We start from the raw sequence: 57671 nt of genomic DNA on the forward strand, positions 1-57671 counted from the left end.
TAATAATCTGGTGATGATGTTCTTTAGGGTAACACCCGTTCCCATTCCGAACACGACGGTTAAGCCTTTAGAAGCCGATGGTACTGCACGGGAGACTGTGTGGGAGAGTAGGTGGTCGCCAGGTCAGTATTCCTCGATAGCTCAATGGTGGAGCACTCGGCTGTTAACCGATAGGCTGGAGGTTCGAGTCCTCTTCGAGGAGCCAAATCTAGTGATGATGCGTTTAAGGGTAACACCCGTTCCCATTTCGAACACGACGGTTAAGCCTTTTACGGTCGATGGTACTGCACGGGAGACTGTGTGGGAGAGTAGATGGTCGCTAGGTAAGATAAAGCTTGAATTTTAATTCAAGCTTTTTTATTTTGTAATTTATTAAAATATCCACATGAAAGCCTTGATTTTTTTAGTTGAGTTTTTCTGTGGATATTTTTATTTTGAAAATTATCCACAGAATTTAAAAATTAAAAAATAAATTATTATTGTGGATAATTTTTAGAGAATTAATTACTCGTCTTAAAATATGTGATATTTAATATAACAAACTTTAAGAAAAGTAGAACTAGTATAGCTTTATAGCTTTTTTCAAAAACAAATAATAGTAAGGGATCTTTAGTTTAATTTGAAACTTTTATTGGATACTTTAAAGGCCTTTATTAAAGTGAAATAAATCAAGAAAGACAATATAAAAATAAAATAGGTTCAATTTTAAAAGTGTTATTTAAAATTTATAATAAAATTTTGTTGATAAAATATAATTAACTTTATCTGTTGATAACTTTTTAAATAAATTTATCAACAGGATATAATTAATTTAAATAAAACAAATTAAATGAACAAATTTAGGCTATAAGAATATAATAAAAATATAAGTAAGTGTCTTTTGAGCTAAGTAGATTTTCACTACCAAAAAAGTATTTTATTAAATACAATTAATAATATGTCTATAAATAGATGTTTTTTTGATATGATATTGTATTTTTTAGTAGATATTAATAGAATAAATATATTTTTATAAAAAAACATATAAAATTTTTAAAAAATATATTGACATAGTATAGATATATCTATATAATTAATACTTGTGAAGAGCAATTGCTCTTTGGTGGTAAGGCTCGATAGCTCAGTCGGTAGAGCAGAGGACTGAAAATCCTCGTGTCGCTGGTTCGATTCCTGCTCGAGCCACCAGTGTGGCGCTATAGCCAAGTGGTAAGGCAGAGGTCTGCAAAACCTTTATTCCCCGGTTCAAATCCGGGTGGCGCCTCCATAAAAAACCTCAGTAACTTTACTGAGGTTTTTGCTTTGTAGAAATTTACATATACACACTAAATTTTATTCCAAACACTAAGGATTAAGTGGATTTATCTTTGATAAATCCACTTTTTTCATTTTACTAGTATTTTATTATTAGTTTTTCTTTAGCTGGATCAAATAATATAGAAGAGCCAATAGGTAGACTTATATTAGGATAATCATGTCCAAAAGGCATATTATATATTATTGGCTTATTATAAGGTAATAATATTGAAATGATAGTATCTAGTGCTTTAGGATTATAAGGTGTAAAGTAACCTATTAAAAAAGCTCTACATGAATCTAACTTCCCAGAAAGCTTTAGTTGCATCATAGATCTATCTATAGCATAGTTTTCTTCATTTATATCCTCAATCATAAGTATTTTATTTCTAGTATTTATTTCATAAGGAGTTCCGAGAGAACTACATAGCATTGTTAAATTTCCTCCACAAAGAGTTCCTCTAAACAATTCTTTATTTATTATCTTAAAATTTTTAGTAGATATGTTAATTAAATTATTTTCATCAGTTAGCATTGATAGAAAACTATTTTTAGTTAATTCATCTGAGTTGATTTTAGAATTTATCATTGGACCATGAAATGTTATTAATCCTGTTTTTTGTGATATATAGTTTAAGAGAAGAGTTAAATCGCTGTAGCCACATAAAATTTTAGGATTTTTCTTTATTAATCCAATATCTAAATAAGGTAACATTCTTATACATCCATAACCACCTCTATAAGCTACTATTGCTTTTACATCTCTATCTTCAAACATTCTCATTAAATCTTCAGCACGCTCTTCATCTGAGGCAGCTAAGTAATCATTTTTCTTTCTTAGATATTTTCCTTCTTTAATCTTAAAGCCTAGATTTTTAAATGAAGATATATTGTAGTTTATTACATCATAGTTATCTCCACTGGCAGGAGAAACAACACCGATAGTATCTCCGATTTTGAGTTTTTGAAATTTCATCATAAAACCTCCTAAAAAAATAGAGAGCAAAATTGCTCTCAATACTCTTTTAGTTAATTATATGCTTAAATTTTTCTATGTTTACATGTGATTTAAAACATATCTTTTTTATATAATATAAATGCTATTACACCACAAAGTATTATAGATAGGGACATAACTATAAAAAATCCATTTGGATGGTGTAATAATGGTATATAGTCAAAGTTCATTCCATATATACCAGAAATAACAGTTAATACTGACATGAGTATTGTAACTGAAGCTAAGAATTTCATTACTATATTTAGATTATTAGAAATAACAGAAGCAAAGAAGTCCATAGTACTGCCTAAAATGTTACTATATATTTCAGTCATTTCAATAGCCTGTTTATTTTCTATTATTACATCTTCTAAAACATCTTTATCTTCTTCATATCTTTGAATAACATCAAGCTTTAACATCTTTTCTAATGTTATTTCATTAGATTTTAAAGATGTTGAAAAATATACTAATGATTTACTTAATGAGTGCAACTGAACTAACTCTCTGTTTTTCATAGATTTATGAAGTCGCTTTTCTATCATAATACTCTTTTTATCAATTTGTCTTAAGTACAAAAGATAATATGTAGAAACTCTATTTAGAATTTGTAAAATAAATCTTGATTTTTTAAAAGAGTAAAAATTACGAACTTTATTTGAAGAGAAGTCGGTTAATACCTTACTATTTTTTAAACATACAGTAATTAATTCATTTTTAGTATGAATTATTGCTAGTGGATAAGTATCATATGTTAAGGAGTTATCCTCCATTTCTGTAAAAGGAATATCGACTATTATTAATATAAAATCTCCTTCCATTTCTATACGAGAAGTTTCTTCATCATCTAAAGGTGCTCTTAAAAATTCTAAAGGAACTCCAGTTTTTTTAGAAATAAGAAGTAACTCTTCTTGAGAAGGTGCTATTATATTAATCCAACAACCTGGTTCAAGGGAATCAATTTTCTTTAAAGTCCCATCATTTTCACTTAAAGATTTATATATCTGAATCATTTTATCCCTCCCAAAGTATTAAGTTATATTAATGTTCCAATTACCATTAAACAAGTTATTTAAGATAAAATCAAGAGAATTTTTACAAATAATTTATATATAATCAAGAAAGCAACAGAAATAATGAGGTACAAGCAATACAATTGATATAAACTTTAAATATGAAGAATTAAGATTAAAATTAATAAAATTTTGCCCTTACCTAGGTAGAATTAATTTATGAAAATTAGTATAATGTGTTTTGTTTATAATATTAAAAGTCGGGGGATTTTTAAATGGGCACTATGCACAAGGAAATAGTCAAAAAAAGAAGGGATGTAGCTATTGTAATTAGTATAATTTGTATGAGTTTAGCTATAAGCCTATCGAATTTCTTGGGAAATTTTAAATTTGAATCTTTTAGAGCAGAAACAATAACAGATCCAATATTTTTAGTTTTAACATTAGTTATATTCTTTAGAGAATATAGAAAATGTAATACAAGCTATAAATACTCTATTGTAGCTAATCAACTAATGATTCATAAAATGAAATCTAATGAGCAATCAACATTAGAAAATGTTAAGATAAATAATATTGTTTACTTAGGAAAAGATGATTCTAAAAAAGAAAAAGAATTTAAAACTTCTTCTTGTAGGAAATATGTTTGTAGTTTATTAGATTTAACAGGTCATTATTGTTGTATATATAAAAAGGATGACAGATATCATAAATTCTATTTTAAGCCAAGCAAAGAGCTTGTTAATAAATTAGAAAAGAACATAGCTAGTTAATAAAAAAAGAGAGTTTTAAGGCTCTCTTTTTTTAATATAAATTTTCTTTAGATAGATTAAATGTTTCTTTAACCTCTGAAAGTAAGAAATCACTTTCTATAAGATCTAAAGCTGTTGAAATAAGTGCATAAGAAGCTGAGAGTGCCTGTTCTTGAGCAAAGCCTGATATTGTTGCATCAGCAAATTCTTTAGTTCCATATTTAATATTTATATTATCAACTATGTTCACATAAGGATGTATGCAAGGGACTTTATGACTTACAGTGCCTAGAGAAAGGCCTGCATCTATATCTCTTGGTTTTCCTATATTTATTATTCCGTTTTCTTTTAAGTTATGGCTATACAATCTATTTAATATTTGATTTGATAAAAGCTCCTCATTTGGAGGTTCATAAAGTTCAACACAACCTTCTAAATTCATAGTATCAGAAATACAAGAAACTATATTTCTAATTTTCTTTTCTATACATTTTGCAGTTTCTGTATTCTCCGCTCTTATATATAGTTTACCTTCTGATTCAGTAGGCCTTAAAAGCGGAGTAACACCACCTTGAGATAAAATAGCATGTATGTTAGCTTTTTTGCAAAATCCTTTAGATAAAGCGTTTATTACGTTAAAAGTTAACATAGTACCATCTAAAGAGGTAAAACTATCAAAATCTAAAAAGCTTAATCCATCATGTCCTTTGAAAGTTACTTTTAAGGGAATAATTGCTTTAGATGTACCACTTTCAGAAGTGGTTATGTCTGGATGAGCTGTTAATACTACATCTATATCATCAAATATACCTTGTCTAACAAAAGTTGATTTAGTTCCACCTAAATACTCTCCAGGGCATCCTATTAACACTACGGTTCCACCAGACTTTTCAATAACTTTACTTAGACCTAGAGCACTTGTAATTGATATTGTACTAAGAAGATTATGACCAGTTATATGGCCACATTTAGATTTAATAGCGTCATATTCACATAAAAAGCATATTTTAGGGTATCCATTTCCTTTTTCAGCATAAAAAGCAGTATCTAAATCTAAAAATCTTTCTGTTACTTTAAAATCTCTATCTCTTAGGAAATTACATATATATTTACAAGCATCATATTCTTTATAGCTTTCTTCAGGGTTATCATGTAGAAATTTGCAAAGATTAAATAAGTCTTCTTTTTCTGTAGATAAATAAGAAATAACTTCCTGTCTCATTGAAAAACCTCCTAAATATTTATAACTTTAGTTTGTGCTACAATGAAAAAAATATTTATTTTTATTTACTTAAATATTTTCCTAGCATAGTATGTATAGAAAAATACTATTTGGAAAAAATATAGAAAAACAGAATTTTAAGGAGTGTTATCTATGAGTAAATCAATTTGTATAATTTGTGGAAAAGAAGGCTGTGGTATAATGATACGAGGAAAATTAATATGCACAGAATGTGAGAAAAAAGCTATAAGTTGTGATGTAAATAGCGAGTTTTATGAGTTTTATAAAAATAGATTAAAAGAAGAAATTTATAAGAAAAAATTAGGATAAATAGAGGAGAGGATAGCGTTGAAAAATATTCCTATAATTAATGGAATATCAAGTTACTTAAAGGAAGAAATAATCCCTTTCTCAATGCCTGGTCATAAGATGGGAAGAGGATTTAAGGGATTAGAAGAAATATTTTTACAAGGTGATTTAACTGAGGTTGAGGGATTAGACAACCTTCAACATCCAGAAGGAATAATTAAGGAGGCTGAAGATAAACTTTCTAATCTATATAAAAGTAAGAAAAGTTATTTTTTAGTCAATGGAAGTACTTGTGGAAATTTAATAATGATATTTTCTTTATTTAAAGAAGGGGACAAAATTTTAGTTGAAAGAAATTGTCACAAAAGCATTATGAATGGAATAATAATGAGAAAGCTAAAACCGGTTTTCATAAACAATATATTTCATTCAAAATTAAAAGCACCAGTTGGAATAGATTTAAATCATTTAAAGAGTCAAATAGATTTAAATAAAGATTTAAAAGGAATAATATTAACATATCCTAACTATTATGGAATTGGGGTAAATATAGATGAAACAGTAAAAATAGCGAGAGAATCTAATTTGAAAATTGCTATAGATTCAGCTCATGGTGCACATTTTGGATTTAATAAATCTTTACCAAAAAGTGTACAAGAATTAAAAGTTGATATGGTGGTGATGAGTGCTCATAAAACATTGCCAAGCTTAACTCAAACTGCTTGGATCCATGTTAATGATGAAAGATTTATTGAGGAAATAGAGTTTTATAAAAATGTATTCATGAGTACTAGTCCTTCTTATATGTTCATGATGAGTTTAGATTACTCAAGGAATTTTTTAGAGGAATATGGTGAAGAATCTTATGATAGATTACTTAAAGTAATAGATGATTTTAAGAAATTAGTTAAGGACTTATCATATTTTAAAATATTAGATAAAGAATTTTTAATTAATGGATTAGAAAAAAATATTAAGATAAATGATATTAAAATAGATAGAAGTAGAATAGTAATAAATCTAGAGAAAAACTTAAATGGAAATAAACTATTAGATTATTTAAGAAGCAAGAAAATACAATGTGAAATGAGTGATAATAAGAATGTTGTTTTAATACCATCACCATTTAATACAGAAGATGACTTCAGAGTTTTAGAAGAAGCTTTAAAGTCATGTGATATAAAATGCTTAGAAGATGAAGAAGTAGATTTTTATTTAACAGATTTACCTAAAAAGAGTTTAGAACCTTTTGAGGTATTAGATGCAGAATATGAGAGAATTAGTATAGATAAAACACTAGGGAAAATAGTAGCCGAAAGTATAGTTCCATATCCACCAGGGGTTCCTATGCTTGTTATGGGAGAAATAATAGAGGAAAAGCATATTAATTTGATTAATGAGTATAGAAAAAATAGGGTAGATTTAATAGGTATAAAGGATAATAAAGTGAAAGTTATAAAGCAAGATTAGAAGTAATTAAAATATTAGGATCTGTTTTGGGTAAATGTTGATTTTAAAACATAGTCAAATATTAAAGATTACAAAATGATTATGAAGAATATTAGATAAGATTCAGTAGGTTGTATCAATTTTATTTATAAAATTTGGTACAGCCTTTTTAATGTATATAATAACTTTAATCTTGTATAATTTGATATAATAATCTGTGGATTAAGAAGATTAAGATTAGGAGTTATTATAGAATTTGATATAATAGCTTTGATATAAATTAGAAAAATTAAATGTTTTATATAGATTGGAGTAGTTATGGGTAAGATATTTTGCATAATGGGGAAAAGTGGCTCAGGTAAGGACACTATTTTAAAAGAAATAAATAAAATAGAAGATTTAAATCTAAAAACTATAGTTACATATACAACTAGACCTAAAAGAAATAATGAAACAGATGGTGTGGAATATTTTTTTATAGATAAAAAAAAGTTAGATAGTTTTGATAAAGAGGGGAAAATAATAGAGTGTAGAGTTTATGATACTGTGCATGGAAAATGGTATTATTCGACTATAGATGATGGTCAAATAGACTTAGAAAATAACAATTATATAGTTATTGTGACTTTAGAAGCTTACTCTGAGTTTAGAAAGTATTTTAGTGATGAAAAGCTTATTCCTCTATATATAAATTTAGATGATGGCATTAGGTTAGAAAGAGCTTTAAAAAGAGAAAGAGAACAAAAAAATCCTAATTACAATGAGATGTGTAGAAGATTTTTAGCTGATAATGAAGATTTTAGTGAAGATAAATTAATTAGTAATAATATAATTAAGAAATATGATAATTACGACTTGAATAAGTGTATAAATGACATATCAGAAGTTATAAGAAAACTTTCTAAATAAAATGGGGTGGGAAATATGAAAAATGCATTAAAATTAACTCTTGTTGGATTTTTAATAATATTAATAGGAATATATTTAGCTGTTTCAAGTATTGATACATATGGAGTAAATAAAATATTTACTGTAGTAGGAGCGATTTTAGCTGCTTTAGGTATAAAAAGTATAAAGTAAAATCAGATAATTTTCATATTTAATATATAAATTTTTAAATAAAGAGTAAATTATATAAGTTATGAAATTAAACCATTAAGAAGGTTTGGTTAAGAGTAATAAATAATGATATAATTATTTAAAACATAATTTTGAAATTAGGGTAGAGAAGGTAAGGAGGGCGTGTTATGAAATTGGTAATATCTATAGTACAGGATGATGATGCTTTAGATTTAGTTGATGCGTTAAATGAGAAAGGTTATAGTGTAACTAAATTAGCTACAACTGGTGGCTTTTTAAAGTCAGGTAATACTACACTTTTATCTGGGGTTCAAAAAGAAAAGGTTGATGACGTAATAAAGATAATAAAAAATATATGTGAGACAAGAAAAGGCGTTGTAAGTGGACCTACAACTGTTTCAGAACCAGGAGCAGTATATATACCATATCCTATGGAAGTTCAAGTTGGAGGAGCCACAATCTTTGTTGTTGATGTAGATAAATTTATAAAGATTTAAAAGTAGAAAGGGAAGTGCATAAATGATAGGTCACAATAAAATTAGAGATAGATTTAATAAAAGTGTAAGTAAAAATGCACTTTCCCATGCTCATTTAATTATTGGTGAGGATGGAATAGGAAAAAGTCTTTTAGCAGATGAATTTGCTTATAAGATTTTAGGAATACCATCGCAGAGAGAACATGTTGATATTGTTCATTATAAATCTGAAAAAGCATCATTTGGTGTTGATTTAGTAAGAAGTATAATAGAAGAGGCAAATAAAAAACCTTACGAATGTGATAAAAAGGTTATAATAATTCATAATGGAGAAAAGCTTACTGTGGCAGCACAGAATGCTTTATTAAAGACCATAGAAGAACCTCTTGCTGGTATTTTTATAATAATTTTAAGTAGTAACGTTGATTCTATATTAGAAACCATAAGATCTAGATGTCAAATACATAGATTAGCACCTCTTAGCAAAGAGGAAATTAATTTATATATAAATAAAAAATTTAATGATATAGATAGTGAATTAAATAGAACTCTTATATCTTTTAGTGAAGGCATACCTGGAAGAGTTGATAAATTCATGAATGATGATATTTTTAAAGAAATAAGAAATACAGTTATAGAAATGTTAAAGGATATTGGTCATGGAAAAATAGATGTACCTATAAAATATTCCGATAAATTTTATAGCATGAAGGGAAATGAAGAGGAAATATTAGAGGCTATAACTATTTTTGCAAGGGACTCAATTATATTTAAGGAAATAGAAAATAATTCATCCATTATAAATGGAGATAAGATAGATGAGATTAGAGAGATTGCTAACAATCTATCCTATAATAAATTAAATAGGATAATAAAAGTAGTTAATGAGGCCAGAAATAATTTGAAAAGTAATACTAATTTATGGCTAACTTTAGATAGTATGCTGATTAGTATATTGGAGGAATAAAAAATGATTGAAGTAATAGGAGTCAGATTTAAAAAAGCTGGTAAAATATATTACTTTGGACCTAATGGTATAGAAATAAAAAAGGGTCAAAACGTAATTGTTGAAACTGCTAGAGGTGTTGAATTTGGAGAATGTGTAATTGGTATAAGAAAAATTAGCGAAGAAGATATCGTTGCACCATTAAAATCAGTATTAAGATTGGCTACTGAGGAAGATATAAATAAGCATAAAGAAAATAAGGCTAAGGAGACGGAAGCTTTTGAAATATGCTTAAATAAAATAGAAGAACATAATTTAGTAATGAAGTTAATAGATGTTGAATATACTTTTGATAATAATAAGGTTATATTCTATTTTACTGCAGAAGGTAGAGTTGATTTTAGAGAATTAGTAAAAGATTTAGCAACAATATTTAAAACAAGAATAGAGCTTAGACAGATAGGGGTTAGGGACGAGGCTAAAATGATAGGTGGACTTGGACCATGTGGAAGACCTCTTTGTTGTTCAACTTTCCTAGGAGATTTTGCTTCTGTTTCAATAAAGATGGCTAAGGAACAGAACTTATCATTAAATCCAACTAAGATTTCAGGAATTTGCGGAAGACTTATGTGTTGTTTAAATTATGAACAAAGCACATATGAAGAAATTAGAAAAGAGCTTCCTAAAGTTGGCTCAATAGTTGAAACTGAACTTGGAAAAGGGGAAGTAATAGCTAATAATATTTTAAAGGAATTAGTAAGAGTTAAATTACCAAGAAAGAATGAAGAATTTATACAAGAGTTTAAAATGTATGATGTAAAATTAATTTCAGGTAGTTATGAAGATGAAGTTGAGGATACAAATATCAGATTAGAAATTACTGATGAAGCTGATAAGGCTTTAATTAAAAACCTAATAAAAGACAACTAAAAATATATTTCTTATACGGTATGGGGGTATTCTTTAGCATATTAATTCTAATTTTACTAGAATAAGCTAAATATGCTTAAAAGAGATATTAAACACTTTAAAAGTTGAAAGAAATATGATAATATAAATATGGTATTTTTATACCAACATTTTAGGAGGTGTTTTATTATGGCATACAAAATATTAGACACATGTGTAAGCTGTGGAGCATGCGCTGCTGAGTGTCCTGTAGACGCAATATCACAAGGAGATACTCAATTCGTTATAGATGCAGATACTTGTATCGATTGCGGAAACTGCGCTAATGTTTGTCCAGTAGGTGCACCAGTTCAAGAATAATATTATTAAAGATCATCTTCGGATGATCTTTTTTTTGCAGCTTTTTTAGCTGCTTTTTTTTATGTTTTAAATTAATTTTTGAATAAATATAGGTAAGCAATGGAAAAATATAATGATAATAATGGCAGGAAGGGTGAGTATTTTGAAACTTAAGGATTTAAAAGTACTAGAAGGGAGAAATATTAAGGGAGCGGAAAAACTTATTTTTATAGATATAGGTGAATCAGAAAGAAAAAGATTATATTGGTTAATAAGCGATTACGAATTTATATGTAGACAAATGAATGTTGAGGGAACATTAAAGGATGCTATATATGATGAGTTTGGTGGCAAAGCTTGGTTAACTTATTCCAACAAAGAATTGGCTTTATTTATAATTGAAAATTTAGTTGATGAAGTAAGTGCTGATGACTTATTGAATAATGCGGTATCAAAGAGACAACGACTTTGGGAGTATCATTTATTAGAGGAATGTTCAAAAAAAGGAATAGATGCTTTTAAGGTTGAAGATGAAGTAGTTGTTGGTTATGGAGTTAACTCTAAAAGAATAAGTCAAGATGACTATGAAAATAAGAATTACAATTTGAATTTAAATAATAAAGGAAATATTCCTATAATATCTATAACAGGAACTAATGGAAAAACATCAACTTCAAGATTAATTTATAAGGGTTTTGAAAATTTAGGGTATTTTAGCGGGTTAGCTATGACTGGTGGCGTCATTATAAATAAGGAGTTTGTAAAAAAAGGAGATACTACTGGATTTTATAGTGCTAAAAAGGTTCTTACCAATCCAAAAGTCCAGGTTGCAGTTTTAGAAACTGCTAGAGGAGGAATAGTAAGAAAAGGCTTAGGATTTAAAAATTCTAAGGTTGCCATAATAACTTCTTTAAGTGATGATCATATAGGCTCTGATGGCATAAAAAATATAAATGACTTGATGGCTCTAAAAATAATTACTACTAAAGAAGTTTTGCCAGAAGGAAAAGTAATAATCAAAGCTGAATCAAAGCTTTATGAAGCTTTGAAAATGAAAGGCAATTTAGTTTTATTTAATTTTGAAAGAAATGAGTGGATTGATGAACATATAAAAAATCAAAAGGAAGCCTGGTATGTAGAGGATGAAAATATAATATATTATGATGGAAAAAATAAAAATATAGTTTCTAAGATAAAAGATTTTAAATTCACTCATGAAGGAAAATCAAAAACAAACATAAATAATGTTTTAGTATCCATAGCGGCTATATTTACTATTCATGAGAATTTAAGTGAGGTAGTTCATGCTTTAAAAGATGTAGAGTGTGATATTAATAATAATTTAGGAAGACAAAATATTTTAGATATTGGAGATTTTAAAATTATATTAGATTATGGTCATAATCCAGAAGCTTTTGAAGAAGTATTCTGTTTAGCTAAGAATCTGAAAAAGAATAATATTATTTCAATAGTGTCTTCTCCAGGAGATAGGCTTGATGAATACATAAAAGAGTTAGGAAGAATAGCTGGAAAAAATTCAGATACCATAATAATTAAGGAAACTTTTGATAGGAGAGGAAGAAAAGATTTAGAGTTAACTAATTTGATAAAGAGTGGTATAGAAGAAACCTCTAATAAATCAGTAGAAGTATTATCAATAGTTGATGAGGAAAAAGCAGTAGAAAAGGCACTATCAATAGCTAAAAATGGAGATGTTATAGTGGATTTTACCCAACATTTAGATGTGGTAATACCTGTGATAAATAAGCATTTAGATAAATTAGGAGAAGGAATAATAGATGTTGATTTGAAAAATTATCATTAACAAAAAAGGCTATATCAAAGTCCTATCATGAGGGCGTTTGATATAGTCTTTTTATATCATATCTTCTGACGTAAGTTCCAATATTTTTATAGTTGTTTTATCAGGAAGTGATTCTGAATTTACAGAAAGAATTTCGTTATGTGTTATTTTATAATCCTTCATTTGCATAAGAAAATTATCTAAAGTATTCAAGTAAAAACTTAATTTTTGAGTTTTATAGTGCATTGGAATTACATAGTATGGATTTATATCTAAAATAACCTTTTTTAGATTTTCTATAGAAATAGTTAGGTGTTCTCCAACTGGTACAAATAAAATATCTATATGGCCTAATTGTCTTACTAATTTTGGAGAGAGTATATGGCCTAAGTCACCTAAATGACAGAGTGATATATTATCGCAAAGAATCTTAAATATAAAGTTTTTATCTCTTTTTAACCCAAAGCAATCATCATGAAAGGAAAGAAAGGATTTAATTTTACAAAAGCCGTTTTGATAATCTACTAAATCTGTTAAAACTTTTGCCTCACTATTTATATATTTTGTACAATTATGATCAAAGTGCATATGGCTTATGGTTACAACATCAACTTCTCCTTTATAAGGTACGTAACCTATATCTATATCAAAAGGATCTATTAATATACGTTTTCCTAAATTAGTTTTTATTAAAAAACAAGAATGACCTAACCAATAAATATTCATTAAAAATCCTCCTATAAAAATTATTTATATTGTTGACACATATAATAAAAATAAACATAAAATATAAAAATAATTTTTTTAAAAATTAAAACTGTTTAAAAAATATTTACAAAAACAATAGATGAGAGTAGATGTATTACATTGATTAAGTAAGTTAAATGTATTAATATATATTGTATATTAAGGTCAGTAAAGGTCAAATTTTGAGGAGTGATATATATGGCTAAGTTATCAGATTCAATAGAATATTTTCTAAAGGATCTATTAGAACAAACAGAAGATAACAATTTAAGAATAAGAAGAAATGAGTTAGCGGACAAATTTAAATGTGCACCATCTCAAATAAATTATGTTTTGACAACAAGATTTACTTATGAAAAAGGATATTTAATCGAAAGTAGAAGAGGTGGTGGAGGATATATTGTTATTAAAAAGGTAGTCCATGAAGTTCATGCTGATAGAAGAGATTTAATATATGGTGAAATTGGTTCAGGAATTACATATCATAATGCAGCCGCAATTGTAGATAACTTACTTGAACATAATATTATAGATGAGAAATCAGCAAATCTTACTAAAGTTGCGATAAATGATAGAACCCTTCAGAATTCTAAGAATATAAATGAAACAAGGGCAGGTATTTTTAAGGCTATGCTTATGGTGTTATTGAAGTAATTTTATAGGGAGTTGAGAAATTTGCTTTGTGAGAGGTGTTATAAGAATAATGCAACAATTAAGTTAGTAAAAGATACTGATGGTAATAAAGAATGTATAATGCTTTGTGATAAATGTGCAGTTGAAATAGTAAGTTCTTCATTAGAAGATGATGATATTAGTTTAGAAGAATTTTTAATGGATTTAAATAATTATATAGATTGTATTAATGAAATAATAGAAGCTGAAGAATTCATTTGTGTCAATTGTGGAACGGAATATATGGATTTTCAAGAGCATAAATTACTGGGGTGCGAAAAGTGTTATGAAAGCTTTAGAAAAAATATAGGATTTTTATTAGATTCAGAAGAAGCAAATGTTAAGCATATTGGAAAACAGCCTAAAAGAATAAAAAAGAATCTTAAAAAAATAGAGATATTAAATTTAGAAGAGAAACTGAAAATTAATATACTTAAAGAGGAATATGAGAATGCTATTATTACTAAAGAAAAGATACATGATTTGAAAAAAATTGTGGAGGAGGATAGTAATAATGATTCAATGGATTAGTCCTCAAGATAATAAGAGTATAGTCATTGCATCAAAAGTGAAAATATTAAGAAACATAAAGGGAATTAAATTCACATGTCTTCTAAAAGAAGAAGAGTTTAATAGTGTTGTAGAACCTGTTTTAAAACAGTTAGAAGATATTAAAATTCTAGATAAATGCTACGTATTAAGATTAAAAGACGATAAAGAAGAATTAGTAAATTACTATAAAGAGAATTTTGGCTTAGTAAAAGAATTTTCAAATAAAGATAATATAGTATTAATAATGAATAAAAATGGAAAATTTAATATATTACTGAATGAAGAAGAGCATATTGGGATAGAATGTACAAAGAGTGGATTAAGTTTAAGAGAAGCATATTCCCAAGTGGATAAGTTAGATGACTTAATTGAAGAAAAAATAAACTATTCCTTTGATGCTGAGTTAGGGTACTTAACATCAAATATAAAAAATTTAGGAACAACATTAAGAGCAAAGGTTTTAATACATTTGCCAGTTTTAAGTTTAAAAAACAACATAAGAGAAATAAAAGATGATTTAAAAGAAGATGGAATTTCTTTTAAAAGTATATATAACTTGGGTAACAAGGATGTCGGAAATATTTATGAATTATCCAATATAAAAACTTTAGGTATGGCAGAAGAAGATATATTAGATTCTCTTATATCTATTGCAAATAAACTTATTCTAAAGGAAAAAAGAGAGAGAAATAAACTTTTAGATAATGAATATGTTGAACTAAAGGATACTATTTTTAGGGCACTAGGTATTTTAAAAAGTGCATATATCATTGATATTAGTGAAGCCTTAAAATATTTATCATATGTTCGATTAGGAATTGAGTGTGGAATTATAGAAGAGGTTAATCTAGAAGCTATAAATTCTGCAATGGTTGAAATTCAGCCAATTATAATAAATAAATCTTTAGATAAAAAAATAAATATACAGACTTTAAAAATAGAAAGAGCCAAAATTATTAGAAATGCTTTAAACACATAATTATAGGGTATTGGGAGGTAAAAGATGCGTCTTGATAATTTTAATGAAAATTCCAAAATAGTAATCAATAAAGGAAAAGAAAGTTCTTTAATGCTTAAACATGGCTATATGGGAACAGAGCATTTGTTAATAGGATTAATTAATGAAAATGGACAATGTTCTAAGATTTTGGAAGAGAGCAATGTAACAGAGGAAAAGGTACTAAGTTTTGTTAAGCTATATGTTGGAATTGGAGAAATAAATTATAGTTTAGATGAGGTGCCTTTTACACCTAGATGCAAAAAAGTTTTAGATAGAAGTGTAGAAATTGCTAAAGAGGCAGGGCAAAGTATTTCAAGACCGGAGCATATATTGTCAGCCTTAATAAAGGAACAAGAAGGTGTAGCTAATTTAATCCTAAACAAAATAGTGAAAAATGATATAAAAAACATAAGCGATAAGTTAAACAATATACTTGGAAGACTTCCTAATAAGGAAAGTAAAAGCGTTAAGGAAAAACCGAAAAGAAAAGACACTCCTACATTAAATTTGTACGGTATAGATTTAATAGAAAGAGCGGATAAAAATAGACTAGATCCTGTAATAGGAAGAAAAGATGAAACACAAAGGCTTTTAGAAATTCTTTGTAGAAGAATGAAAAATAATCCTTGTTTAATAGGAGAACCGGGAGTTGGGAAAACTGCTGTTGTAGAAGGATTAGCACAAAGAATTTTATTAGGCGAAGTACCTGATATGCTTAAGGATAAAAGAATATATACTTTAGATGTCACTTCAATGTTAGCCGGAGCAAAATATAGAGGAGAGTTTGAAGAACGCCTTAAAAAGGTCTTAAATGAAGTAAAAGATTCGAAAGATATAATATTATTCATAGATGAAATGCATAATATTGTTGGAGCTGGAGGTGCTGAAGGAGCAATAGATGCTTCAAATATACTAAAGCCTGCTTTAGCCAGAGGAGAAATACAATGTATAGGAGCAACAACAACTGATGAATATAGAAAAAATATAGAAAAGGATTCTGCTTTAGAGAGAAGGTTTCAACCAGTAGTGGTAAAGGAACCAAATAAAGAGGATTCTATATTAATATTACATGGTATAAAAGAAAAATATGAAATGCATCATAATGTGAAGTTAACAGATGAGGCTATAGAGGCAGCAGTAAATTTATCTAGTAGATATATAACTGATAGATTTTTACCTGATAAAGCTATTGATTTAATAGATGAAGCAGCTGCAAAAGTAAGAATAGAAAGTATGATTACTCCACCTAAATTTTTTAAACAAGAGGAGTTAATTTCTAATCTAAAAGTAGAAAAAGAAGAGGCTATAAAAATACAAGATTTTGAACTAGCAGCAGAGTTAAGAGATAAAGAATTACTTTTACAGGAAGAACTAGAGAGAGATAGAGAACTTTGGAGAGAAGAGAATGCTTCTAAAATATATGAAGTAAATAAGGAACATATTGCAAAGGTAGTCTCTAAATGGACTCAAATTCCAGTAGAAAGATTGACTGAAAAAGAGTCTAATAGACTTCTTAAATTAGAGGAAAAGCTAAGTAAAAGAGTTATAGGTCAATTGGAAGCAATAAAAACCATATCTAAAGCAGTAAGAAGATCAAGAGTAGGACTTAAAGATCCTAAAAGACCTATTGGATCTTTTGCATTCTTAGGACCTACAGGTGTTGGAAAGACAGAGCTCTGTAAGGCTTTAGCAGAGGCTATGTTTGGAGATGAAAATAAGTTTATTAGACTTGATATGTCTGAGTATATGGAAAAGCATGGAGTAGCTAGGTTAATTGGAGCGCCTCCAGGATATGTAGGATATGAAGAGGGGGGGCAACTTACGGAAAAAGTAAGAAGAAATCCTTATTCAGTAATACTTTTTGATGAAATAGAAAAAGCACATCCAGATATATTCAATGTTCTTCTTCAAATATTAGAAGATGGTGTTCTGACAGATGGAAAGGGAAGAACAGTAGACTTTAAGAACACAATAATAATTATGACATCTAATATTGGAGCAGATAAACTAGATAAGAAAAATGCGGTAGGATTTAGTGCAAGAGAAGATAAGGAACGAGATTATGATAATATGAAAAGCCTTATGCTAGAAGAGCTAAAACAAAGTTTTAAACCTGAGTTTGTAAATAGATTAGATGACATTGTTGTATTCCATAGTCTGGAGAAGGAGCATCTTCTTAAAATTGTGGACCTTATGATAGGTTCATTAAAAGAAAGATTAAATGATTTACAACTTTCTTTAAATTTTTCACAAGAGTGTAAGGAGTTTTTAGTTAAAAAAGGAACTGAATTAAAATATGGAGCGCGTCCATTAAGGAGAGTTATAACTAAATATATTGAAGATAAATTAAGTGAGGAACTTTTGAGTGGTAATATATTAAAAGGTACTGAGGTTGATGTTTTACTAGAAGATGATATTGTAAAATTTAAAAAAACAGTTTGATTATAATGTATAATAAGGTTATATATGGTAAAATATATATAATCTTATTTTTTTATGATGAAAATGGTGTGGAGGATTTTTATGGAATTGATAGGTATCATAATGGGAATATTAGCCTTTGGAGTTGCTTTCTTTGTATGGTCAAAGCAAAAGTTAGAACTTTTTAAAATTGAAGAGGCTGCAATTGAGAATATGACTGATAAAGATAGAAAAGAAGTAAGTAAAAGTTTAGCATTACCTATAGCATTGTTAGGAGTTTTGTTAATTTCTGTAGTGCTTAATTCTGATAAATGGGGAACATCAGTTATATTTATTTTAATAGGAGTAGTAGCATTATTTGTTTATGTACAAAAAAGAACTATTGATGGAATTAATACAATGTTTAAATCTAAAAAAGCAAAAGTAAAGATAAATAAAAAAAGAAAATAAAGTTAAGCTCTATTGTATTCTAAATCACAGAATATAATAGGGCTTTTTGATAGAATAAACATAAAATTAAATAAAAGTTTATAATTGATAATAATTATTATTGAAAAGTTATTTAATAAGTAGTATAATTAATAAAAAACAGGTACCCTTAGGGGGTATATCGAATAATATATCATATAATACAAATAATAAATTTAACCTCAGTAAGGAGTGTTATTATGGAAAAAGAAATTAAAGAAATTGATTTAATAATAATTGGAGCAGGACCAGCAGGATTAACATCTGCTATATATGCCTCAAGAGCAAAGTTAGATACTTTGGTTTTAGAAGATAATATAATTGGAGGGCAAGTAAGATCAACTTATACTGTTGAAAATTATCCAGGTTTTACTGAAATAACAGGTAATGAGCTTGCTGATAGAATCCAAGCACAAGCAGAAGCTTGCGGAGCTACAATAGATGAATTTGATTTTATAGAGAATGTTTCATTAAAAGATGATGAGAAAATCGTAGAAACTGGAGACTATATATATAAGCCAAAGGCTGTAATAATAGCTACAGGAGCCACACCTAAGAAATTACCTATTCCAAGTGAAAGCAAATATTTAGGTAAGGGAATACATTACTGTGCAGTATGTGATGGAGCAGTTTATCAAGATGAGGTTGTTGCCGTTGTCGGTGGCGGAAATGCTGCTTTAGAAGAAGCTTTATATTTATCCAATATTGCTAAGAAAGTAATTGTTATAAGAAGATACGATTATTTCCGTGCTGAAGCCAAAACTTTAGAGGCTGCTAGCAAGAAAGAAAATATTGAAATAATGTATAACTGGGATTTAGTTGATGTTTTAGGTGGAGATTTTGTTGAAGGTGCCAAAATAAGAAATACAAAAACTGGTGAAGAAAAAGAAATTTCTATAAATGGAGTCTTTGGTTATATAGGAACAGAGCCTAAAACAGCTATGTTTAGAGAATATATAAGAATTAAAGAAAACGGCTATATTGAAGCTGATGAAAATATGAGAACTAATGTTAAGGGTGTTTATGTAGCAGGAGATGTTAGAGATAAAATGTTTAGACAAATAACTACTGCTGTTTCAGATGGAACTATAGCAGCCCTAAATGCAGAAAAATATATTTCAGAAATAAAGGAGAGATAGATAGTTATGGTAAAAGTATATTCAGTTGAATGGTGTGGACCATGTAATAAATTAAAAAAATATTTACAAAAATTAGGTGTTGAATATGAAACAATAACAGTTGCTGATGGTAAAGAAGATAGAAATGAAGTATTAGAAGTTTCAGGTCAAAGATCAGTGCCAGTTGCTGTTATAGGAAATGATGTTATAGTTGGATTTGATAAGCAAAAGATTGATTCTGCTATAGAGAAAATAAAGTAGAAGGTGATATTGATGAATACTAGAGAAAATGTTTTTTATAACTTTATGGGTGGACATTTCTATGAAAATAAATCAGATAAATTTATAGATATAAAATCACCTATAGATGGTAGTTTAGTTGGTAAAATACAAAGTCTTTCTAAGGAAGATGTTGATATAATTATTGAAAATGCAGAAAAAGCACAAAAAGAATGGAACCAAGTGCCTTTAAATGAAAGAGCACATGTACTTTATAAAACTGCGGATTTATTAGAAGAGCATAAAGATGAATTAGCAGAAATAATGATAAGAGAAGTTGCTAAGGATAGAAAAAGTGCATTATCAGAAATAACTAGAACTGCAGACTATATTAGATTTACAGCGGATGCCGCTAAGAGTATGGATGGAGAAAGTATACCATCAGACAATTTCCCTGGCTTTAATAGAAGTAAGATATCAGTGGTAACAAGAGAGCCATTAGGTGTTGTATTAGCTATATCACCTTTTAACTATCCAGTTAATTTATCAGCTTCAAAAATAGCACCTGCTATAGTAGCTGGAAACAGTGTTGTTCTTAAGCCGGCAACTCAAGGAAGTTTATCAGCTTTATATTTAGCTAAAATGTTTCAGGAGGCTGGACTTCAAGGTGGAGTTTTAAATACTGTCACTGGAAGAGGAAGTGAAATTGGGGATTACTGTGTAACTCATAGAAAAATAGATTTTATAAACTTTACAGGAAGTACAGAAGTAGGAAGAAGAATTTCAAAAATAACAGTGATGAAACCACTTCTTATGGAACTTGGTGGGAAAGATGCAGCAATAGTTTTAGAAGATGCAGATTTAGATTTAACTGTTGATAATATAATAGCAGGTGGATATTCATATTCAGGTCAAAGATGTACTGCTGTTAAGAGAATACTAGTAATGAATTCAGTTGCTGATAAACTAGTTGAGAAGTTAAAAGAAAAAATAAGCAAATTAAAAATGGGAAATCCATTAGAAATTAAAGATGTAACAATAGTACCTCTTATAGATAGTAAGGCAGCAGACTTCGTTATGGAACTTATTGAGGATGCAGAAGAAAAAGGTGCTACTTTAGTTTGTGGTGGCCACAGAAAAGGAAACTTAATAGAGGCTACTCTTTTTGACAATGTTACTACAGATATGAGATTAGCATGGGAAGAGCCTTTTGGACCAGTCTTACCTATTATAAGGGTAAATGATAAGGATGAGGCAATAAGAATAGCTAATGCATCTAAATATGGATTACAATCATCAGTATTTACTAAAGATATAAATGAAGCCTTTTATATTGCTGATAAATTAGAAGTTGGAACTGTTCATGTTAATAATAAAACTGAAAGAGGACCAGACCATTTCCCATTCTTAGGAGTAAAATCTTCAGGGATGGGAACTCAGGGTATAAGATATTCAATAGAAGCAATGTCTAGACCTAAAGCTACAGTAATTACAATAAGATAATAAAATTAATATAAGACTATAAGCACAGTGATTTTAAAGAGAAAACTTTAAGATATGTGCTTATAGTCTTATTGTATTTTATAAAAAATAGAGAGATATTTTTAATATCTCTCTATTTCGATGTTCCTATTCTATTTATTTAATGCTGTATCAATAGCGTTCTTATCGAAACCAACTATAATAGTTCCATTTATATCTAAAACAGGAACACCCATTTGTTTACTCTTTTTAAGCATATCTTCTCTAGCAGCCATATCTGTTTGTACATTTAAATCTTCAAACTCAACATTTTTGGATTTAAGATATTGTTTTGCTTTTACGCACCATGGACAAGAGTTTGTTGAATAAACCTTTACCATACTATCATCTCCTATGTAAATCAATTTTTAATATACTTTTATTTTAATTATTAAAAGTGTATAAAATATGTGATTTAAATCAATAAAAATAATTATTTAATTTGATTATCGTCTAAATGGTCATTAAAAATTAGGTTGTGCATAGTATCTTCACTATGATTATTAATAAAGGAAGATAAATTAGTTAAACCAGCATTAGAAGAATGTAATGGATTTTCCGAAATTATAGAGTTGTTATTGAATTTATCTTTTATGTTCAATAGACTCCCTCCTAGTTTTTATTTATAGTATTTAACAATAAATCAATAGATATTCATTATTATTGATAAAAGTAGAAAATATTTAATAATAAATGATAAAATATAACATAGACTAAATATGAAATTATTGAAAAGAATGTATAGTGGTCTAGACAAGTTTGGATCAGTTGAGTATAATTTAATTAGGAGGAGAAATCATGATAGATAAAAATAGTCCTATACCTGTGTATTACCAATTAAAAGAGATGATAAAAGAAAAGATAACAAAGGGTACTTGGAAAGTAGGACAATGTATAGCAAGTGAAAGAGAGTTAACAGAGGCTTATGGTGTAAGCCGAATGACTGTCAGACAGGCTTTAGGGGAGTTAGTGCAAGAAGGACTTCTTGTTAGAGAAAAAGGAAAGGGAACTTTCGTATGTGAACCTAAAGTAAAGCAAGAAGATATGATGAGTTTCTCAGACATTATAAAAAAAGCAGGAAGAAGTTTAATAACTAGGGTTTTAGCCTTTGAAGTTATTAATACACCTGATGAATTAGCAGATACTTTTAATGTTGATAAAATCTATAAAATAAATAGATTAAGATTAGTTGATGGGGAAGCTGTTGCTAATGAGGTTGTTTATATTCCTTGTGAATATTGTGGCTTTGTAACTAAAGAGGATTTAGAGGGTTCTTTATTTAAGTTATTAGAAGAAAAAGGATATGTAATAGAAAGCACAGAATCAGCTTTAGCATCCGTAATTATGGATGAGGAGTTAAAGAATTTATTTAACGTTGATAAACAAGTACCTCTTCTAAAAAGTCATAATGCAGCTTTAAATTCAGAAGGTGAAATAATTTATGTTGAAGACGCGATTTATAGATCAGATAAATATGTTTTAGAAATTAATATTTCTAAGAGAGAGGGGAAATTGAAATGAGATTAATTGTTACTAAGAATTATGATGAGATGAGTAAAGTTGCAGCAAATGAAATGGCTGAAAGCATAAAATCAAATCCTGAAATTGTTTTAGGATTAGCTACTGGTGGAACTCCAGTTGGAATGTATAAAGAACTTATCAGAATGTACAACGAGGGAGAATTAGATTTCTCAAAAGTTACAAGCATAAACTTAGATGAGTATGTTGGATTACCAGGAGATCATGATCAAAGTTATAGATACTTCATGAATACAAACTTATTTAATCATATAAACATAGATAAAAATAAAACATTTGTACCTAATGGATTAGCTAAAGAGGTTGAAGAAGAATGTAAATCATATGATGCTAGAATACAAGATATGGGTGGAATAGATCTTCAATTATTAGGATTAGGAGCAAATGGACACATAGGTTTCAATGAACCTGGAGAAGCGTTAAGTGTAGGAACTCACTTAACAGATCTTAAAGAATCAACTATAGAAGCAAATGCAAGATTTTTTGATTCAATTGATGATGTACCAAGAAAAGCTATAACTATGGGGCTTGGTGGAATAATGAAAGCTAAGAATATAATGGTTATTGCAAGTGGTGAAGGTAAAGCTGAAGTTGTTAAAGCTATGATGAGTGGAAAAATAACAACTGAAATTCCTGCAACTATGTTACAAATGCATAGAGATGTTGTATTAATAGTTGATGAAGATGCAGCTAAATTATTAAAATAGTTATTACTATCTCAGAATTAATGATATAAAAAGACTGTTTGTAGATTAAAAGCTTATTTTAAAAGCTTAGATTTACAGGCAGTTTTTTATTTTAATTGTAATAATTATTATTAAACCTTTTACATGAAGCATTTTAAGAAAATAGTCATAAATAAGTATGTGATTAGTTATAATGATATGATATGATTATTTAAGGATATATTAGGAAATAATTAAATTTGTACGTAAAATGAAGAAATATGGAGTTGGTAAAGTGGCAAAAGTTAGAAGTATATATGTATGTCAAAATTGTGGATATGAATCTCCAAAATGGATGGGAAAATGTCCAGAATGTAATAATTGGAATACTTTAGTTGAAGAAATTAGAGATACTAAAAGTAACCAAGTTTCGCCTAAGGTTGAAAGACAAATTGGTGAACTTAAGAAAATAAAGGAAATAAAATCAGGTGAAAAAGAAAGATATGATACCGGAATAGGTGAATTAAATAGGGTATTAGGTGGAGGCCTTGTTAAAGGTTCGCTTACACTCATTTCTGGTGATCCTGGAATAGGTAAATCTACACTTCTTTTACAAACAGCTAATAATATTTCAAAAAAATATGGGAAAGTTTTATATGTGTCAGGAGAGGAATCAGAAGAACAAATAAAAATAAGAGGAGATAGATTAAAAGTTGATGCAGAAGAACTTTATATCGTTGCTGAGACTAATCTTGATATAATAGAAGCATATATAGATAAACTTAAGCCAGCTTTCATAATAATAGATTCAATACAGACTATTTATAGAGATACAGTTTCTTCAGCTCCTGGAAGTGTTTCGCAGGTAAAAGAGTGTTCAAATGCTGTAATGAGAATTGCTAAGGGAAAAAATATACCATTATTTATTGTTGCTCATGTAACTAAACAAGGGGATTTAGCAGGACCAAGAGTGTTAGAACATATGGTTGATACTGTTTTATCTTTTGAGGGAGAAAGAACTGAAGAATTTAGAATATTAAGAACTATGAAAAATAGATTTGGAACTACAGCTGAAATTGGCGTCTTTGAAATGCGTGGAGAAGGGCTAATGCAGGTTTATGATCCATCTAGTATGTTCTTAGAAGATACTAGCTTTAATCAAGAAGGTTCTGTTGTAATTGGAGTAATGGAAGGAACTAGACCTATTCTTGTAGAAATACAATCATTAGCATCTGAAACGAAAGCAGTTATGCCTAGAAGAACTTCTGTAGGAGTAGAGAATTCAAGGTTAAGTTTAATATTGGCTGTACTAGAGAAAAAGTTAAGAGTTCCTTTTTATAATACTGATGTTTATGTAAATGTAGTTGGAGGCCTTGAAATAGAAGGTACTACAGCTGACTTAGGGATTGCTATCTCCTTAGTGTCATCAGTGAAAGGTAAGGCTGCTAGTTTAGAAAAATTAGTTGTTGTTGGAGAAGTTGGTTTGACAGGAGAAATAAGACCTATAGCCAACTGTGACAGAATATTAAATGAAGCTGAAAAAATGGGATTTTTAAATGCTGTTGTTCCATATAGAAGCTTAGAAAAATTAAAAGGAAGTAAGTTAAATCTTATAGGTGTTAAAACTGTGCGAGAAGCAATAGGAAAGATATTTTAAGGTGGATAGGTGTGAGTAAATGAGAACTGTACATGATGATGATTTAAAGAAAATATTAAAGATAATGAGTCCAGGTACTTCTTTACGAGAAGGGTTAGACAATATACTTAGAGCCAAAACTGGTGGACTTATAGTTTTAGGAGATAATGAAGAAATATTAGATTTAGTAGATGGTGGTTTTAATATAAATTCTGAGTATAGTCCAGCGTATATATATGAGCTTGCTAAAATGGATGGAGCATTAGTACTGAGTTCAGATAGAAAAAGGATACTTTATGCTAATGCCCAGCTTATGCCAAATCAATCTATAAGTACCTTTGAAACTGGAACAAGACATAGAACTGCTCAAAGGGTTGCTAAGCAAACTAATAAAATAGCAATAGCAATATCACAAAGAAGAAATATAATCACTGTTTATAAAGGTGATATAAAGTATGTATTAAGAGATAGCGCAGTTATATTAGGTAAAGCAAATCAAGCTATACAAACACTAGAAAAGTATGTAGCCGTTCTTGAAAGAGTAACAAACAATCTAAATATACTTGAATTTCAAGACTTAGCAACGCTTTTTGATGTAACTACAGCTATACAAAGAACAGAAATGGTAATGAGAATAGTTGAAGAAATAGAAGGGTATATCATTGAATTAGGTAATGAAGGAAGACTTATTTCTATGCAGTTAAATGAATTAGTAAGAAGTATAGAACAAGATGGGGTTCTTCTAATAAGAGACTATTGTTATGATAAAATGGAATATAGAGATGTTTACAAAGAAATTCAAGAGTTATCATCGGAAGATTTACTAGATTTAGATATAATAGCAAAAGAATTAGGTTATGTAGGAAAATCTTTAATTGACACATTAGTGTCACCTAGAGGGTATAGAATATCTAATAAGGTACCAAGAATACCATCAAATGTAATAGAAAACCTAGTAGGACATTTCGGAAAGCTTAAGTATATTCTTGAAGCTGGCAATGAAGATTTAGATCAGGTAGAAGGAATTGGAGAAGCTAGAGCTAGGGCAATAAAAAATGGATTAAGAAGAATAAGAGAACAAGTTGCTTTGAATAAAAATTTATAAAAAGAAGTGCCATATAAATATGGCACTTAATATTTATTATCTGAAAGTAAATTTACCTAAGGTATCCATTTTATTATATTCTTTTAATAAGATATCAAATAGGTTTAAATCCAATGCATTGCATAGTGATGTTAAATAGAAGAGATTGTTTCCAAGTTCACGTTCTATAACTTCTCTACAATTTTCACATAAGCTTCCTTTTAAATGAGAGCTTAGGCATGGGTTTAGTTCATCTAAGGATAGGTCATCATCCTTTAGCATACTTTGTTTTTTAGCACAAATCTCTATGCAGCCACAATTCGTAACGGCTTTACATATAGCTCTGTTTGCTCTTGATTGTGATTCTTGATATTTGCTTAATATATCTAAGATGCTTTTGTGTCTAAGTAAAGAATTATTAACGCTATTTTGAAAATCGTCAAAAATTACGTCCTTCATAGTGTTTCACTCCTTATATACTAATCTTTGACCCTATAGTAATTATAGAATTTTTTGGTTATATTTGTCAAATGATTTAGGTTGCAAAACTAAATATATGTTAAAAACTAATTAGCTTGTTAACTTGACTATAATATAAATCAAATTACAAAAGATTTATAGGGGGTAATTTTTTAATTATAATATTTAAAGAGTATTTTGTAAGTATTAAAGAGGTTTAATATGGTATAATTAAGAAAATATATTATAAATATTTTACAACTATGAATGATAAAAACTAAACATGTCAATAATTATATAGGAGGTGAGTTTGTGATAAAGAAAATTTTTAGAGTAATTTTTACTATTTTAGGATTATTGATAGGATTTGTTTTAGCAGATGCAATAAGAAAGAGTGCTATAGGCAGAGAATATCTAACAAACATTTTTTTACAGGTATCATTTTATGTAATTTTAATTGCTATTTTTGGAATCATTTTATTTATTCTTTCTCCTTTTATTTATAAAGCTATAAGAAAGTTTATAACTTTTATAGAAAAAGGTATATCTAAATTATCACCAAGCGAAATAATATTTGGGGCTTTAGGAGCTATAGTCGCATTAATATTAGCTTTAGTAATAACGTTGCCATTAAGTACATTCTTAAGTGGTTTAAATGATATGTTAGGCCCTATTGTATCAATAGTTATAAATATAATTGCAATGATTATTGGAGCAGATATAGCTGTTAAAAAGAGAGATGATATTTTAGGCTATTTCGAGAATTTAAAAAAGAATCAATCTAAGGATAAGAAGACAAAAAATACTACAAATAAAAAAATTGGGGCTACACCAAAGGTTCTAGATACATCTGTAATAATTGATGGTAGAATATTTGATTTATGCCAAACAGGTTTTATAGAAGGTTCTTTAGTAATACCAACTTTTGTACTTGATGAGTTAAGACATATATCAGATTGTTCAGACTCCTTAAAGAGAACAAGAGGAAGAAGAGGATTAGATATATTAAATAAAATTCAAAAAGAACTTCCAATAGAAGTTGACATGTGGGAAGGTGATTTCCCAGAAATTGCAGAAGTTGATATTAAGCTTTTAAAATTAGCACAAAAATTAAACGGAAAAGTTGTAACAAATGATTATAACTTAAATAAAGTGGCAGAGTTCCAAGGTGTACCAGTACTAAATATAAATGAATTAGCAAATGCAATTAAGCCAGTAGTGTTACCAGGAGAAGAGATGACCCTTACTGTAGTGAAGGATGGAAAAGAATCTGGACAAGGGGTTGCCTATCTTGATGATGGTACTATGATTGTTGTAGAAGGTGGAAGAAAGTACATGGGAAAAGAAATAACAGTAATTGTTACATCAGTACTTCAAACTGCAGCAGGTAGAATGATATTTGCTAAATCTAAGTCTTAAAAGGATATTCAATTATGGGAAAAGTAGTTAGTATAGTATTAGCAGGTGGAAAAGGAAAAAGAATGGGTGCTGATGTTAGTAAGCAATTCATTGAAATAAATGGAAAGCCTATAATATATTACACTTTAAAAGCTTTTGAGGAATGTACGGAAATTGATGAAATAATACTTGTTCTTCCTAAAGATGAAATAGATTATTTTCAAACTAGAATAGAATCTAGATTTGATTTTAAAATATCTAAAATTGTAGAGGGTGGAAAAGAAAGACAGGATTCAGTTTATAATGCATTAAATGTCCTAGAAGATTGTGATGTAGTTTTAATACATGATGGAGCAAGAGCTTTTGTAAGTAAAAAAATAATAGAAGATGGAATAAAGTATGCTAAGGAATTTGGAGCAGCAGCTCCAGGAGTTATGCCTAAAGATACAATAAAAGTTAAAAATTTAGAAGGATTCTCAATAAATACACTAGATAGATCATCTTTAGTAGCTGTTCAAACCCCTCAATGCTTTAAATACGATTTAATAAAAAAGGGGCATGATAAAGTTAAAGATGAAAAGATTCCAGTTACAGATGATACCATGATAGCGGAACTTTTAGGAGAAAAAGTTTATCTTTTTGAGGGTGACTATAAAAATATAAAAGTAACAACCCCAGAAGATTTAATATTAGCAGAAAATTTAGTAAAGTAAGAATCACAAGATACAGACAGTATATTGACATGTTATTTTTATAAGGATATAATTTTATAAGATTTAAGAAAATTTAATAGTTGTAAAGACTGTGAAAAAGATTAGTAGAAACGCTTATACAGAGAGAAAATACTAGGCTGAGAGATTTTCAATATGTTTTGAACCTACTTTGGAGTCGTAGCAAAAAACTAACCGGGTTTAATACCGTTAACAATGAAGAGAGTACAAATTTAGGTGGTACCGCGAAATACAAGCTCGCCCTAATGTTTTTTTAGGGTAGAGCTTTTTTATTTTTTTAAATGAATTTAATTAATTAAAATATTAAGATTAAATAACAGCTTATGAGGAGGTAATATACTATGAAAATGTCAAATATGTTAGTAGGAACTTTAAGAGAAGTTCCAGCTGAAGCAGAAATAGCAAGTCACAAACTTATGCTTAGAGCAGGTCTTATGAGAAAGATGGCTGCAGGTATTTATAACTATATGCCTTTAGGATTAAAAGTTATAGAAAATGTTAAAAATATTGTAAGAGAAGAAATGAATAATGCAGGTGCTCAAGAGTTCTTAGCATCAGCTTTAATACCATCTGAGTTATGGCAAGAATCAGGAAGATGGGATGCTTACGGAGCAGAAATGTTTAGATTAAAAGATAGACATAACAGAGATTTTTGCTTAGGACCAACTCACGAAGAAGTATTTACTGATATCGTTAGAAATGAAATAAAATCATATAAGCAATTACCATTAAATCTATACCAAATACAAACTAAGTATAGAGATGAAAGAAGACCAAGATTTGGAGTTATGAGATCAAGAGAATTCATAATGAAAGATGGATATAGCTTTGACAAAGACCAAGAAGGATTAGATTTAGCATATGAAAAAATGAGAAAAGCATATGTTAATATATTTAATAGATGTGGATTAGATGCTAAGGCAGTTGCAGCTGATTCAGGAGCTATAGGTGGATCTGGTTCAGCAGAGTTTATGGTTAAATCAGAGGTTGGAGAAGATGATGTAGTATTCTGTACAGCTTGTGATTATGCAGCTAATATAGAAAAAGCTCCATCAACACCAGAACATGCAGAAAAAGAAGAATTAATAGAAGTAGAAAAAGTTGAGACTCCAGCTGTTAAATCAATTGAAGATTTAGCAAACTTCTTTGAATGTTCACCAAAGAAAATAGCAAAAACTTTAATATTCCAAGCAGATGATAAGGTTGTTGCTGTTGTATTAAGAGGAGATAGAGAAGCTAATGAAGTTAAAATAGCTAATGCTGTTGGAGAAGTTACAGAATTAGAAATGGCTAGTGAAGAGGCTGTTAAAGAAGCTACAGGGGCTGCTGTTGGATTTGCTGGTCCTATAGGAATAAAAGTAGATATGTTATTAGTTGACCAAGAAGTAGCTAATATGTATAACTTTATAATTGGTGCTAATGAAACAGATATGCACTTAAAGAATGTAAACTATGGAAGAGACTTTGAAGGAATAGTTGGAGATTTCAGAAACGTTACTGTAGGAGAAAAATGTCCTGAGTGTGGAAAAGAAATAACTATTTCAAGAGGTACTGAGGTTGGACACATATTCAAACTTGGAACTAAGTATTCAGAATCTATGGGTGCAACATTTATTGATGAAGATGGAAAAGCTAAACCATTTATAATGGGATGCTATGGAATTGGTGTTACAAGAACTGTAGCTTCAATAATAGAGCAACATAATGACGAAAACGGAATAATCTGGCCATTAGAAGTAGCTCCATACCATGTATCAGTTATACCAGCTAACGTTAAAAATGAAGAACAAGCAACTAAAGCTGAAGAAATATATAATGAATTAAGAAAAATGGGAGTTGAAGCTCTACTTGATGATAGAAAAGAAAGAGCGGGAGTTAAATTCAAAGACTCTGAATTAATAGGAATTCCAATGAGAATAACTGTTGGAAAAATGATTGGTGAAGGTCAAGTTGAATTTAAACTTAGAAATGGTGGAGAAGTAGAGACTTTAACTATAGATGAAGTTTATAATAGAGTAAGAGAAGAGTTTGAAAAGGCTAATTTAAGTTTATAATTTATAAGATTAACAGAATTGTATATAATTAGAATATAATATAGAACTCACCTTATTTTAGAATAAGGTGAGTTACTAATAATATAAGGTAGGAGGGTCAAATAGTGATTAAGGTTTATAATACTTTAAACAAGAAAAAAGAAGAATTCATTCCTTTAACTCCAGGAGAAGTTAAAATGTATGTTTGTGGTCCTACTGTGTACAACTTTTTTCATATAGGAAATGGTAGAACTTTTATAGTTTTTGATACTATAAGAAGATATTTTGAGTACAGAGGATTTAAAGTTGATTTTGTTCAAAACTTTACAGATATAGATGACAAGATGATTAAAAAAGCCAATGAAGAAGAAACAACTGTAAAGAAGATTGGAGATACTTACATAAAAGAGTATTACCAAGATGCAGATGCGTTAAATATAGAAAGAGCTACAGTTAATCCAAGAGCTACAGAGTTTATTGGAGATATAATAAAGTTTGTTAAAGGATTAGTTGATAAAGGATATGCTTATGAAGTTGATGGAGATGTTTATTTCTCAACTAAGAAGTTTGAAGGATATGGAAAGTTATCAGGACAGAACATAGAAGATCTTCAATCAGGTGCTAGAATAAGTATTGATGAAAGAAAAAAAGATCCAATGGACTTTGCTATATGGAAAGCACAAAAACCAGGTGAGCCTGCTTGGAACAGTCCATGGGGAATGGGAAGACCAGGATGGCATATAGAATGTTCATGCATGGCTAAAAAATTACTAGGTGAAACTATAGATATTCATGCTGGTGGATCAGATTTAAAATTCCCTCATCATGAAAATGAAATAGCACAAAGTGAAGCTTTAACAGGTGAACCTTTTGCAAGATATTGGTTACATTCAGCTTTTGTTAATGTAAACAATGAAAAAATGTCAAAATCATTAAATAACTTCTTTACTGCAAGAGAGATATTAGAAAAATATGATGCTGATGTTATAAGATTCTTAATGTTATCAGCACACTATAGACAACAACTTAACTTTAGTGAAGATTTATTAGAATCAGCTAAGGCTTCAGTTGAAAGAATATACAATGCTATAGGAAACTTAGAGAATTTAATAGATGAAGTTTCTAGAGAAGAAATGAATGAAGAAGAAAAAGCTTACTTAGATTCATTAAATAAATATAAAGAAAAATATATTGAAAAAATGGACGATGATTTCAACACAGCTGATGCTATAACAGCTATATTTGATTTAATAAAAGACACTAATACAAATATAACAATTGATTCATCAAAAGAGTTAGCTCAAAAAGCTTTAGATTTAATAAGAGAATTAGGAGCTCCACTAGGAATGTTCCAAAAGTCAACTAAAGGAAACTTAGAAGAAGAAATCGAAACTTTAATAGCTCAAAGACAACAAGCTAGAAAAGATAGAGATTTTGCTTTAGCTGATAAAATAAGAGATGATTTAAAAGATAGAGGAATTGTCTTAGAAGATACTCCTCAAGGTGTTAGATGGAAGATGATATAATGTAGATAATAAACTTGCAAAGGAGGTTTCTTTTGCAAGTTATTATTTTAAAGAATTTTATTTAATAACTATTAAATATTTTATTTCTAATTCTATAATTTTAAGAAAGCTAAATTTAATTATATTAAAATCTTTGATTGAATTAGACCTAAATTTGTAGTTTAATAGTTTTAACTAAATAAATTCTATATAATTTTTAGATTAAGCTCAAACAAAAGGAGATAAGATATTGAAGAATTTATTATACAGAGAGTTTTCAGAAAGTGAAGCTAGAATGTTAAACCCGCTTCAATTAGCTTTAATAGGAGATGGAGTTTACGAAGTTTTTATAAGAAACTATATATTAAGTGAAAATGCAGGCTTATCAGCTCATAAAATACATGTTAAGGCTATACAATATGTAAAAGCTAAGGCTCAAAGTGACATAATAAACGCTTTAGAAGATGAGTTAAATGAGGAAGAACTTTATATCTATAAAAGAGGTAGGAACGCTAAGTCAGCAACTGTACCTAAAAATGCAAATGTTAGAGATTATAGAAATGCAACAGGTTTTGAAGCTTTAGTAGGTTATTTATATCTTACTGGCAAAGAAGAAAGATTAAATGAGTTCTTATTAAAATGTATAGGAGTACACATTTAGAGGGGAGAATTATTAATGTTAAAAGTTAAGTTATTACAATATACACCTGAACCAGAAAAGACAATAGCAGCAGCGGCTAAATTATGCTATAGTCCTGTAGGGGTTGATGATATATTAGGAAATTTAACTGATGAAGGAGCAGAGAAGTTTTTAAATATGCTTATGTCATATGGCCATATGTCACCAATAGAGCATGTTTCCTTTACTTTTGCTGTAGAAGGAGTTTCAAGAAGCTTAACTCATCAGTTAGTTAGACATAGAATAGCATCTTACTCACAACAATCTCAAAGATATGTTAAGTTAGATCAGTTTGAATACATAGTGCCACCAGCTATAGAGGAAGATGAGGTAGCTAAAAAGGTTTTTATTGATCAAATGAATGGAGCACAAAAAGCATATGATGAGATAGTTGAAAGATTAAAAACTAAATATATTAGCAAAGGTATGGGAGAAAAATCTGCTGAGAAAAAGGCTATAGAAGATGCAAGATATGTATTTCCAAATGCTTGTGAAACAAAAATTGTATTTACTATGAATGCTAGAAGTTTAATGAATTTTTTCCATCATAGATGTTGTGATAGAGCACAATGGGAAATAAGAAATATGGCTGAACAAATGGTTCATGAAGTTAAAAAAGTTGCACCAATATTGTTTAAAAACGCAGGTCCAAGTTGTGTAGCAGGTCCATGTCCTGAAGGAAAAATGTGCTGTGGAAAGCTTAAAGAGATGAGAGAATTATATCTTGGTAAATAGAAAATTTTAAGGAGAGAACAAAATGACAAAGTCAGAAAATAAATATAAACAATTAACTCGTAAGCAAAAGTATGCTTTAGAAAGAGAACAAAGATCAAGAGAAGAAAAATATGCTAGAAATAATAGAAGTTTCGTTGAAGAAGAAGTTAAAGTAAGAGAAGATTTAGTAGAAGGAAGAAATGCTGTTATAGAATTATTAAAGTCAGATAAGACTATAGAGCAAATATTTATAGCTAATGGAAAAATGGAAGGTTCAATAAACAAAATTTTAGGATTAGCTAAAGAAAAGAAAATAGTTGTAAAAGAAGTTGATAGAAAGAAGCTTGACCTAATGAGTGAAACTAAAGCTCATCAAGGGATAATAGCACAAATAACTCCTTTTAAATATAGTACTGTTGAAGATATATTAGATTTAGCTAAGAGTAAAAATGAAGATCCATTCATAGTTATTTTAGATGAGTTAGAAGATCCTCATAATTTAGGATCAATAGTAAGGACAGCAGAATTATGTGGTGCTCATGGTATTATAATTCCAAAGAGAAGAAATGTTGGAGTAACTGGAACTGTTTATAAAGCTTCTGTGGGAGCTATTGAGCATATGAAAATAGCAAAAGTTACTAATATAAACAATGCTATTGAAGAATTAAAGGCTAATAATGTATGGATATATGGAGCTGATATAGCTGGAGAAGAGTACAGTTATGAAACAAACTTCAAAGGAGCTTGTGGAATAATTATAGGTAGTGAAGGTAGAGGAATGTCTAATCTAACTAAAAAGAAATGCGATAAATTAGTTAAAATACCAATGGTTGGAAAAATTAATTCTTTAAATGCTTCAGTTGCAGGTGGTATAATGATGTATGAGGTATTAAAATCAAGAATAATAAAGTAGAAAAAGAGTGATAAAATGAGAGTTATATTTATAGATGGTTATAATGTTATAAATAGTTGGCCTAATTTAAAAAAGTCAAAAAATTATAGCTATGACATAGCAAGAACAGAGCTTACAGAAATGCTTGAAAACTATGCTGCTTTTAACTCTTGTAGAATTTATTTGGTTTTTGATGCACATAAGGTTGCTGGGAATATAGAGAGTAAAGAGGTATCTGGAAATATAATTACTGTCTTTACAAAAGAAGGCGAAATTGCTGATGCATATATTGAGAGAATGGTAGATGAATTAGGAAGAAAGGTTGAAGTTATTGTTGTAACCTCAGATAGATTAGAACAACAAACTATCTTCCAAAGAGGGGCTGTCAGAATGTCATCTATTGAATTCTACAATGAAGTATTAAAAGTTCAGGATAACATTAGAAAAAAGGCAGAAAAAAATAAATCTGAAATAGGTAAAAACTTTTTAGGAGATACCTTAGAGGAAAGTGTATTAGAAAAATTAGAAAAAATGAGAAGAGGGTAATATTGACTAAGTAAAATATAAATCTTATAATTTATTTGTAATTTATTGGATATAAGGTTTCTATCTGGGGGTGTAGAGAATATGGGGATTACTTATGATTTAGCTAAAATTGATAATTGCGAAGAATTTAAAGATCTAACAGATAAAGAAATTGTTATACTAGCTAAGAATGGTGAAAATAGGGCTCAAGAATATATAATAAGTAAGTATGAGCAGTTTGTAAGAGCTAAATCTAAATCATATTTTCTTATAGGAGCAGATAAAGAGGATATATACCAAGAGGGAATGATTGGATTATATAAAGCTATAAGAGACTTTAATCCAGAAAAATTTGCGTCATTTAAAAGTTTTGCGGAACTTTGTGTTACTAGACAAATAATAACTGCAATAAAAACAGCAACAAGGCAAAAACATATCCCGCTTAATACGTATATCTCTCTAAGCAAACCTATTTATGAAGAGGAATCTGATAGAACTCTTTTAGATACTGTTGTGGGAATAACAATTACAGATCCTGAATCATTGATCATAGGTAAGGAAGAGGTTGAAAAAATAGAAAGTGCAATAAATAGTGTGCTTTCAGAATTAGAATTAGAAGTGTTACATTCTTATTTAGATGGTAAATCATATCAGGAAATTGCTTGTGATTTAGATAGAGAAGCTAAATCTATAGATAATGCACTACAACGTGTAAAAAGAAAGCTTGAAAAATGTTTAAACATTAAATAATGCAATTTTTTAAAAGTATTGACAAAGAATTTTATTAGTAGTAAAATTTTTATGGCATAGGTAAATTAAATGAATGTAAGGTGCTCACGTAGCTCAGTCGGCAGAGCGTCGCCTTGGTAAGGCGGAGGTCGTCGGTTCAATCCCGATCGTGAGCTCCAATCCAAAATAAGGAAAATACAACACGCTAGGTAGAGTTTATTTGAATTTTAAAGGAGGAATTTGCAATGTCAAAAGCAAAATTTGAAAGAAGCAAACCACACGTTAACATTGGAACAATCGGTCACGTAGACCACGGTAAAACAACTTTAACAGCAGCTATAACAACAGTTTTAGCACAAGCTGGTGGAGCAGAAGCATTCAAATACGATGAAATAGATAAAGCTCCAGAAGAAAAAGAAAGAGGAATCACAATCAACACAGCTCACGTTGAGTACGAAACAGCTAATAGACACTACGCTCACGTTGACTGCCCAGGACATGCTGACTATGTTAAAAACATGATCACAGGAGCAGCTCAAATGGACGGAGCTATCTTAGTTTGTTCAGCAGCTGATGGTCCAATGCCTCAAACAAGAGAGCATATCCTATTATCATCAAGAGTTGGAGTTGACCACATCGTAGTATTCTTAAACAAAGCAGATATGGTTGACGACGAAGAATTATTAGAATTAGTTGAAATGGAAGTTAGAGAGTTATTAAGCGAGTACAACTTCCCAGGAGATGACATTCCAGTAATCAAAGGATCAGCTTTAGTAGCATTAGAAAACCCAACTGACGAAGCTGCAACAGCTTGTATCAGAGAGTTAATGGAAGCAGTTGATACTTACATCCCAACACCAGAAAGAGCAACAGATAAGCCATTCTTAATGCCAGTAGAGGACGTATTCACAATCACTGGTAGAGGAACAGTTGCAACAGGAAGAGTTGAAAGAGGAGTTCTACATGTAGGAGACGAAGTAGAAGTAATCGGATTAACTGAAGAAAGAAGAAAAACTGTTGTAACAGGAATCGAAATGTTCAGAAAGTTATTAGATGAAGCACAAGCTGGAGATAACATCGGAGCATTATTAAGAGGTATCCAAAGAACTGACATCGAAAGAGGTCAAGTTTTAGCTCAAACTGGAACAATCAACCCACATAAAAAATTCGTAGGTCAAGTATACGTACTTAAAAAAGAAGAAGGTGGAAGACATACTCCATTCTTCGATGGATATAGACCACAATTCTACTTCAGAACAACAGACGTTACAGGATCAATCAAATTACCAGACGGAATGGAAATGGTTATGCCTGGAGACCACATCGATATGGAAGTTGAATTAATCACTGAAATCGCTATGGATGAAGGATTAAGATTCGCTATCAGAGAAGGTGGAAGAACTGTAGGTTCAGGAGTTGTTACTTCAATAATCGAGTAGTTTTAAGCAAAACAACATATAGTTTATCATAATAAGGACTGGGTTAAATAACCTAGTCCTTTACATAGCCAACGTTTGTTGACACTTGTGTATATTTATGATAATGTATTTTAGTAATAAACTAGCAGTGTATTGGTAGATAGAACTACTTTTAATATACAACAAAACTGGAGGTGCTGAACGTGAGAGTAAAAGTAACTTTAGCATGTACTGAGTGCAAGCAAAGAAACTACAACACTATGAAAAACAAGAAAAACGATCCTAATAGAATAGAGATGAAAAAATACTGCAAGTTCTGTAAGACTCATACTCTTCACAGAGAAACTAAGTAGTGTTTTGAATGAAAAAATTCTAATACATTATGGTGTTAAGGATGTGAATTTATGGCTGCAAAGCAAAATGTAAATGAAAAAAGCAGAGGCTTTGGAATAACAAAGTTCTTTAGAGGGGTTAAGGCAGAAATCAAAAGAATAACTTGGCCACCAAAAGAAGAAGCTAAAAAGGCCATTATTGCAGTAATAATATTTACTGTAATATCTATTGCCCTAATAGGTGCAATGGATTTTGTATTTAAGAACCTCTTTGAGTTAGTGTTTGGACTTAAATAATATAAGGGAGGTTTGGTGATTTTATTCACCGGTATAATATGAGTGATAGAGCTAGATGGTACGTAGTACACACATATTCAGGATACGAAAACAAAGTTAAAGCAAATCTTGAGAAGACTATAGAGAACAGAAACTTAGAATCTTTGATCTTAGACATTCAAGTTCCAATGGAAGAATGTGCAGAAGAGAAAGATGGTAAGATAAAAGTTACTTTAAAGAAAAAATTCCCAGGATATGTTATAGTAAACATGGTTATGACAGACGAATCTTGGTATGTCGTAAGAAATACAAGAGGAGTAACTGGCTTTGTAGGTCCAGGGTCAAAACCTGTACCGCTTACCGATGAAGAGGTAGATTCTATGGGAGTAATGAAAACTGCTATGGATATTGACTTGGAGGTAGGAGAAACTATAAACATTATTTCAGGAGCTTTAAGTGGCTTTGCTGCTATAATCCAAGAAATAAATGTTGAAAAAGGCAAAATTAAAGCCTTAGTAGATATGTTCGGTAGAGAAACTCTTGCTGAACTAGATTTTAATCAAGTAGAAAAATTAGATTAAAAATCAGACTAACGTCTCGATCAAGTGGGAGGGCGGAAGTCCGATAATTACCACAGTATAGGAGGAATAAACTCATGGCTAAGAAAGTAACAGGAATGATAAAACTTCAACTTCCTGCAGGAAAAGCAACACCAGCACCACCAGTAGGACCAGCTTTAGGTCAACACGGTGTAAACATAATGGGATTCTGTAAAGAATTCAACGCAAAGACTGCTGATAAAGCTGGCTTAATAATACCAGTTGTAATAACTGTATATCAAGACAGATCATTCAGCTTCATACTAAAAACTCCACCAGCTGCAGTTCTTATAAAGAAAGAATTAGGCTTAGAAAGTGGATCAGGTGTTCCAAACAGAACTAAAGTTGGAAACATCACTAAAGAGCAAATAAGAAAAATTGCTGAATTAAAAATGCCAGACTTAAATGCTGCAACAATCGAAACTGCAATGAGCATGATCGAAGGTACTGCTAGAAGTATGGGTGTAGTAGTAGTAGAATAATTTATTCAAATCGGTGGGAGGTAAAAACCGCTAATACCACAAAGGAGGATTATATTAATGGGAAAGAAATATATTGAAAGTTCAAAATTAATAGATAAAAATGCATTATATACTCCAGCAGAAGCTTTAGAGCTTGCTGTTAAAACTGCAAAAGCTAAATTCGATGAAACTATCGAATTACACGTAAGATTAGGTGTAGACCCAAGACATGCTGACCAACAAGTTAGAGGAGCTGTTGTTCTTCCACACGGAACTGGTAAAGATGTTAAAGTTTTAGTTTTCGCTAAAGGTGAGAAAGCTAAAGAAGCAGAAGCTGCAGGAGCAGATTTCGTTGGAGCTGACGAATTAGTGCAAAAAATACAAGGTGAAAACTGGTTCGATTACGATGTAGTAGTTGCTACTCCAGATATGATGGGTGTAGTTGGTAGATTAGGTAGAGTATTAGGACCTAAAGGTTTAATGCCAAACCCAAAATCAGGAACAGTTACATTTGACGTAGCTAATGCTATAAAAGAAATAAAAGCAGGTAAAGTTGAATATAGAGTAGATAAGACTGCTATAGTTCACTGTCCAATAGGAAAGAAATCTTTCGGAACTGAGAAGTTAGTTGAAAACTTCACAGCTTTAATGGATGCTTTAGTAAAAGCTAAACCAGCTGCTGCTAAAGGACAATACTTAAAATCAGTTTCAGTTTCAGCTACTATGGGACCTGGAGCTAAAGTTAATCCAGCTAAAACTTTAGATTAATTTTAATAAAATGCTTGACATAAGATTAAGCTCATGTTAAAATAATTTTTGTTGAAAAAAGTGAATGAAAGTTTCCGTAGACAGTAGGTACCGTAAGGTATAACGTAGAACAACCTACCGAGGGCAATTATAGTGTATATAATAGTCTTCCTATGTCTACGGGAAGACTTTTCTTATTATATAAAGCAGTTAAAAACTGTGAGGAGGTGGACACAGTGAACAAAAACAGACAATTAAAAGAAGCTAAAGTTGCAGAAATCAAAGAGAAATTAGAAAAAGCTCAATCAGTTGTACTTGCTAGCTACCAAGGTTTAACAGTAGAACAAGATACAAACTTAAGAAAGAACTTAAGAGAAGCAGGAATTGAGTACAAAGTTTACAAAAACACACTAGTTACTCTAGCTGCAAAAGAATTAGGTTTTGATGGAATAGTTGAATACTTAGAAGGTCCAGTTTCAATAGCTTTCGGTTACGAAGATGCTACTGCTCCAGCTAGAATACTTAACGATTTCGCTAAGGAAAACAAAAAGCTTGAGTTAAAAGCTGCTATAGTAGAAGGAACAGTTTATAATAAAGAAGAAACTGAGCAACTTGCTGCTATACCTTCAAGAGAAGTTTTACTTGCAAAACTTCTTGGAAGTATCAAATCACCAGTATCAAACTTTGCATATTTATTAAGTGCAATTGCAGACAAGAAAGAAGAATCTGCTGAATAATTTATAAAAATAAAAGAAACTTAAAAAAACAGGAAAGAAATTTCGGAGGTGCGAATCATGACAAAAGAGCAAATCATAGAAGCTATAAAAGAAATGAGTGTTTTAGAATTAAACGAGTTAGTTAAAGCTTGTGAAGAAGAATTCGGAGTAAGCGCTGCTGCTCCAGTTGCTGTTGTAGGCGGAGCTGCTGCAGGTGCTGCTGCAGAAGAAAAATCAGAGTTTGACGTAGTATTAACTAATGCTGGTGCAAACAAAATAAAAGTAATCAAAGCAGTTAGAGAATTAACTGGATTAGGATTAAAAGAAGCTAAAGAAATAGTTGATGGAGCTCCTAAAACATTAAAAGAAGCTGTAGCTAAAGAAGAAGCTGAAGACATGAAAGCTAAATTAGCTGAAGTTGGAGCTGAAGTAGAGCTTAAGTAATTAAAGCTTAATTTTAAAATATTAAAAGAGGTACTGAGTAGTGCCTCTTTTTTTTAGCTCAAGAGATTGAGGGTTAAAAAATAATTTAAAGTAAATTTTTTAAGAATATTGACAATGGGTATTGCCTATGATACCATAAGTAAATGTACTATTGTGTAATAGTATAAAGTTGAATATGAATTTTATGTATACTACAGAAAAAAATGGGTATACTAAAAAGATGATATTGTATGTAATCCGAAAGCGTAGGTCCTTAGGGAAAGTATGCTTTTGGCTATTTTAGTTTATACAAGGGGTGAAAGTTGATGGTACATCCTGTCCAAGTTGGAAAAAGAACGAGAATGAGCTTTGCAAAAGTCAAAGACGTGGCTGAAATGCCAAACCTAATTGAAATTCAATTAGATTCTTACAAATGGTTTTTAGATGCAGGACTTTATGAAGTTTTTGATGATATTAATCCTATCTCAAACTTTACTGGAAATCTTGTGCTTGAGTTTGTAGGTTACACTCTAGACATGGATAACATAAAATATTCAGTTGAAGAGTGCAAAGAAAGAGACACTACTTATGCTGCACCGCTAAAAGTAGCTGTAAGACTTCAAAACAAAGAGACTGGAGAAATAAAAGAACAAGAGGTATTTATGGGAGATTTCCCATTAATGACAGAGCAAGGAACTTTTATAATTAATGGTGCCGAAAGAGTTATTGTTTCTCAGTTAGTAAGATCACCAGGAGTTTACTATAATTATAATGTAGATAAAACTGGTAAAAAGCTGTTTTCAGCAACAGTTATACCTAACAGAGGTGCATGGTTAGAGTATGAAACAGATTCAAATGATGTTATCTATGTAAGAATAGATAAAACAAGAAAACTTCCTATAAGTATATTAGGAAGAGCTATGGGCTTTGGAAGTGACCAAGAACTTTTAGAGTACTTTGGTGAAGAAGAAAGATTCAAAGCTACAATAGAAAAAGATAATACTAAGACTAAGGAAGAAGCATTACTAGAAATCTATAAGAGATTAAGACCAGGTGAACCACCTACAGTTGATAGTGCTGTTAGTTTAATAGATTCTTTATTCTTCGACGCTAAGAGATACGACTTATCAAGAGTTGGTAGATACAAGTTTAATAAAAAACTTGCAATTGGTTTAAGAATAGCTAACCAAATAGCAGCAGAAGACATAGTAGATAGATTAACTGGTGAAGTTTTAGTTTCAAAAGGTGAAAAAATATCAAGAACTAAAGCTGAAGAGATCCAAAATAGAGGAATAAATTCAGTAGATGTTTTAGTTGAAGACAGAGTAATTAGAGTTATAGGTAATCACTTTGTAGATATACATAAGTGTGTGGACTTTGATATATCAGATTTAAATATCAGAGAATTAGTTCACTATCCAACATTAAGAGAAATCTTAGATAACTATTCTGATGAAGAAACTATAAAAGAAGAAATCAAAAAGAATATGACAAGACTTATTCCTAAACACATCATCAAAGATGATATATTTGCTACAATAAGTTACCAAATAGGATTAGCTTATAACATTGGATATATTGATGATATAGATCACTTAGGAAACAGAAGATTAAGAAGTGTTGGAGAGCTTTTACAAAACCAATTCAGAATTGGTTTATCAAGAATGGAAAGAGTAGTTAAAGAGAGAATGACTATTCAAGACCAAGAAGCTATTACACCACAACAATTAATCAATATAAGACCTGTAGCAGCAGCTATAAAAGAATTCTTTGGTAGTTCACAGTTATCACAGTTCATGGATCAAACAAACCCATTATCTGAGTTAACTCACAAGAGAAGATTATCAGCTCTTGGACCAGGAGGTCTTTCAAGAGAAAGAGCTGGTTTCGAAGTTAGAGACGTTCACCACTCTCATTATGGTAGAATGTGTCCTATCGAGACTCCAGAGGGACCAAACATAGGTCTTATAAACTCATTAGCTACTTATGCTAAGGTTAATGAGTATGGATTTATCGAAACTCCTTATAGAGTTGTTGATAAAGAAGAAGGAAGAGTAACAGGTGAAATAAGATATTTCACAGCTGATGAGGAAGACCAATACCTAGTAGCTCAGGCTAATGAGCCATTAGACGAAAATGGATGCTTTATAGATAAGAAAGTAACTGTTAGAGATAAAGGTGAGGTATTAGTAGTTCCAAATAAAGATGTTGACTTAATGGACGTTTCTCCAAGACAGTTAGTATCTGTTGCAACAGCAATGATACCTTTCTTAGAGAACGATGACGCATCAAGAGCTCTAATGGGATCAAACATGCAACGTCAGGCAGTTCCATTATTAAAACCATATGCTCCAATAGTTGGTACTGGAATAGAGTACAAAGCAGCTGTAGACTCAGGAGTTCTTCCAAAGGCTAAAAATGCTGGTGAAGTAGTTTATGTAAGTGCTAATGAAGTAAGAGTTAAAAGAGAATTAGATGGTGGTGTTGATACTTATAGACTTCTTAAATTCAAGAGAAGTAACCAAGGTACTTGTATAAACCAAAGACCAATAGTGGCTAAAGGTGATTGGGTACTTAAAGGTGAAGTATTAGCAGATGGACCTTCAACTGATTTAGGAGAAATAGCTTTAGGTAAAAACATAAGAATGGGATTCATTACTTGGGAAGGATATAACTACGAGGATGCTATGCTTATCTCAGAAGAGTTAGTGAGAGAAGACGTATTTACATCAATCCACATAGAAGAGTATGAATGTGAAGCTAGAGATACTAAGTTAGGACCTGAAGAAATAACTAGAGATATTCCAAACGTAAGTGAGGATGCTTTAAAAGATATAGATGAAAGAGGTATAATCAGAATCGGTGCTGAGGTAAGATCAGGAGATATTCTTGTAGGAAAAGTAACACCTAAAGGAGAAACTGAACTTACTGCTGAGGAAAGATTATTAAGAGCTATCTTTGGTGAGAAAGCTAGAGAAGTAAGAGATACTTCTTTAAGAGTTCCACACGGGGAAGCCGGTATAATAGTTGATGTAAAAGTATTTACAAGAGAAAATGGAGATGATTTATCACCAGGAGTTAATGAACTTGTAAGATGTTATATTGCTCAAAAGAGAAAGATATCTGTTGGAGATAAGATGGCAGGTCGTCATGGTAATAAAGGGGTTATCTCAAGAGTATTACCAGAAGAAGATATGCCATTCTTACCAGATGGTAGACCACTTCAAATATGCTTAAATCCACTAGGGGTTCCATCACGTATGAACATCGGTCAGGTACTAGAGGTTCACTTAGGATGGGCTGCAAGTGCTTTAGGATGGCACATTGCAACACCTGTTTTTGATGGTGCAACAGAAAGTGATATAGAAGACTGCTTAGAAAAAGCTGGTTACAACAGAAATGGAAAAACAGTTTTAAGAGATGGTAGAACTGGTGAAGAGTTTGATAACACAGTAACTGTTGGTATCATGTACATCTTAAAACTTGCTCACTTAGTTGATGATAAGATCCATGCTAGATCAACAGGACCTTACTCATTAGTAACTCAACAGCCACTTGGTGGTAAGGCACAATTCGGAGGACAAAGATTCGGAGAGATGGAGGTTTGGGCATTAGAAGCATATGGTGCAGCTCATACTCTTCAAGAAATACTTACTGTTAAGTCAGATGACGTTGTAGGTAGAGTTAAAACTTACGAAGCTATTGTTAAAGGTGAAAATATTCCTGAACCAGGAGTGCCAGAATCATTTAAGGTTCTTATTAAAGAACTTCAAGCTTTATGCTTAGATGTTAAAGTCTTAAATGACAACAATCAAGAGGTTAAATTCAAAGAATTAGCTGAAGAAGATGAGGAAATCGAAGTGTTAGAAGTTAACATGGAGGGTACTGAAGATTCAACAGAAGAAACTAAGGAAGAAAAAGGGGAAGCATACATCCCAGCAGAAGAAATTGAAGAAGAAATAGACTACGAAAACATAGACCTATTAGACTTCACAAGTGATTTAGACATAGAAGATGATTTTAACTAGGATATAAAGTGTTCCCTTACTCACACGAGTAAGGGGATATTTAAAAATTCACATTAAACTATGAAGGGAGGACACACCCTTGTTCGAATTAAATAATTTTGATGCTTTACAAATCGGGTTAGCATCTCCAGAACAAATTAGAGAGTGGTCTAGAGGAGAAGTAAAGAAACCTGAAACTATTAATTATAGAACATTAAAACCTGAGAGAGACGGATTATTCTGTGAAAGAATATTCGGACCTATAAAAGACTGGGAATGTCACTGTGGAAAATACAAAAGAGTTAGATATAAAGGTATTGTATGTGACAGATGTGGTGTTGAAGTAACTAAATCTAAAGTTAGAAGAGAGAGAATGGCTCATATTGAATTAGCTGCGCCTGTATCTCATATATGGTATTTCAAAGGAATACCTTCAAGAATGGGATTAATTCTTGATATGTCACCAAGAGCTTTAGAGAAAGTTCTATATTTTGCATCATATATAGTTATCGACCCAAAAGAAACTTCATTATTAAAGAAACAACTTCTTAATGAAAAAGAATATAGAGAAGCGTGTGACAAATATGGAGAAGAAAGCTTTGTAGCTGGAATGGGTGCAGAAGCTGTTAAAACTTTATTATCAGAAATAGATTTAGAGAGAACTGCTGCTGAACTTAAAGAAGAATTAAAGCAAAGCACAGGTCAGAAAAAAGTTAGAATAATAAGAAGATTAGAAGTTGTAGAATCATTCAAATCATCAGGAAATAAACCTGAGTGGATGGTAGTTGATGTAATACCAGTTATACCACCTGATTTAAGACCAATGGTTCAATTAGATGGAGGTAGATTTGCTACTTCAGATTTAAATGATTTATACAGAAGAGTTATAAATAGAAACAATAGACTTAAGAAGTTATTAGACCTTGGAGCTCCTGACATAATAGTTAGAAACGAAAAAAGAATGCTTCAAGAAGCTGTAGATGCTTTAATAGATAACGGTAGAAGAGGGAGACCAGTTACTGGTCCTGGAAACAGACCTCTTAAATCATTATCAGATATGCTTAAAGGTAAGCAAGGAAGATTCAGACAAAACCTTCTTGGTAAGAGGGTTGACTATTCAGGAAGATCAGTTATCGTTGTTGGACCAGAATTAAAAATGTATCAATGTGGTCTTCCAAAGGAAATGGCTTTAGAGCTATTCAAACCTTTTGTTATGAAAAAGTTAGTTGAAGACGGAGTTGCTCATAACATAAAGAGTGCTAAGAGAATGGTTGAAAGAGTAATGCCACAAGTCTGGGATGTACTTGAAGAAGTTATTGCAGATCATCCAGTATTACTAAACAGAGCACCTACTCTACATAGATTAGGTATTCAAGCATTCCAACCAGTATTAGTTGAAGGTAGAGCTATAAAACTTCATCCACTTGTTTGTACAGCATACAACGCTGACTTCGATGGAGACCAGATGGCTGTTCACGTACCTTTATCAGTTGAAGCACAAGCTGAGGCTAGATTCTTAATGCTTGCTGCAGGTAATATAATGAAACCTTCTGATGGTAGACCAGTTTGTGTACCTACTCAGGATATGGTTCTAGGTTCATATTACTTAACAATGGATAAAGATGGTGCTAAAGGTGAAGGAAAATACTTCTCATCATTTGATGAAGTAATAATGGCATATCAATTAAAAGAAGTTGATGTTCATGCTAAGATCAATGTGAAAGTTTCTAAGGAAATAAACGGAGAAATTAAGTCAGGAATAATCAAAACAACTCCAGGATTTATAATTTTCAATGAATGTATACCTCAAGATTTAGGGTTCGTTAATAGAGAAAATCCTGAAGAAATGTTTAATTTAGAAATAGACTTCTTAATAACTAAAAAGTCATTAGGAAAAATAATAGATAAATGTTACTTAAAGCATGGTCCAACTAAGACTTCAATAATGCTTGATAACATAAAAGCAACAGGATATCATTATTCATCAATCGGAGCTGTTACAGTAGCTGCTTCAGATATGATAGTTCCTCAAAAGAAATATGAACTATTAAAAGAAGCTGATGAAACTGTAGATAAGATCGAAAAAATGTATAGAAGAGGTCTTATATCTGAAGATGAAAGATATGAAAGAGTTATAGAAAAATGGACTGAGACTACTGAAGAAGTTGCAGATACATTGATGAATAGTTTGGATAAATTTAACCCAATATTCATGATGGCAGATTCAGGAGCCAGAGGATCTAAGTCACAGATTAAACAGTTAGCTGGTATGAGAGGACTTATGGCGAGTCCATCAGGTAAAATCATCGAGTTACCAATCAGAGCATCATTCAGAGAAGGTCTTGATGTATTAGAATACTTTATATCTACTCACGGAGCTAGAAAAGGTAACGCCGATACAGCACTTAAAACTGCTGACTCAGGTTACTTAACAAGAAGACTTGTTGACGTAAGCCAAGATGTTATAGTAAGAGAGCATGATTGTGGAACTCAAAATGGTATTTACGTTGAAGAAATAAAAGAAGGTTCAGAAGTAGTTGAACAATTAGCTGAAAGATTAACAGGAAGATATACTGCTGAAGATGTTTTCCATCCAGAAACTGGAGAGCTTTTAGCTGCAAAAGATACTTATATGGATCCAATTTTAGCGGAAAAAATAGCTGATACTGGAATTCAAAAAGTAAAAATAAGATCAGTATTTACATGTGATTCTAAGGTTGGGGTATGTACTAAGTGTTATGGTATGAACATGGCAACATCATATAAAATTAATATTGGTGAAGCTGTTGGTATCGTAGCTGCTCAATCAATCGGAGAACCAGGAACACAGCTTACAATGAGAACATTCCATACAGGTGGAGTTGCGGGAGCCGATATAACTCAAGGTCTTCCAAGGGTTGAAGAGTTATTCGAAGCAAGAAAACCAAAAGGGTTAGCAATTGTAAGTGAAGTTGCAGGTACTGTAAGAATAGAAGAAACTAAGAAGAAGAGAACAGTCTATGTTGTTACTGATTCAGGAGAAGAATATAGCTACGATATACCATTTGGATCAAGATTAAAAGTTAAAGATGGTATAGCTATAGGAGCTGGAGATGAAATAACAGAAGGTTCAGTTAATCCACATGATATCATGAGCATTAAAGGTGTTGATGGTGCAAGAGAGTACTTACTTTCAGAAGTTCAAAAAGTTTATAGACTTCAAGGGGTTGATATCAACGATAAGCACTTAGAAGTTGTTGTTAGACAAATGACTAGAAAGGTTAAGATAACTGAGCAAGGTGATACTAATTTATTACCAGGTGTAATGATTGATATATTCGATTTCAGAGCTGAAAATGAAAGAGTTGAAAGTTTTGGAGGAGAAAAAGCTCAAGGAGATATAGTTCTTCTTGGTATTACTAAAGCAGCTCTTGCTACAGATAGTTTCTTATCAGCAGCATCATTCCAAGAAACAACAAGAGTTCTTACTGATGCAGCAATTAAAGGAAAGATTGATCCTCTTGTTGGATTAAAAGAAAATGTTATAATTGGTAAGTTAATTCCAGCAGGTACAGGTATGATGAAATACAGATCATTAAAATTAAATACTGAAAATAATAATCAAGAAGCTGAAACAATAATTGAGATTGAAGAATAAGATTAATTTTGTTGACAGTAGTATTCTTAGATGATAAAATACAGTTTGTGTGCTTAGCAAAGTACTAAGGGATTAACTTGTCTACATGATTATTTACAATGGAGGTAATCTTATGGTAGACAGACTTTTAGGAAAAAAAGTTATTGGCATAAAACAATCCACAAAAGCTATAAAGAACGATGAAGGAAAAATTTTGTATGTTGCAAAAGATGCTAACGATAAAATAGTTGCTCCATTGGTAGAATTAGCAAAAAAATGTGGAATTGAAGTGAAACATGTTAAAAGCATGAAAGTTTTAGGAGAAATGTGCGGTATAGATGTAAAATCAGCTGCAGCATTAATCTTAGATTAACGTGTTAACATCTAAAATTTATATAGATAGTTAAATAATTTATCAGGAGGTGAAAGTATGCCAACTATAAGCCAATTAGTAAGAAAAGGCAGAAAAACAGTAGCATCAAAATCAACTGCACCAGCTCTTAAAGAGTGTCCACAAAAAAGAGGAGTTTGTACTGTAGTTAAAACAACTACTCCTAAGAAACCTAACTCAGCGTTAAGAAAAATTGCTAGGGTAAGATTAACTAATGGATACGAAGTAACAGCTTACATTCCTGGTGTAGGCCACAACTTACAAGAGCATAGTGTTGTTCTTATAAGAGGTGGAAGAGTTAAAGACCTTCCTGGTGTTAGATACCATATAGTAAGAGGAGCTTTAGACTCAGCTGGAGTAGCTAACAGAATGCAAGGAAGATCAAAGTACGGTGCTAAGAAACCAAAGCAAAAAAAATAGTTATTGCTTAAACTTAGTTTAAGTGCTGTGTCTTCAAGTTTAGATAGATAACTGTTCGAAGTTTAAATATAGATTATGAAGCAAGCACTTTACGACAATCGATTAAGTTGTGTCGAGTACCGATGAACTTAAACAAAAATTGTTAAGGAGGGAAGAAAAGTGCCAAGAAAAGGACATATTGCAAAAAGAGATGTATTACCAGATCCAGTGTACAATTCAAAAGTTGTTACTAAGTTAATAAATAACGTAATGGAAGATGGTAAAAAAGGAGTAGCACAAAAAATATGCTACGATGCTTTCCAAATAATCAGTGAGAAAACTGGCAGAGATGCTATGGAAGTTTTTGAGGAAGCAATGAACAACATAATGCCTTTATTAGAGGTTAAAGCTAGAAGAATAGGTGGTGCTAACTACCAAGTTCCAATAGAAGTAAGACCTGAAAGAAGACAGACTTTAGGATTAAGATGGCTTCTTGTTGCTTCAAGAAAAAGAGGCGAGAAGTACATGAGAGAAAGATTAGCTGGAGAATTAATGGATGCAGCTAACAATACTGGAGCAGCTGTTAAGAAGAGAGAAGATACTCATAAAATGGCTGAAGCTAATAAAGCATTTGCTCATTACAGATATTAATAAAATGGAACTGTTTTGGCTAAGAGCCAAAACAGTTTTGTTGAATTTAAAAACACTATACGTTGAGAGGAGGAGTCACAATGGCTAGACAATATCCGTTAGAGAAATTCCGTAACTTCGGAATAATGGCACATATAGATGCTGGTAAAACAACAACTACTGAGCGTATTCTTTTCTATACAGGAAGAAACCACAAAATAGGGGAAACTCATGATGGAGCTTCAACTATGGACTGGATGGCTCAAGAGCAAGAAAGAGGTATAACAATAACTTCTGCTGCTACAACTTGTTTCTGGAAAGGTTATGAGTTAAACATAATCGATACTCCAGGACACGTAGACTTCACAGTTGAGGTTGAAAGATCATTAAGAGTTCTTGATGGAACTGTTACTGTTCTTGATGCTAAGAGTGGAGTTGAGCCACAAACTGAAACTGTTTGGAGACAGGCAGATAAGTATGGCGTTCCAAGAATGATATACGTAAACAAAATGGATGCTACAGGAGCTGACTACTATAACTGTATAAACACAGTTAGAGAAAGATTACAAGCTAATGCTGTTGCTATCCAAATTCCAATAGGTCAAGAAGATCAATTCCAAGGAATGGTTGACTTATTAGAAAACAAAGCTATCATATTCAAAGATGACTTAGGAAAAGACATCGATGTAACTGATGTTCCAGCTGAATTAGCTGATAAAGCAGAAGAGTACAGAGCTGCTATGATAGAAGCTATAGCTGAAACTGATGAAGAGTTAATGATGAAATACTTAGAAGGTGAAGAATTAACTCTTGAAGAATTAAAAATAGCTTTAAGAAAAGCTACTATAAACAATGAAATAATCCCAGTTATCTGTGGATCATCATACAAAAACAAAGGTGTTCAACAAATGATCGATGGTGTTGTTGATTACTTACCATCACCATTAGATATACCTGCTGTTAAAGGTACTAACTTAGAGGGTGAAGAAGAGACTAGAGAAGCTTCAGATGACGCTCCAATGTCAGCTTTAGCATTCAAAATCGCTACTGACCCATTCGTTGGAAGATTAGCATTCACAAGAGTTTACTCAGGAGTTTTAGAAAGCGGTTCATACGTATTAAACTCAACTAAGGGTAAAAAAGAAAGAATCGGAAGACTTGTTAAGATGCACGCTAACTCAAGAGAGGAAGTTGAATCATTAGAAGCTGCTGAATTAGGAGCTGTAATAGGTCTTAAGAACACAACTACTGGAGATACTCTATGTGCAGAATCAGCTCCAATAATACTTGAAAAAATGGAATTCCCAGAGCCAGTTATATCTATAGCTATCGAGCCAAAGACAAAAGCTGGTCAAGAAAAAATGGGTATAGCTTTATCAAAGCTTGCTGAAGAGGATCCAACTTTCAAAACTTGGACTGATCAAGAAACAGGTCAAACTATCATAGCTGGTATGGGTGAGCTTCACTTAGATATCATCGTTGATAGATTACAAAGAGAATTCAAAGTTGAGTGTAACGTAGGTGCTCCTCAAGTTGCTTACAAAGAAACTATCAAGAAGGCTGTTGAAGCAGAAGCTAAATTTGCTAGACAATCTGGTGGTAGAGGACAATACGGACACTGTAAGATAGAAATGATACCAACTGAAGGTGAATATGAATTCGAAAATGCTATCGTTGGAGGAGCTATTCCAAGAGAATACATTCCTGCAGTAGATAACGGAATCAGAGAAGCTTCAGAAAGTGGTATAATAGCTGGATACCCAGTTATAAACTTCAAAGTAAGATTATTCGACGGATCATACCATGATGTCGATTCATCTGAAATGGCATTCAAAATAGCTGGATCTATGGCATTCAAAAACGCTATGGCTAAAGCTGATGCTGTTTTACTTGAGCCTATAATGAAAGTTGAAATCACTGTACCAGAAGAGTACATGGGAGACGTTATAGGAGATGTTAACTCAAGAAGAGGTAGAATGGAAGGAATGGACTCAAGAAATGGTGCACAAATCATAAGAGCATTCATCCCACTATCAGAAATGTTTGGATACGCAACTGCATTAAGATCAAGAACTCAAGGTAGAGGAACTTATGCAATGGAATTCGATCACTATGATGACGTTCCAAAGAGCATCCAAGAAGAAGTTGCAGGTAAGAAAAATAAATAATTAATTAAAGAAGCTTTTAAAGCTTCTTTAATAAATAAATGTATATAATATTTTAAAATTAAAGGAGGAATTTGCAATGTCAAAAGCAAAATTTGAAAGAAGCAAACCACACGTTAACATTGGAACAATCGGTCACGTAGACCACGGTAAAACAACTTTAACAGCAGCTATAACAACAGTTTTAGCACAAGCTGGTGGAGCAGAAGCATTCAAATACGATGAAATAGATAAAGCTCCAGAAGAAAAAGAAAGAGGAATCACAATCAACACAGCTCACGTTGAGTACGAAACAGCTAATAGACACTACGCTCACGTTGACTGCCCAGGACATGCTGACTATGTTAAAAACATGATCACAGGAGCAGCTCAAATGGACGGAGCTATCTTAGTTTGTTCAGCAGCTGATGGTCCAATGCCTCAAACAAGAGAGCATATCCTATTATCATCAAGAGTTGGAGTTGACCACATCGTAGTATTCTTAAACAAAGCAGATATGGTTGACGACGAAGAATTATTAGAATTAGTTGAAATGGAAGTTAGAGAGTTATTAAGCGAGTACAACTTCCCAGGAGATGACATTCCAGTAATCAAAGGATCAGCTTTAGTAGCATTAGAAAACCCAACTGACGAAGCTGCAACAGCTTGTATCAGAGAGTTAATGGAAGCAGTTGATACTTACATCCCAACACCAGAAAGAGCAACAGATAAGCCATTCTTAATGCCAGTAGAGGACGTATTCACAATCACTGGTAGAGGAACAGTTGCAACAGGAAGAGTTGAAAGAGGAGTTCTACATGTAGGAGACGAAGTAGAAGTAATCGGATTAACTGAAGAAAGAAGAAAAACTGTTGTAACAGGAATCGAAATGTTCAGAAAGTTATTAGATGAAGCACAAGCTGGAGATAACATCGGAGCATTATTAAGAGGTATCCAAAGAACTGACATCGAAAGAGGTCAAGTTTTAGCTCAAACTGGAACAATCAACCCACATAAAAAATTCGTAGGTCAAGTATACGTACTTAAAAAAGAAGAAGGTGGAAGACATACTCCATTCTTCGATGGATATAGACCACAATTCTACTTCAGAACAACAGACGTTACAGGATCAATCAAATTACCAGACGGAATGGAAATGGTTATGCCTGGAGACCACATCGATATGGAAGTTGAATTAATCACTGAAATCGCTATGGATGAAGGATTAAGATTCGCTATCAGAGAAGGTGGAAGAACTGTAGGTTCAGGAGTTGTTACTTCAATAATCGAGTAATTCTAACTTTTTAGAAAAGCTTAAATATAAATTTAAAAATAGTACCGATGAACAACGGGAGTTTATGCTGAATTAAACCTAGCTTATATTCTTAGCGCAAAAGAGTGTAACTTGAGGATTAATGAAGAAAAATTTCTAATATATAGACGTATATATTAGAAAGCTCTTAAAAGTCAAAAATTAATGCGCAATAATTTTTGACTTTGAAAGAGAGTTTATTAAAAGGCCTGTAAAAAGAGAGAGGAAATTCTTCTCTCTTTTTATTTTTTTAAGTAATATGTTGCTTTTATAAAAAAATAAAATATAATATAATTAGAAATTTTTTTTATGGCAAGAATAAGAATATGAATTTTTTGTTAGGAATAAAATTCTTGTTGAAAAATTTTTTGAATAGTATATTATTAATATTAGTGTTTTATTTTTTTGGACGGTTTTAAGGTTAAAAAGTATAAAAATGTATATGCTAAAACTTCTAAAAAAATACTTGAAAAAACATAATATACATAGTATAATGAAGAAGTTGTAAAGCGAACAGCGATGAATCAAGAGGTTGCCGGACTTCCGGGTAATTCTTGATGAGCATGTTAGGATCTAGAATCCGACGACAGGGGTTAGGTGAACATGTTTAAAGTGTGAAACACCAGGGGCAGTTTACACAATACTTACTGTTGTGCGTTAGAAGTAAAGCGTACATGAAAAGGAGGGAAACCAAATGTCAAAACAAAAAATAAGAATAAGATTAAAAGCATTTGATCACACAATATTAGATCAATCAGCTGAGAAAATTGTTGAAACTGCTAAGTCTACAGGAGCAAAGGTTGTTGGACCAGTTCCACTACCAACTGAAAAAGACGTTATAACAATCTTAAGAGCAGTACATAAGTACAAAGACTCAAGAGAGCAGTTCGAAGTAAGAACTCATAAGAGATTAATAGACATCGTTAATCCATCACCAAAAACTGTTGATGCATTAATGAGATTAAACTTACCAGCAGGTGTTGATATCGAAATAAAACTTTAATAGTTTATTTAGATTGAATTAAGAGATTGAACTGTTATGATTGCAGAGGCAATCCGCTAATACGTTTAGGAGGTGTAACCACATGAAAAAAGCTATCATAGGTAAAAAAGTTGGAATGACTCAAATATTCGATGAGAATGGAAAAGTAATTCCTGTAACTGTAGTTGAAGCTGGTCCATGTGTTGTAGTTCAAAAGAAAACAGTTGAAACTGATGGATATGACGCAATACAAGTTGGATTCGGTGAATTAAGAGAAAAATTAGTTAACAAACCAAGAAAAGGACATTTTGCTAAAGCAGGTGTTTCTTTAAGAAGAACTTTAAAAGAGTTCAGAATGGAAGATGTTGCTAGTTACAATGTTGGAGACGAAATAAAGGTTGACACATTTGAAATTGGAGACAAAGTAGACGTATCAGGAGTTTCTAAAGGTAAGGGATTCCAAGGTACAATCAAAAGATGGAATGCTAGTAGAGGACCAATGTCTCACGGTTCTAAATTCCACAGAGCACCAGGTTCAATGGGAGCTGCTTCAGACCCATCAAGAACTTTCAAGAACAAGAGAATGCCTGGACATATGGGAGCTAAGAACACTACAGTTCTTAACTTAGAAGTTGTTAAGATAATGCCTGAAAAGAACATAATCTTAATAAAGGGTGGAATCCCAGGTCCAAATAAAGGCACAGTAGTTATAAGAAACAGCGTTAAGGCTTAATTTCTGTAGAAAGGAGGAAGCGTAATGCCTAAAGTAGGTTTATTTAATAAAGAAGGACAACAAGTTGGAGATATCCAATTAAACGAGCAAGTATTTGGAGTTGAAGTAAACAAATATGCTTTACACCAAGTAGTAGTAGCTCAATTAGCTAACAAGAGACAAGGTACTCAATCAGCTAAAACAAGATCTGAGGTAAGAGGAGGCGGAATCAAGCCTTGGAGACAAAAAGGAACAGGTAGAGCAAGACAAGGTTCTATCAGAGCGCCTCAATGGATCAAAGGTGGAGTTGTATTTGCACCAAAACCAAGAGATTACAGAATGTCAATACCAAAGAGCATGAAGAAAGTAGCTATGACTTCTGCTTTAACTAGCAAAGTTGCAGATATGGTTGTTTTAGAAAACTTAACTTTCGAAGCTCCAAAAACTAAGGAAGCAGTTAAAATGTTAAATGCTTTCGAAGCTAAGAAGACATTAATAATAACAGCTGAAGTTAATGAAAATGTATATAAATCAGCTAGAAACATCGAAGGTGTAACAGTTATGCCTGTTAACAACATCAATGTTTATGATTTATTAAACTGCAAAACATTAATGATAACTAAAGAAGCTGTAAACAAAATTGAGGAGGTGTACGCATAATGAAGTTAACAAGCCATGATATAATCAGAAAACCAGTTATAACTGAAAAGAGTATGGCAGCTATGGCTGAAAATAAATACACCTTCATAGTTCATATGGCAGCTAACAAAGTACAAATAAAGAGAGCTGTAGAAGAAGTTTTCAACGTAAAAGTTGCTGACGTTAAAACTATGAGATTCGAAGGAAAAACTAAGAGAGTTGGAGTTCATATCGGAAAAAGAGCTGACTTCAAAAAAGCTGTTATAACTTTAGCTGAAGGTAGCAGCATAGAATTCTTCGAAGGAATGCAATAATAAAAAGCAGGTATTGGTTGAAGGCCAGATAAGCTATAAGAAGGAGGGACAATAATGGCACTTAAAAAGTTTAACCCAACTACACCATCAAGAAGACAAATGACTATGCCAACATTTGAAGAAGTAACTACAAATGCACCTGAAAAGTCACTTCTTGTTTCTTTAAAGAAAACTGGTGGTAGAAACGCACAAGGTAAAATAACTGTTAGACACCACGGTGGTGGAGCTAAGAGAAAATATAGAATAATAGATTTCAAAAGAAATAAAGATGGAATCCCAGCAAAAGTTGCTACAGTAGAGTACGATCCAAATAGATCAGCTTACATAGCACTTGTTATTTATGCTGATGGAGAGAAGAGATACATACTTGCTCCTGTAGGTTTAAAAGTAGGAGATACAGTTGTATCAGGACCTGAGTCAGATATCAAACCAGGTAACGCTCTTCAATTAAAACACATGCCAGTAGGTACTTTTGTTCATAACATAGAGTTACAAGCTGGAAAAGGTGGCCAAATGGTAAGATCAGCAGGTACTTCAGCTCAGTTAATGGCTAAAGAAGGAAACTATGCTACATTAAGATTACCATCAGGCGAAATGAGATACGTAAGAATAGAATGTAAAGCTACTGTTGGAACAGTATCAAACACAACTCATGAGATCGTAAATATCGGTAAAGCTGGTAGAAAGAGACACATGGGATGGAGACCAACAGTTAGAGGTTCTGTAATGAACCCTTGCGATCACCCTCACGGTGGTGGAGAAGGTAGATCTCCTATCGGTAGACCAAGTCCAGTTACTCCATGGGGTAAACCAGCACTTGGATACAAAACTAGAAAGAACAAAAAATACTCAGATAGATTCATCATTAAGAGAAGAAACGCTAAATAGTTTGGAGAGAATTAAATATTCTCTTCACAGTTTGGCGGCATAATTAAGTTTATGAAGGGAGGAAATTCTAGTGAGTAGATCAATTAAGAAAGGACCTTTCGTGCATGCAGGTCTTTTAAAGAAAATAGAAGAAATGAACCAAAATGGAGATAAGAAAGTTATCAAAACTTGGTCAAGAAGCTCAACTATATTCCCACAAATGATAGGCCATACAATAGCTGTTCATGATGGAAGAAAACATATCCCAGTTTATGTTACAGAAGATATGGTTGGACATAAATTAGGAGAATTCGTTTTAACAAGAACTTTCAAAGGTCATATTAAAAACGAAAAAACATCAAAGAGAAAATAATAGTATCCGGGAAAGGAGGATCTTTAGATGGAAGCTAAAGCTATAGCTAAATATGTAAGAATGTCTCCAACTAAAGTAGGAGTTGTTCTTGATTTAATAAGAGGAAAGAACGTAAACGAAGCTTTCGCAATTTTAAAATACACTCCAAGAGATGCCGCTGAGGTTATAAACAAAGTTTTAAAATCAGCAGTTGCTAATGCGGAGAACAATCATGAGTTAGATGCAAACAGATTATTTGTTGCAGAAGCACATGTAGGTCACGGACCAACTTTAAAAAGATTCAGACCAATGGATCATGGTAAAGCATTCAGAATAAACAAGAGAACAAGTCATATAACACTTGTTGTTAAAGAAAGAGCTTAATAAGGTAAGGAGGGAAAAGCATGGGACAAAAAGTACATCCTCACGGACTAA

General features: G+C 31.2%; 61 protein-coding genes, 4 tRNA genes, 2 rRNA genes and 1 other annotated feature (1 of these 68 running past the window's edge). Of the genes, 60 read left to right on the forward strand and 7 right to left on the reverse strand.

What is annotated here, in order from left to right:
- Positions 1 to 6 precede the first annotated feature (6 nt).
- From rrf (OIF33_RS14365) to OIF33_RS14385, 5 genes are all read left to right on the forward strand, one after another.
- Positions 7 to 124, forward strand: a 5S ribosomal RNA gene (rrf, locus tag OIF33_RS14365).
- Between the two features lie 6 nt (positions 125 to 130).
- A tRNA-Asn gene (locus OIF33_RS14370) sits at positions 131 to 205 on the forward strand.
- Positions 206 to 207: 2 nt separating this feature from the next.
- Positions 208 to 325: ribosomal RNA gene (gene rrf / locus OIF33_RS14375) — 5S ribosomal RNA — on the forward strand.
- Between the two features lie 784 nt (positions 326 to 1109).
- Positions 1110 to 1185 (forward strand) — tRNA-Phe (locus OIF33_RS14380).
- A gap of 4 nt (positions 1186 to 1189) precedes the next feature.
- Positions 1190 to 1264 (forward strand) — tRNA-Cys (locus tag OIF33_RS14385).
- Positions 1265 to 1390: 126 nt separating this feature from the next.
- Here the strand turns inward: OIF33_RS14385 and OIF33_RS14390 are convergent.
- Together OIF33_RS14390 and OIF33_RS14395 are read right to left on the reverse strand one after the other, a co-directional pair.
- Positions 1391 to 2272 carry an LD-carboxypeptidase gene (locus OIF33_RS14390; RefSeq protein ID WP_322504944.1) on the reverse strand — a complete coding sequence of 294 codons (882 nt, stop codon included), beginning with the start codon at positions 2270 to 2272 and terminating at the stop codon, positions 1391 to 1393.
- An 89-nt stretch (positions 2273 to 2361) separates the two neighbouring features.
- On the reverse strand, positions 2362 to 3306 hold the full coding sequence (locus tag OIF33_RS14395) for a magnesium transporter CorA family protein (protein WP_322504945.1): 945 nt from the start codon (positions 3304 to 3306) through the stop codon (positions 2362 to 2364).
- A 275-nt stretch (positions 3307 to 3581) separates the two neighbouring features.
- Here OIF33_RS14395 and OIF33_RS14400 point away from each other — a divergent pair, with 275 nt between their 5' ends.
- Entirely contained in the window at positions 3582 to 4079 is a 498-nt protein-coding gene (locus tag OIF33_RS14400; protein ID WP_322504946.1) for a hypothetical protein, read from the forward strand.
- A 31-nt stretch (positions 4080 to 4110) separates the two neighbouring features.
- Here the strand turns inward: OIF33_RS14400 and OIF33_RS14405 are convergent, their stop codons facing one another.
- Positions 4111 to 5280, reverse strand: a complete 1170-nt coding sequence (locus OIF33_RS14405; protein WP_322504947.1) for a M20 family peptidase — start codon at positions 5278 to 5280, stop codon at positions 4111 to 4113.
- Between the two features lie 153 nt (positions 5281 to 5433).
- Here OIF33_RS14405 and OIF33_RS14410 point away from each other — a divergent pair, with 153 nt between their 5' ends.
- From OIF33_RS14410 to OIF33_RS14450, 9 genes are all read left to right on the forward strand, one after another.
- Positions 5434 to 5610, forward strand: a complete 177-nt coding sequence (locus OIF33_RS14410) for a sigma factor G inhibitor Gin (protein WP_322504948.1) — start codon at positions 5434 to 5436, stop codon at positions 5608 to 5610.
- An 18-nt stretch (positions 5611 to 5628) separates the two neighbouring features.
- On the forward strand, positions 5629 to 7059 hold the full coding sequence (locus OIF33_RS14415; protein WP_322504949.1) for an aminotransferase class I/II-fold pyridoxal phosphate-dependent enzyme: 1431 nt from the start codon (positions 5629 to 5631) through the stop codon (positions 7057 to 7059).
- A gap of 297 nt (positions 7060 to 7356) precedes the next feature.
- Positions 7357 to 7947, forward strand: coding sequence for a guanylate kinase (locus OIF33_RS14420; RefSeq protein ID WP_322504950.1), 591 nt, complete (start codon positions 7357 to 7359; stop codon positions 7945 to 7947).
- Between the two features lie 15 nt (positions 7948 to 7962).
- Positions 7963 to 8118: a hypothetical protein gene (locus OIF33_RS14425; RefSeq protein WP_322504951.1), complete on the forward strand. Its 156-nt coding sequence runs from the start codon at positions 7963 to 7965 to the stop codon at positions 8116 to 8118.
- A gap of 167 nt (positions 8119 to 8285) precedes the next feature.
- The gene (locus OIF33_RS14430) at positions 8286 to 8615 is read left to right on the forward strand and encodes a cyclic-di-AMP receptor (protein ID WP_322504952.1); all 330 of its coding nucleotides are present in this window, start codon (positions 8286 to 8288) and stop codon (positions 8613 to 8615) included.
- A 22-nt stretch (positions 8616 to 8637) separates the two neighbouring features.
- Positions 8638 to 9561, forward strand: a complete 924-nt coding sequence (locus OIF33_RS14435; RefSeq protein WP_322504953.1) for a DNA polymerase III subunit delta' — start codon at positions 8638 to 8640, stop codon at positions 9559 to 9561.
- 3 nt (positions 9562 to 9564) lie between these two features.
- A complete protein-coding gene (locus tag OIF33_RS14440; protein WP_322504954.1) occupies positions 9565 to 10470 on the forward strand; it encodes a stage 0 sporulation family protein in 906 nt (301 codons plus the stop codon).
- 168 nt (positions 10471 to 10638) lie between these two features.
- Entirely contained in the window at positions 10639 to 10809 is a 171-nt protein-coding gene (locus tag OIF33_RS14445; RefSeq protein WP_003452217.1) for a DUF362 domain-containing protein, read from the forward strand.
- A gap of 133 nt (positions 10810 to 10942) precedes the next feature.
- Positions 10943 to 12613, forward strand: a complete 1671-nt coding sequence (locus OIF33_RS14450; RefSeq protein WP_322504955.1) for a Mur ligase family protein — start codon at positions 10943 to 10945, stop codon at positions 12611 to 12613.
- Positions 12614 to 12664: 51 nt separating this feature from the next.
- Here OIF33_RS14450 and OIF33_RS14455 read toward each other — a convergent pair whose 3' ends face one another.
- On the reverse strand, positions 12665 to 13318 hold the full coding sequence (locus OIF33_RS14455) for an MBL fold metallo-hydrolase (protein WP_322504956.1): 654 nt from the start codon (positions 13316 to 13318) through the stop codon (positions 12665 to 12667).
- 219 nt (positions 13319 to 13537) lie between these two features.
- Here OIF33_RS14455 and OIF33_RS14460 point away from each other — a divergent pair, with 219 nt between their 5' ends.
- The 8 genes from OIF33_RS14460 (at position 13538) to OIF33_RS14495 (ending at position 21292) form a co-directional block, all read left to right on the forward strand.
- Complete coding sequence (locus tag OIF33_RS14460; protein ID WP_322504957.1) at positions 13538 to 13993, forward strand: CtsR family transcriptional regulator; 456 nt, start codon at positions 13538 to 13540, stop codon at positions 13991 to 13993.
- 21 nt (positions 13994 to 14014) lie between these two features.
- Entirely contained in the window at positions 14015 to 14542 is a 528-nt protein-coding gene (locus OIF33_RS14465; RefSeq protein WP_322504958.1) for a hypothetical protein, read from the forward strand.
- Positions 14526 to 15542, forward strand: coding sequence for a protein arginine kinase (locus tag OIF33_RS14470; RefSeq protein WP_322504959.1), 1017 nt, complete (start codon positions 14526 to 14528; stop codon positions 15540 to 15542). The genes OIF33_RS14465 and OIF33_RS14470 overlap by 17 nt, the downstream gene beginning before the upstream one ends.
- Before the next feature lie 24 nt (positions 15543 to 15566).
- Entirely contained in the window at positions 15567 to 18005 is a 2439-nt protein-coding gene (locus tag OIF33_RS14475; protein WP_322504960.1) for an ATP-dependent Clp protease ATP-binding subunit, read from the forward strand.
- An 81-nt stretch (positions 18006 to 18086) separates the two neighbouring features.
- Complete coding sequence (locus OIF33_RS14480) at positions 18087 to 18434, forward strand: hypothetical protein (RefSeq protein ID WP_322504961.1); 348 nt, start codon at positions 18087 to 18089, stop codon at positions 18432 to 18434.
- Between the two features lie 218 nt (positions 18435 to 18652).
- On the forward strand, positions 18653 to 19591 hold the full coding sequence (gene trxB / locus OIF33_RS14485) for a thioredoxin-disulfide reductase (protein ID WP_322504962.1): 939 nt from the start codon (positions 18653 to 18655) through the stop codon (positions 19589 to 19591).
- 6 nt (positions 19592 to 19597) lie between these two features.
- Positions 19598 to 19831, forward strand: coding sequence for a glutaredoxin family protein (locus tag OIF33_RS14490; RefSeq protein WP_322504963.1), 234 nt, complete (start codon positions 19598 to 19600; stop codon positions 19829 to 19831).
- A gap of 12 nt (positions 19832 to 19843) precedes the next feature.
- On the forward strand, positions 19844 to 21292 hold the full coding sequence (locus OIF33_RS14495; RefSeq protein WP_322504964.1) for an NADP-dependent glyceraldehyde-3-phosphate dehydrogenase: 1449 nt from the start codon (positions 19844 to 19846) through the stop codon (positions 21290 to 21292).
- A 131-nt stretch (positions 21293 to 21423) separates the two neighbouring features.
- On the opposite strand, the gene OIF33_RS14500 is transcribed toward OIF33_RS14495, so the two are convergent.
- Complete coding sequence (locus OIF33_RS14500) at positions 21424 to 21651, reverse strand: glutaredoxin family protein (protein WP_322504965.1); 228 nt, start codon at positions 21649 to 21651, stop codon at positions 21424 to 21426.
- A gap of 92 nt (positions 21652 to 21743) precedes the next feature.
- Entirely contained in the window at positions 21744 to 21911 is a 168-nt protein-coding gene (locus OIF33_RS14505) for a hypothetical protein (RefSeq protein ID WP_322504966.1), read from the reverse strand.
- Between the two features lie 197 nt (positions 21912 to 22108).
- Here OIF33_RS14505 and OIF33_RS14510 point away from each other — a divergent pair, with 197 nt between their 5' ends.
- From OIF33_RS14510 to disA, 4 genes are all read left to right on the forward strand, one after another.
- On the forward strand, positions 22109 to 22831 hold the full coding sequence (locus OIF33_RS14510; RefSeq protein ID WP_322504967.1) for a GntR family transcriptional regulator: 723 nt from the start codon (positions 22109 to 22111) through the stop codon (positions 22829 to 22831).
- Entirely contained in the window at positions 22828 to 23556 is a 729-nt protein-coding gene (gene nagB, locus OIF33_RS14515) for a glucosamine-6-phosphate deaminase (protein WP_322504968.1), read from the forward strand. Before OIF33_RS14510 ends, nagB begins: the two co-directional genes overlap by 4 nt.
- A gap of 253 nt (positions 23557 to 23809) precedes the next feature.
- Complete coding sequence (gene radA, locus OIF33_RS14520) at positions 23810 to 25171, forward strand: DNA repair protein RadA (RefSeq protein ID WP_322504969.1); 1362 nt, start codon at positions 23810 to 23812, stop codon at positions 25169 to 25171.
- Positions 25172 to 25190: 19 nt separating this feature from the next.
- Complete coding sequence (gene disA, locus OIF33_RS14525; RefSeq protein ID WP_322504970.1) at positions 25191 to 26255, forward strand: DNA integrity scanning diadenylate cyclase DisA; 1065 nt, start codon at positions 25191 to 25193, stop codon at positions 26253 to 26255.
- Positions 26256 to 26291: 36 nt separating this feature from the next.
- On the opposite strand, the gene OIF33_RS14530 is transcribed toward disA, so the two are convergent.
- A complete protein-coding gene (locus tag OIF33_RS14530) occupies positions 26292 to 26693 on the reverse strand; it encodes a DUF1573 domain-containing protein (protein ID WP_322504971.1) in 402 nt (133 codons plus the stop codon).
- 312 nt (positions 26694 to 27005) lie between these two features.
- On the opposite strand from OIF33_RS14530, the gene OIF33_RS14535 reads away from it, so the two are divergent.
- The 33 genes from OIF33_RS14535 to rpsC form a co-directional block, all read left to right on the forward strand.
- Positions 27006 to 28112, forward strand: coding sequence for a PIN/TRAM domain-containing protein (locus tag OIF33_RS14535; protein WP_322504972.1), 1107 nt, complete (start codon positions 27006 to 27008; stop codon positions 28110 to 28112).
- A 14-nt stretch (positions 28113 to 28126) separates the two neighbouring features.
- Positions 28127 to 28804 carry a 2-C-methyl-D-erythritol 4-phosphate cytidylyltransferase gene (gene ispD, locus OIF33_RS14540; protein ID WP_322504973.1) on the forward strand — a complete coding sequence of 226 codons (678 nt, stop codon included), beginning with the start codon at positions 28127 to 28129 and terminating at the stop codon, positions 28802 to 28804.
- Between the two features lie 359 nt (positions 28805 to 29163).
- Positions 29164 to 30876 carry a proline--tRNA ligase gene (locus OIF33_RS14545; RefSeq protein ID WP_322504974.1) on the forward strand — a complete coding sequence of 571 codons (1713 nt, stop codon included), beginning with the start codon at positions 29164 to 29166 and terminating at the stop codon, positions 30874 to 30876.
- A gap of 107 nt (positions 30877 to 30983) precedes the next feature.
- Positions 30984 to 32381: a cysteine--tRNA ligase gene (gene cysS / locus OIF33_RS14550; RefSeq protein ID WP_322505129.1), complete on the forward strand. Its 1398-nt coding sequence runs from the start codon at positions 30984 to 30986 to the stop codon at positions 32379 to 32381.
- A 229-nt stretch (positions 32382 to 32610) separates the two neighbouring features.
- Positions 32611 to 33021 (forward strand): Mini-ribonuclease 3, encoded by a 411-nt coding sequence (locus OIF33_RS14555; RefSeq protein ID WP_322504975.1) that lies wholly within the window; start codon positions 32611 to 32613, stop codon positions 33019 to 33021.
- 15 nt (positions 33022 to 33036) lie between these two features.
- A complete protein-coding gene (gene thyX, locus OIF33_RS14560; RefSeq protein WP_322504976.1) occupies positions 33037 to 33774 on the forward strand; it encodes an FAD-dependent thymidylate synthase in 738 nt (245 codons plus the stop codon).
- 22 nt (positions 33775 to 33796) lie between these two features.
- The gene (rlmB, locus tag OIF33_RS14565) at positions 33797 to 34666 is read left to right on the forward strand and encodes a 23S rRNA (guanosine(2251)-2'-O)-methyltransferase RlmB (protein ID WP_322504977.1); all 870 of its coding nucleotides are present in this window, start codon (positions 33797 to 33799) and stop codon (positions 34664 to 34666) included.
- 15 nt (positions 34667 to 34681) lie between these two features.
- A complete protein-coding gene (locus OIF33_RS14570; protein WP_322504978.1) occupies positions 34682 to 35191 on the forward strand; it encodes an NYN domain-containing protein in 510 nt (169 codons plus the stop codon).
- 81 nt (positions 35192 to 35272) lie between these two features.
- Positions 35273 to 35920 (forward strand): RNA polymerase sporulation sigma factor SigH, encoded by a 648-nt coding sequence (gene sigH / locus OIF33_RS14575; RefSeq protein ID WP_322504979.1) that lies wholly within the window; start codon positions 35273 to 35275, stop codon positions 35918 to 35920.
- A gap of 82 nt (positions 35921 to 36002) precedes the next feature.
- Positions 36003 to 36078 (forward strand) — tRNA-Thr (locus tag OIF33_RS14580).
- A 66-nt stretch (positions 36079 to 36144) separates the two neighbouring features.
- Positions 36145 to 37338: an elongation factor Tu gene (gene tuf, locus OIF33_RS14585; RefSeq protein WP_322504980.1), complete on the forward strand. Its 1194-nt coding sequence runs from the start codon at positions 36145 to 36147 to the stop codon at positions 37336 to 37338.
- Between the two features lie 182 nt (positions 37339 to 37520).
- A complete protein-coding gene (rpmG, locus tag OIF33_RS14590; RefSeq protein WP_003482374.1) occupies positions 37521 to 37670 on the forward strand; it encodes a 50S ribosomal protein L33 in 150 nt (49 codons plus the stop codon).
- 51 nt (positions 37671 to 37721) lie between these two features.
- Positions 37722 to 37946, forward strand: coding sequence for a preprotein translocase subunit SecE (gene secE / locus OIF33_RS14595; protein WP_322504981.1), 225 nt, complete (start codon positions 37722 to 37724; stop codon positions 37944 to 37946).
- Positions 37947 to 37984: 38 nt separating this feature from the next.
- Positions 37985 to 38506 (forward strand): transcription termination/antitermination protein NusG, encoded by a 522-nt coding sequence (nusG, locus tag OIF33_RS14600; RefSeq protein ID WP_322504982.1) that lies wholly within the window; start codon positions 37985 to 37987, stop codon positions 38504 to 38506.
- Between the two features lie 74 nt (positions 38507 to 38580).
- Complete coding sequence (rplK, locus tag OIF33_RS14605) at positions 38581 to 39006, forward strand: 50S ribosomal protein L11 (protein ID WP_003452181.1); 426 nt, start codon at positions 38581 to 38583, stop codon at positions 39004 to 39006.
- A 57-nt stretch (positions 39007 to 39063) separates the two neighbouring features.
- Positions 39064 to 39753 (forward strand): 50S ribosomal protein L1, encoded by a 690-nt coding sequence (gene rplA / locus OIF33_RS14610; protein WP_322504983.1) that lies wholly within the window; start codon positions 39064 to 39066, stop codon positions 39751 to 39753.
- A gap of 56 nt (positions 39754 to 39809) precedes the next feature.
- Positions 39810 to 39936 (forward strand) — a sequence feature (ribosomal protein L10 leader region).
- 32 nt (positions 39937 to 39968) lie between these two features.
- On the forward strand, positions 39969 to 40469 hold the full coding sequence (rplJ, locus tag OIF33_RS14615) for a 50S ribosomal protein L10 (protein ID WP_322504984.1): 501 nt from the start codon (positions 39969 to 39971) through the stop codon (positions 40467 to 40469).
- Positions 40470 to 40526: 57 nt separating this feature from the next.
- Positions 40527 to 40892, forward strand: a complete 366-nt coding sequence (gene rplL / locus OIF33_RS14620) for a 50S ribosomal protein L7/L12 (protein WP_003452170.1) — start codon at positions 40527 to 40529, stop codon at positions 40890 to 40892.
- Between the two features lie 305 nt (positions 40893 to 41197).
- Positions 41198 to 44899: a DNA-directed RNA polymerase subunit beta gene (gene rpoB, locus OIF33_RS14625; protein ID WP_322504985.1), complete on the forward strand. Its 3702-nt coding sequence runs from the start codon at positions 41198 to 41200 to the stop codon at positions 44897 to 44899.
- Between the two features lie 79 nt (positions 44900 to 44978).
- Positions 44979 to 48515 carry a DNA-directed RNA polymerase subunit beta' gene (rpoC, locus tag OIF33_RS14630; protein WP_322504986.1) on the forward strand — a complete coding sequence of 1179 codons (3537 nt, stop codon included), beginning with the start codon at positions 44979 to 44981 and terminating at the stop codon, positions 48513 to 48515.
- 112 nt (positions 48516 to 48627) lie between these two features.
- Complete coding sequence (locus OIF33_RS14635; protein WP_322504987.1) at positions 48628 to 48867, forward strand: ribosomal L7Ae/L30e/S12e/Gadd45 family protein; 240 nt, start codon at positions 48628 to 48630, stop codon at positions 48865 to 48867.
- 57 nt (positions 48868 to 48924) lie between these two features.
- Positions 48925 to 49305: a 30S ribosomal protein S12 gene (gene rpsL / locus OIF33_RS14640; RefSeq protein WP_003452165.1), complete on the forward strand. Its 381-nt coding sequence runs from the start codon at positions 48925 to 48927 to the stop codon at positions 49303 to 49305.
- A 159-nt stretch (positions 49306 to 49464) separates the two neighbouring features.
- Complete coding sequence (gene rpsG / locus OIF33_RS14645) at positions 49465 to 49935, forward strand: 30S ribosomal protein S7 (protein ID WP_322504988.1); 471 nt, start codon at positions 49465 to 49467, stop codon at positions 49933 to 49935.
- A gap of 80 nt (positions 49936 to 50015) precedes the next feature.
- On the forward strand, positions 50016 to 52082 hold the full coding sequence (gene fusA, locus OIF33_RS14650) for an elongation factor G (RefSeq protein WP_322504989.1): 2067 nt from the start codon (positions 50016 to 50018) through the stop codon (positions 52080 to 52082).
- 76 nt (positions 52083 to 52158) lie between these two features.
- Positions 52159 to 53352 (forward strand): elongation factor Tu, encoded by a 1194-nt coding sequence (tuf, locus tag OIF33_RS14655; protein WP_322504980.1) that lies wholly within the window; start codon positions 52159 to 52161, stop codon positions 53350 to 53352.
- 712 nt (positions 53353 to 54064) lie between these two features.
- Positions 54065 to 54373, forward strand: a complete 309-nt coding sequence (rpsJ, locus tag OIF33_RS14660; RefSeq protein WP_003479233.1) for a 30S ribosomal protein S10 — start codon at positions 54065 to 54067, stop codon at positions 54371 to 54373.
- Between the two features lie 82 nt (positions 54374 to 54455).
- On the forward strand, positions 54456 to 55085 hold the full coding sequence (rplC, locus tag OIF33_RS14665) for a 50S ribosomal protein L3 (protein WP_322504990.1): 630 nt from the start codon (positions 54456 to 54458) through the stop codon (positions 55083 to 55085).
- Positions 55086 to 55109: 24 nt separating this feature from the next.
- On the forward strand, positions 55110 to 55724 hold the full coding sequence (rplD, locus tag OIF33_RS14670) for a 50S ribosomal protein L4 (RefSeq protein WP_322504991.1): 615 nt from the start codon (positions 55110 to 55112) through the stop codon (positions 55722 to 55724).
- Complete coding sequence (gene rplW, locus OIF33_RS14675; protein ID WP_003454311.1) at positions 55724 to 56017, forward strand: 50S ribosomal protein L23; 294 nt, start codon at positions 55724 to 55726, stop codon at positions 56015 to 56017. The genes rplD and rplW overlap by 1 nt, the downstream gene beginning before the upstream one ends.
- Before the next feature lie 54 nt (positions 56018 to 56071).
- Positions 56072 to 56905 carry a 50S ribosomal protein L2 gene (gene rplB, locus OIF33_RS14680; RefSeq protein WP_322504992.1) on the forward strand — a complete coding sequence of 278 codons (834 nt, stop codon included), beginning with the start codon at positions 56072 to 56074 and terminating at the stop codon, positions 56903 to 56905.
- 70 nt (positions 56906 to 56975) lie between these two features.
- Positions 56976 to 57257, forward strand: coding sequence for a 30S ribosomal protein S19 (rpsS, locus tag OIF33_RS14685; protein WP_003454422.1), 282 nt, complete (start codon positions 56976 to 56978; stop codon positions 57255 to 57257).
- A 27-nt stretch (positions 57258 to 57284) separates the two neighbouring features.
- The gene (gene rplV, locus OIF33_RS14690) at positions 57285 to 57620 is read left to right on the forward strand and encodes a 50S ribosomal protein L22 (RefSeq protein ID WP_322504993.1); all 336 of its coding nucleotides are present in this window, start codon (positions 57285 to 57287) and stop codon (positions 57618 to 57620) included.
- A 20-nt stretch (positions 57621 to 57640) separates the two neighbouring features.
- Positions 57641 to 57671 carry the 5' portion of a 30S ribosomal protein S3 gene (gene rpsC / locus OIF33_RS14695; RefSeq protein WP_322504994.1) on the forward strand. Its footprint extends 638 nt past the window's final position, so the window shows 31 of its 669 coding nt (coding positions 1-31); the start codon lies at positions 57641 to 57643; the stop codon falls past the right edge of the window.

Source organism: Clostridium sp. LIBA-8841, assembly GCF_034439435.1.
Classification (GTDB): domain Bacteria; phylum Bacillota; class Clostridia; order Clostridiales; family Clostridiaceae; genus Sarcina.

Bases quoted from the DNA above. Each gene is read 5' to 3' on its own strand.
- OIF33_RS14390 (WP_322504944.1), bottom strand. From the start codon at position 2,272: ATGATGAAATTTCAAAAACTCAAAATCGGAGATACTATCGGTGTTGTT.
- OIF33_RS14395 (WP_322504945.1), bottom strand. From the start codon at position 3,306: ATGATTCAGATATATAAATCTTTAAGTGAAAATGATGGGACTTTAAAG.
- OIF33_RS14400 (WP_322504946.1), top strand. From the start codon at position 3,582: ATGGGCACTATGCACAAGGAAATAGTCAAAAAAAGAAGGGATGTAGCT.
- OIF33_RS14405 (WP_322504947.1), bottom strand. From the start codon at position 5,280: ATGAGACAGGAAGTTATTTCTTATTTATCTACAGAAAAAGAAGACTTA.
- OIF33_RS14410 (WP_322504948.1), top strand. From the start codon at position 5,434: ATGAGTAAATCAATTTGTATAATTTGTGGAAAAGAAGGCTGTGGTATA.
- OIF33_RS14420 (WP_322504950.1), top strand. From the start codon at position 7,357: ATGGGTAAGATATTTTGCATAATGGGGAAAAGTGGCTCAGGTAAGGAC.
- OIF33_RS14425 (WP_322504951.1), top strand. From the start codon at position 7,963: ATGAAAAATGCATTAAAATTAACTCTTGTTGGATTTTTAATAATATTA.
- OIF33_RS14430 (WP_322504952.1), top strand. From the start codon at position 8,286: ATGAAATTGGTAATATCTATAGTACAGGATGATGATGCTTTAGATTTA.
- OIF33_RS14435 (WP_322504953.1), top strand. From the start codon at position 8,638: ATGATAGGTCACAATAAAATTAGAGATAGATTTAATAAAAGTGTAAGT.
- OIF33_RS14440 (WP_322504954.1), top strand. From the start codon at position 9,565: ATGATTGAAGTAATAGGAGTCAGATTTAAAAAAGCTGGTAAAATATAT.
- OIF33_RS14445 (WP_003452217.1), top strand. From the start codon at position 10,639: ATGGCATACAAAATATTAGACACATGTGTAAGCTGTGGAGCATGCGCT.
- OIF33_RS14455 (WP_322504956.1), bottom strand. From the start codon at position 13,318: ATGAATATTTATTGGTTAGGTCATTCTTGTTTTTTAATAAAAACTAAT.
- OIF33_RS14460 (WP_322504957.1), top strand. From the start codon at position 13,538: ATGGCTAAGTTATCAGATTCAATAGAATATTTTCTAAAGGATCTATTA.
- OIF33_RS14470 (WP_322504959.1), top strand. From the start codon at position 14,526: ATGATTCAATGGATTAGTCCTCAAGATAATAAGAGTATAGTCATTGCA.
- OIF33_RS14475 (WP_322504960.1), top strand. From the start codon at position 15,567: ATGCGTCTTGATAATTTTAATGAAAATTCCAAAATAGTAATCAATAAA.
- OIF33_RS14480 (WP_322504961.1), top strand. From the start codon at position 18,087: ATGGAATTGATAGGTATCATAATGGGAATATTAGCCTTTGGAGTTGCT.
- trxB (WP_322504962.1), top strand. From the start codon at position 18,653: ATGGAAAAAGAAATTAAAGAAATTGATTTAATAATAATTGGAGCAGGA.
- OIF33_RS14490 (WP_322504963.1), top strand. From the start codon at position 19,598: ATGGTAAAAGTATATTCAGTTGAATGGTGTGGACCATGTAATAAATTA.
- OIF33_RS14495 (WP_322504964.1), top strand. From the start codon at position 19,844: ATGAATACTAGAGAAAATGTTTTTTATAACTTTATGGGTGGACATTTC.
- OIF33_RS14500 (WP_322504965.1), bottom strand. From the start codon at position 21,651: ATGGTAAAGGTTTATTCAACAAACTCTTGTCCATGGTGCGTAAAAGCA.
- OIF33_RS14510 (WP_322504967.1), top strand. From the start codon at position 22,109: ATGATAGATAAAAATAGTCCTATACCTGTGTATTACCAATTAAAAGAG.
- nagB (WP_322504968.1), top strand. From the start codon at position 22,828: ATGAGATTAATTGTTACTAAGAATTATGATGAGATGAGTAAAGTTGCA.
- disA (WP_322504970.1), top strand. From the start codon at position 25,191: ATGAGAACTGTACATGATGATGATTTAAAGAAAATATTAAAGATAATG.
- OIF33_RS14530 (WP_322504971.1), bottom strand. From the start codon at position 26,693: ATGAAGGACGTAATTTTTGACGATTTTCAAAATAGCGTTAATAATTCT.
- ispD (WP_322504973.1), top strand. From the start codon at position 28,127: ATGGGAAAAGTAGTTAGTATAGTATTAGCAGGTGGAAAAGGAAAAAGA.
- OIF33_RS14545 (WP_322504974.1), top strand. From the start codon at position 29,164: ATGAAAATGTCAAATATGTTAGTAGGAACTTTAAGAGAAGTTCCAGCT.
- thyX (WP_322504976.1), top strand. From the start codon at position 33,037: ATGTTAAAAGTTAAGTTATTACAATATACACCTGAACCAGAAAAGACA.
- rlmB (WP_322504977.1), top strand. From the start codon at position 33,797: ATGACAAAGTCAGAAAATAAATATAAACAATTAACTCGTAAGCAAAAG.
- OIF33_RS14570 (WP_322504978.1), top strand. From the start codon at position 34,682: ATGAGAGTTATATTTATAGATGGTTATAATGTTATAAATAGTTGGCCT.
- sigH (WP_322504979.1), top strand. From the start codon at position 35,273: ATGGGGATTACTTATGATTTAGCTAAAATTGATAATTGCGAAGAATTT.
- tuf (WP_322504980.1), top strand. From the start codon at position 36,145: ATGTCAAAAGCAAAATTTGAAAGAAGCAAACCACACGTTAACATTGGA.
- secE (WP_322504981.1), top strand. From the start codon at position 37,722: ATGGCTGCAAAGCAAAATGTAAATGAAAAAAGCAGAGGCTTTGGAATA.
- nusG (WP_322504982.1), top strand. From the start codon at position 37,985: ATGAGTGATAGAGCTAGATGGTACGTAGTACACACATATTCAGGATAC.
- rplK (WP_003452181.1), top strand. From the start codon at position 38,581: ATGGCTAAGAAAGTAACAGGAATGATAAAACTTCAACTTCCTGCAGGA.
- rplA (WP_322504983.1), top strand. From the start codon at position 39,064: ATGGGAAAGAAATATATTGAAAGTTCAAAATTAATAGATAAAAATGCA.
- rplL (WP_003452170.1), top strand. From the start codon at position 40,527: ATGACAAAAGAGCAAATCATAGAAGCTATAAAAGAAATGAGTGTTTTA.
- rpoB (WP_322504985.1), top strand. From the start codon at position 41,198: ATGGTACATCCTGTCCAAGTTGGAAAAAGAACGAGAATGAGCTTTGCA.
- OIF33_RS14635 (WP_322504987.1), top strand. From the start codon at position 48,628: ATGGTAGACAGACTTTTAGGAAAAAAAGTTATTGGCATAAAACAATCC.
- rpsL (WP_003452165.1), top strand. From the start codon at position 48,925: ATGCCAACTATAAGCCAATTAGTAAGAAAAGGCAGAAAAACAGTAGCA.
- fusA (WP_322504989.1), top strand. From the start codon at position 50,016: ATGGCTAGACAATATCCGTTAGAGAAATTCCGTAACTTCGGAATAATG.
- tuf (WP_322504980.1), top strand. From the start codon at position 52,159: ATGTCAAAAGCAAAATTTGAAAGAAGCAAACCACACGTTAACATTGGA.
- rpsJ (WP_003479233.1), top strand. From the start codon at position 54,065: ATGTCAAAACAAAAAATAAGAATAAGATTAAAAGCATTTGATCACACA.
- rplC (WP_322504990.1), top strand. From the start codon at position 54,456: ATGAAAAAAGCTATCATAGGTAAAAAAGTTGGAATGACTCAAATATTC.
- rplD (WP_322504991.1), top strand. From the start codon at position 55,110: ATGCCTAAAGTAGGTTTATTTAATAAAGAAGGACAACAAGTTGGAGAT.
- rplW (WP_003454311.1), top strand. From the start codon at position 55,724: ATGAAGTTAACAAGCCATGATATAATCAGAAAACCAGTTATAACTGAA.
- rplB (WP_322504992.1), top strand. From the start codon at position 56,072: ATGGCACTTAAAAAGTTTAACCCAACTACACCATCAAGAAGACAAATG.
- rplV (WP_322504993.1), top strand. From the start codon at position 57,285: ATGGAAGCTAAAGCTATAGCTAAATATGTAAGAATGTCTCCAACTAAA.